This window comes from Nocardioides xinjiangensis (assembly GCF_017916385.1).
Classification (GTDB): Bacteria; Actinomycetota; Actinomycetes; order Propionibacteriales; family Nocardioidaceae; genus Nocardioides; species Nocardioides xinjiangensis.
In genome coordinates, this window is the sequence record NZ_JAFMSW010000001.1 from 1,213,824 (window position 1) to 1,269,427 (window position 55,604).

The 55,604-nt window shown below is 72.9% G+C and carries 55 protein-coding genes, 2 tRNA genes and 1 pseudogene (2 of these 58 cut by a window edge); 25 read left to right on the forward strand and 33 right to left on the reverse strand.

From position 1 onward, the window contains the following. From J3P32_RS05705 to rsmI, 6 genes are all read right to left on the reverse strand, one after another. Positions 1-1,342 carry the 5' portion of an ABC-F family ATP-binding cassette domain-containing protein gene (locus J3P32_RS05705; RefSeq protein ID WP_210438854.1) on the reverse strand. It extends 506 nt beyond the left edge of the window, so 1,342 of the gene's 1,848 nt are visible here — the first part of the coding sequence; it begins with the start codon at positions 1,340-1,342; its stop codon lies beyond the left edge, outside the window. Continuing rightward, the gene (locus tag J3P32_RS05710) at positions 1,342-2,232 is read right to left on the reverse strand and encodes a 4-(cytidine 5'-diphospho)-2-C-methyl-D-erythritol kinase (protein WP_210438855.1); all 891 of its coding nucleotides are present in this window, start codon (positions 2,230-2,232) and stop codon (positions 1,342-1,344) included. The genes J3P32_RS05705 and J3P32_RS05710 overlap by 1 nt, the downstream gene beginning before the upstream one ends. Further along, on the reverse strand, positions 2,229-3,098 hold the full coding sequence (rsmA, locus tag J3P32_RS05715) for a 16S rRNA (adenine(1518)-N(6)/adenine(1519)-N(6))-dimethyltransferase RsmA (RefSeq protein ID WP_210438856.1): 870 nt from the start codon (positions 3,096-3,098) through the stop codon (positions 2,229-2,231). Before rsmA ends, J3P32_RS05710 begins: the two co-directional genes overlap by 4 nt. Before the next feature lie 80 nt (positions 3,099-3,178). Then, positions 3,179-4,318 carry a transglycosylase family protein gene (locus J3P32_RS18120; RefSeq protein ID WP_307861597.1) on the reverse strand — a complete coding sequence of 380 codons (1,140 nt, stop codon included), beginning with the start codon at positions 4,316-4,318 and terminating at the stop codon, positions 3,179-3,181. 275 nt (positions 4,319-4,593) lie between these two features. After that, positions 4,594-5,499 carry a TatD family hydrolase gene (locus tag J3P32_RS05725; RefSeq protein WP_210438857.1) on the reverse strand — a complete coding sequence of 302 codons (906 nt, stop codon included), beginning with the start codon at positions 5,497-5,499 and terminating at the stop codon, positions 4,594-4,596. Then, a complete protein-coding gene (gene rsmI / locus J3P32_RS05730) occupies positions 5,486-6,316 on the reverse strand; it encodes a 16S rRNA (cytidine(1402)-2'-O)-methyltransferase (RefSeq protein WP_210438858.1) in 831 nt (276 codons plus the stop codon). Before rsmI ends, J3P32_RS05725 begins: the two co-directional genes overlap by 14 nt. Before the next feature lie 87 nt (positions 6,317-6,403). On the opposite strand from rsmI, the gene J3P32_RS05735 reads away from it, so the two are divergent. Further along, positions 6,404-7,987: a dolichyl-phosphate-mannose--protein mannosyltransferase gene (locus tag J3P32_RS05735; RefSeq protein ID WP_210438859.1), complete on the forward strand. Its 1,584-nt coding sequence runs from the start codon at positions 6,404-6,406 to the stop codon at positions 7,985-7,987. 158 nt (positions 7,988-8,145) lie between these two features. Beyond that, entirely contained in the window at positions 8,146-8,373 is a 228-nt protein-coding gene (locus J3P32_RS05740; RefSeq protein WP_210438860.1) for a hypothetical protein, read from the forward strand. Positions 8,374-8,478: 105 nt separating this feature from the next. Here J3P32_RS05740 and J3P32_RS05745 read toward each other — a convergent pair whose 3' ends face one another. Next, positions 8,479-9,090, reverse strand: coding sequence for a hypothetical protein (locus J3P32_RS05745; RefSeq protein ID WP_210438861.1), 612 nt, complete (start codon positions 9,088-9,090; stop codon positions 8,479-8,481). A 445-nt stretch (positions 9,091-9,535) separates the two neighbouring features. Here J3P32_RS05745 and J3P32_RS05750 point away from each other — a divergent pair, with 445 nt between their 5' ends. Both J3P32_RS05750 and J3P32_RS05755 read left to right on the forward strand, forming a co-directional pair. Further along, positions 9,536-9,805, forward strand: a complete 270-nt coding sequence (locus J3P32_RS05750; protein ID WP_210438862.1) for a DUF3263 domain-containing protein — start codon at positions 9,536-9,538, stop codon at positions 9,803-9,805. Positions 9,806-10,035: 230 nt separating this feature from the next. Next, positions 10,036-10,713, forward strand: a complete 678-nt coding sequence (locus J3P32_RS05755) for a GAF and ANTAR domain-containing protein (RefSeq protein WP_210438863.1) — start codon at positions 10,036-10,038, stop codon at positions 10,711-10,713. 82 nt (positions 10,714-10,795) lie between these two features. Here J3P32_RS05755 and J3P32_RS05760 read toward each other — a convergent pair. The 7 genes from J3P32_RS05760 to J3P32_RS05790 all read right to left on the reverse strand — a co-directional run bounded on the left by J3P32_RS05760 (position 10,796) and on the right by J3P32_RS05790 (position 16,181). Then, positions 10,796-10,871: transfer RNA gene (locus J3P32_RS05760), tRNA-Ala, on the reverse strand. 64 nt (positions 10,872-10,935) lie between these two features. Further along, a complete protein-coding gene (gene sepX, locus J3P32_RS05765; protein ID WP_210438864.1) occupies positions 10,936-11,901 on the reverse strand; it encodes a divisome protein SepX/GlpR in 966 nt (321 codons plus the stop codon). Between the two features lie 60 nt (positions 11,902-11,961). Then, entirely contained in the window at positions 11,962-12,519 is a 558-nt protein-coding gene (locus tag J3P32_RS05770; RefSeq protein ID WP_307807740.1) for a GNAT family N-acetyltransferase, read from the reverse strand. Positions 12,520-12,578: 59 nt separating this feature from the next. Beyond that, positions 12,579-13,055 (reverse strand): MogA/MoaB family molybdenum cofactor biosynthesis protein, encoded by a 477-nt coding sequence (locus J3P32_RS05775; RefSeq protein WP_210438865.1) that lies wholly within the window; start codon positions 13,053-13,055, stop codon positions 12,579-12,581. Continuing rightward, entirely contained in the window at positions 13,052-13,531 is a 480-nt protein-coding gene (gene moaC / locus J3P32_RS05780; protein WP_210438866.1) for a cyclic pyranopterin monophosphate synthase MoaC, read from the reverse strand. Before moaC ends, J3P32_RS05775 begins: the two co-directional genes overlap by 4 nt. Then, positions 13,532-14,785: a molybdotransferase-like divisome protein Glp gene (gene glp, locus J3P32_RS05785; protein WP_210438867.1), complete on the reverse strand. Its 1,254-nt coding sequence runs from the start codon at positions 14,783-14,785 to the stop codon at positions 13,532-13,534. Further along, a complete protein-coding gene (locus tag J3P32_RS05790; protein WP_210438868.1) occupies positions 14,778-16,181 on the reverse strand; it encodes a UTP--glucose-1-phosphate uridylyltransferase in 1,404 nt (467 codons plus the stop codon). The genes glp and J3P32_RS05790 overlap by 8 nt, the downstream gene beginning before the upstream one ends. 22 nt (positions 16,182-16,203) lie before the next feature. Here J3P32_RS05790 and J3P32_RS05795 point away from each other — a divergent pair, with 22 nt between their 5' ends. Next, a complete protein-coding gene (locus J3P32_RS05795; protein ID WP_210438869.1) occupies positions 16,204-16,806 on the forward strand; it encodes a 5-formyltetrahydrofolate cyclo-ligase in 603 nt (200 codons plus the stop codon). Between the two features lie 21 nt (positions 16,807-16,827). Here J3P32_RS05795 and J3P32_RS05800 read toward each other — a convergent pair whose 3' ends face one another. Beyond that, positions 16,828-19,470, reverse strand: coding sequence for a penicillin acylase family protein (locus J3P32_RS05800; RefSeq protein WP_210438870.1), 2,643 nt, complete (start codon positions 19,468-19,470; stop codon positions 16,828-16,830). 104 nt (positions 19,471-19,574) lie between these two features. Here J3P32_RS05800 and J3P32_RS05805 point away from each other — a divergent pair, with 104 nt between their 5' ends. Genes J3P32_RS05805 through J3P32_RS05815 form a run of 3 tightly spaced genes read left to right on the forward strand, consistent with a single transcriptional unit; the run spans position 19,575 to position 21,051 of the window. Further along, entirely contained in the window at positions 19,575-19,904 is a 330-nt protein-coding gene (locus J3P32_RS05805) for an FmdB family zinc ribbon protein (RefSeq protein WP_210438871.1), read from the forward strand. Positions 19,905-19,959: 55 nt separating this feature from the next. Then, positions 19,960-20,589 carry an SAF domain-containing protein gene (locus tag J3P32_RS05810; protein ID WP_210438872.1) on the forward strand — a complete coding sequence of 210 codons (630 nt, stop codon included), beginning with the start codon at positions 19,960-19,962 and terminating at the stop codon, positions 20,587-20,589. A gap of 60 nt (positions 20,590-20,649) precedes the next feature. Then, positions 20,650-21,051, forward strand: coding sequence for an MscL family protein (locus J3P32_RS05815; RefSeq protein ID WP_210438873.1), 402 nt, complete (start codon positions 20,650-20,652; stop codon positions 21,049-21,051). A gap of 340 nt (positions 21,052-21,391) precedes the next feature. Here J3P32_RS05815 and J3P32_RS05820 read toward each other — a convergent pair whose 3' ends face one another. Next, positions 21,392-21,574: a hypothetical protein gene (locus J3P32_RS05820; RefSeq protein ID WP_246849926.1), complete on the reverse strand. Its 183-nt coding sequence runs from the start codon at positions 21,572-21,574 to the stop codon at positions 21,392-21,394. Continuing rightward, entirely contained in the window at positions 21,571-22,845 is a 1,275-nt protein-coding gene (locus J3P32_RS05825) for an LCP family protein (protein ID WP_210438874.1), read from the reverse strand. The genes J3P32_RS05820 and J3P32_RS05825 overlap by 4 nt, the downstream gene beginning before the upstream one ends. 250 nt (positions 22,846-23,095) lie before the next feature. Between J3P32_RS05825 and J3P32_RS05830 the strand changes: the two genes are divergently transcribed. Together J3P32_RS05830 and J3P32_RS05835 are read left to right on the forward strand one after the other, a co-directional pair. Beyond that, positions 23,096-23,794 carry a DUF4396 domain-containing protein gene (locus J3P32_RS05830; RefSeq protein ID WP_246849927.1) on the forward strand — a complete coding sequence of 233 codons (699 nt, stop codon included), beginning with the start codon at positions 23,096-23,098 and terminating at the stop codon, positions 23,792-23,794. A 33-nt stretch (positions 23,795-23,827) separates the two neighbouring features. Beyond that, positions 23,828-23,900 (forward strand) — tRNA-Arg (locus J3P32_RS05835). Positions 23,901-24,043: 143 nt separating this feature from the next. On the opposite strand, the gene J3P32_RS05840 is transcribed toward J3P32_RS05835, so the two are convergent. Both J3P32_RS05840 and J3P32_RS05845 read right to left on the reverse strand, forming a co-directional pair. Continuing rightward, positions 24,044-24,697 carry a hypothetical protein gene (locus J3P32_RS05840; protein ID WP_210438875.1) on the reverse strand — a complete coding sequence of 218 codons (654 nt, stop codon included), beginning with the start codon at positions 24,695-24,697 and terminating at the stop codon, positions 24,044-24,046. A gap of 165 nt (positions 24,698-24,862) precedes the next feature. Next, positions 24,863-26,032, reverse strand: a complete 1,170-nt coding sequence (locus J3P32_RS05845) for a saccharopine dehydrogenase family protein (protein WP_210438876.1) — start codon at positions 26,030-26,032, stop codon at positions 24,863-24,865. Between the two features lie 75 nt (positions 26,033-26,107). On the opposite strand from J3P32_RS05845, the gene J3P32_RS05850 reads away from it, so the two are divergent. The 3 genes from J3P32_RS05850 to J3P32_RS05860 are packed head-to-tail and all read left to right on the forward strand — an operon-like array spanning position 26,108 to position 29,130. After that, positions 26,108-27,964: a beta-propeller domain-containing protein gene (locus tag J3P32_RS05850; RefSeq protein ID WP_210438877.1), complete on the forward strand. Its 1,857-nt coding sequence runs from the start codon at positions 26,108-26,110 to the stop codon at positions 27,962-27,964. 54 nt (positions 27,965-28,018) lie between these two features. Next, entirely contained in the window at positions 28,019-28,285 is a 267-nt protein-coding gene (locus J3P32_RS05855) for a DUF2277 domain-containing protein (RefSeq protein WP_210438878.1), read from the forward strand. After that, positions 28,282-29,130: a Sir2 family NAD-dependent protein deacetylase gene (locus J3P32_RS05860; protein ID WP_210438879.1), complete on the forward strand. Its 849-nt coding sequence runs from the start codon at positions 28,282-28,284 to the stop codon at positions 29,128-29,130. The genes J3P32_RS05855 and J3P32_RS05860 overlap by 4 nt, the downstream gene beginning before the upstream one ends. 102 nt (positions 29,131-29,232) lie before the next feature. Here J3P32_RS05860 and J3P32_RS05865 read toward each other — a convergent pair whose 3' ends face one another. Next, complete coding sequence (locus tag J3P32_RS05865) at positions 29,233-29,913, reverse strand: metal-dependent transcriptional regulator (protein ID WP_210438880.1); 681 nt, start codon at positions 29,911-29,913, stop codon at positions 29,233-29,235. Positions 29,914-29,975: 62 nt separating this feature from the next. Here J3P32_RS05865 and J3P32_RS05870 point away from each other — a divergent pair, with 62 nt between their 5' ends. Next, positions 29,976-30,770, forward strand: coding sequence for a hotdog family protein (locus J3P32_RS05870; protein ID WP_210438881.1), 795 nt, complete (start codon positions 29,976-29,978; stop codon positions 30,768-30,770). Between the two features lie 33 nt (positions 30,771-30,803). Further along, positions 30,804-32,390 (forward strand): glycoside hydrolase family 13 protein, encoded by a 1,587-nt coding sequence (locus J3P32_RS05875; protein WP_210438882.1) that lies wholly within the window; start codon positions 30,804-30,806, stop codon positions 32,388-32,390. Positions 32,391-32,524: 134 nt separating this feature from the next. On the opposite strand, the gene J3P32_RS05880 is transcribed toward J3P32_RS05875, so the two are convergent. From J3P32_RS05880 to J3P32_RS05905, 6 genes are all read right to left on the reverse strand, one after another. After that, positions 32,525-32,968, reverse strand: coding sequence for a MarR family winged helix-turn-helix transcriptional regulator (locus tag J3P32_RS05880; protein WP_210438883.1), 444 nt, complete (start codon positions 32,966-32,968; stop codon positions 32,525-32,527). Next, positions 32,965-34,560 carry an MDR family MFS transporter gene (locus J3P32_RS05885; protein WP_374222510.1) on the reverse strand — a complete coding sequence of 532 codons (1,596 nt, stop codon included), beginning with the start codon at positions 34,558-34,560 and terminating at the stop codon, positions 32,965-32,967. The genes J3P32_RS05880 and J3P32_RS05885 overlap by 4 nt, the downstream gene beginning before the upstream one ends. A 564-nt stretch (positions 34,561-35,124) precedes the next feature. After that, positions 35,125-35,772 carry a pyridoxamine 5'-phosphate oxidase gene (gene pdxH, locus J3P32_RS05890; protein WP_210438885.1) on the reverse strand — a complete coding sequence of 216 codons (648 nt, stop codon included), beginning with the start codon at positions 35,770-35,772 and terminating at the stop codon, positions 35,125-35,127. A 62-nt stretch (positions 35,773-35,834) separates the two neighbouring features. Continuing rightward, positions 35,835-36,473, reverse strand: coding sequence for a hypothetical protein (locus J3P32_RS05895; protein WP_210438886.1), 639 nt, complete (start codon positions 36,471-36,473; stop codon positions 35,835-35,837). An 86-nt stretch (positions 36,474-36,559) separates the two neighbouring features. Next, positions 36,560-36,925 carry a thiol-disulfide oxidoreductase DCC family protein gene (locus J3P32_RS05900; RefSeq protein WP_210438887.1) on the reverse strand — a complete coding sequence of 122 codons (366 nt, stop codon included), beginning with the start codon at positions 36,923-36,925 and terminating at the stop codon, positions 36,560-36,562. A 45-nt stretch (positions 36,926-36,970) separates the two neighbouring features. After that, positions 36,971-37,465, reverse strand: coding sequence for a GNAT family N-acetyltransferase (locus tag J3P32_RS05905; RefSeq protein WP_210438888.1), 495 nt, complete (start codon positions 37,463-37,465; stop codon positions 36,971-36,973). 101 nt (positions 37,466-37,566) lie between these two features. Here J3P32_RS05905 and serC point away from each other — a divergent pair, with 101 nt between their 5' ends. After that, on the forward strand, positions 37,567-38,700 hold the full coding sequence (serC, locus tag J3P32_RS05910) for a phosphoserine transaminase (protein ID WP_210438889.1): 1,134 nt from the start codon (positions 37,567-37,569) through the stop codon (positions 38,698-38,700). A 27-nt stretch (positions 38,701-38,727) separates the two neighbouring features. Here the strand turns inward: serC and J3P32_RS05915 are convergent, their stop codons facing one another. The 3 genes from J3P32_RS05915 to J3P32_RS05925 are packed head-to-tail and all read right to left on the reverse strand — an operon-like array spanning position 38,728 to position 41,618. Further along, positions 38,728-39,723, reverse strand: coding sequence for a DNA topoisomerase IB (locus tag J3P32_RS05915; RefSeq protein ID WP_210438890.1), 996 nt, complete (start codon positions 39,721-39,723; stop codon positions 38,728-38,730). Between the two features lie 51 nt (positions 39,724-39,774). Beyond that, complete coding sequence (locus tag J3P32_RS05920) at positions 39,775-40,272, reverse strand: O-acetyl-ADP-ribose deacetylase (RefSeq protein WP_210438891.1); 498 nt, start codon at positions 40,270-40,272, stop codon at positions 39,775-39,777. Between the two features lie 2 nt (positions 40,273-40,274). Beyond that, positions 40,275-41,618, reverse strand: a complete 1,344-nt coding sequence (locus J3P32_RS05925; RefSeq protein WP_210438892.1) for a protealysin inhibitor emfourin — start codon at positions 41,616-41,618, stop codon at positions 40,275-40,277. Positions 41,619-42,128: 510 nt separating this feature from the next. Between J3P32_RS05925 and typA the strand changes: the two genes are divergently transcribed. Both typA and J3P32_RS05935 read left to right on the forward strand, forming a co-directional pair. Further along, positions 42,129-44,018 carry a translational GTPase TypA gene (typA, locus tag J3P32_RS05930; RefSeq protein ID WP_210438893.1) on the forward strand — a complete coding sequence of 630 codons (1,890 nt, stop codon included), beginning with the start codon at positions 42,129-42,131 and terminating at the stop codon, positions 44,016-44,018. A 14-nt stretch (positions 44,019-44,032) separates the two neighbouring features. Beyond that, positions 44,033-44,683, forward strand: coding sequence for a hypothetical protein (locus tag J3P32_RS05935; protein WP_210438894.1), 651 nt, complete (start codon positions 44,033-44,035; stop codon positions 44,681-44,683). Positions 44,684-44,748: 65 nt separating this feature from the next. On the opposite strand, the gene J3P32_RS05940 is transcribed toward J3P32_RS05935, so the two are convergent. Then, positions 44,749-46,095 (reverse strand): MFS transporter, encoded by a 1,347-nt coding sequence (locus J3P32_RS05940; protein ID WP_210438895.1) that lies wholly within the window; start codon positions 46,093-46,095, stop codon positions 44,749-44,751. A gap of 187 nt (positions 46,096-46,282) precedes the next feature. Here J3P32_RS05940 and J3P32_RS05945 point away from each other — a divergent pair, with 187 nt between their 5' ends. Beyond that, positions 46,283-47,128 carry a hypothetical protein gene (locus tag J3P32_RS05945; protein ID WP_210438896.1) on the forward strand — a complete coding sequence of 282 codons (846 nt, stop codon included), beginning with the start codon at positions 46,283-46,285 and terminating at the stop codon, positions 47,126-47,128. 39 nt (positions 47,129-47,167) lie between these two features. Then, positions 47,168-48,160: a TlpA family protein disulfide reductase gene (locus tag J3P32_RS05950; RefSeq protein ID WP_210438897.1), complete on the forward strand. Its 993-nt coding sequence runs from the start codon at positions 47,168-47,170 to the stop codon at positions 48,158-48,160. 79 nt (positions 48,161-48,239) lie between these two features. Here J3P32_RS05950 and J3P32_RS05955 read toward each other — a convergent pair whose 3' ends face one another. Together J3P32_RS05955 and J3P32_RS05960 are read right to left on the reverse strand one after the other, a co-directional pair. After that, positions 48,240-48,878 carry a WbqC family protein gene (locus tag J3P32_RS05955; protein WP_210438898.1) on the reverse strand — a complete coding sequence of 213 codons (639 nt, stop codon included), beginning with the start codon at positions 48,876-48,878 and terminating at the stop codon, positions 48,240-48,242. Beyond that, entirely contained in the window at positions 48,875-49,495 is a 621-nt protein-coding gene (locus J3P32_RS05960) for a PIG-L deacetylase family protein (RefSeq protein WP_307861598.1), read from the reverse strand. The genes J3P32_RS05955 and J3P32_RS05960 overlap by 4 nt, the downstream gene beginning before the upstream one ends. A 118-nt stretch (positions 49,496-49,613) precedes the next feature. Here J3P32_RS05960 and J3P32_RS05965 point away from each other — a divergent pair, with 118 nt between their 5' ends. Continuing rightward, positions 49,614-50,546 (forward strand): glycosyltransferase family 2 protein, encoded by a 933-nt coding sequence (locus J3P32_RS05965; RefSeq protein ID WP_210438900.1) that lies wholly within the window; start codon positions 49,614-49,616, stop codon positions 50,544-50,546. Here J3P32_RS05965 and J3P32_RS05970 read toward each other — a convergent pair. Beyond that, positions 50,543-51,505 (reverse strand): annotated as a pseudogene (locus tag J3P32_RS05970) (glycosyltransferase). The gene J3P32_RS05965 and the pseudogene J3P32_RS05970 sit on opposite strands and share 4 nt — an antisense overlap. Positions 51,506-51,529: 24 nt before the next feature. Here J3P32_RS05970 and J3P32_RS05980 point away from each other — a divergent pair. The 4 genes in view from J3P32_RS05980 to J3P32_RS05995 are tightly spaced (each overlapping or abutting the next) and all read left to right on the forward strand, a layout consistent with a single transcriptional unit that may run on beyond the window. After that, the gene (locus J3P32_RS05980; RefSeq protein WP_210438902.1) at positions 51,530-52,762 is read left to right on the forward strand and encodes a glycosyltransferase family 4 protein; all 1,233 of its coding nucleotides are present in this window, start codon (positions 51,530-51,532) and stop codon (positions 52,760-52,762) included. Next, positions 52,759-53,844, forward strand: coding sequence for a glycosyltransferase family 4 protein (locus tag J3P32_RS05985; RefSeq protein ID WP_210438903.1), 1,086 nt, complete (start codon positions 52,759-52,761; stop codon positions 53,842-53,844). Before J3P32_RS05980 ends, J3P32_RS05985 begins: the two co-directional genes overlap by 4 nt. Then, positions 53,841-54,839 carry a glycosyltransferase family 2 protein gene (locus J3P32_RS05990; RefSeq protein WP_210438904.1) on the forward strand — a complete coding sequence of 333 codons (999 nt, stop codon included), beginning with the start codon at positions 53,841-53,843 and terminating at the stop codon, positions 54,837-54,839. The genes J3P32_RS05985 and J3P32_RS05990 overlap by 4 nt, the downstream gene beginning before the upstream one ends. Continuing rightward, a protein-coding gene (locus J3P32_RS05995) for a glycosyltransferase (protein WP_210438905.1) crosses the window boundary here: on the forward strand, positions 54,836-55,604 show its 5' portion. It continues 428 nt past the right edge of the window; the window shows 769 of its 1,197 coding nt (coding positions 1-769); it begins with the start codon at positions 54,836-54,838; its stop codon lies beyond the right edge, outside the window. Before J3P32_RS05990 ends, J3P32_RS05995 begins: the two co-directional genes overlap by 4 nt.

Consider the following 55,604-nt stretch of genomic DNA (forward strand, 5'->3'; position numbering starts at 1 on the left):
CGAGGAAGTCCTCGAGGACGTTGAGGGTGTCGATGTCGAGGTCGTTGGTCGGCTCGTCGAGCAGCAGCACGTTGGGCTCGCTCAGCAGCAGCTTGAGCAGCTGGAAGCGCCGCCGCTCGCCGCCGGAGAGGTCCCCGAGCCGCGCGGTGAGCCGGTCGCCGGTGAAGCCGAACCGCTCGAGCAGCGAGGTGGCGGTGAGCTCCTGCCCGTCGATCGTCCTGGTGACCCGTCGGATCGACTCGACCGTCGGCAGCACCCGCGCCTCGGGGTCGACCTCGTCGAGCGCCTGGGTGAGGTGCTGCAGCTCGACGGTGCGACCGTGCCGGACACGGCCGACGTCGGGGGCCAGGGCGCCGGAGATCAGCGAGAGCAGCGAGGTCTTGCCGGCCCCGTTGACGCCGACGATGCCGACGCGGTCGCCCGGGCCGATCCGCCATGTGGCGTGGTCGAGCAACGTGCGCTCGCCGCGCGTCAGGTCGACGTCCTCGATGTCGATGACGTCCTTGCCGAGGCGCTGGCTGGCGAAGCGCTGGAGCTCGAGCCGGTCGCGCGGCGGGGGTACGTCGTCGATGAGCGCGTTGGCCGCCTCGATGCGGAACTTCGGCTTCGACGTACGCGCCGGGGCGCCGCGCCGCAGCCACGCGAGCTCCTTGCGGGCGAGGTTCTGCCGCCGCGTCTCCGTGGCCGCGGCCTGCCGCTGGCGCTCGGCCTTGGCCAGCACGAACGCCGCGTAGCCGCCCTCGTAGGCGTCGACGGCGCCGTCGTGGACCTGCCAGGTCGTCTGGCACACGGCGTCGAGGAACCAGCGGTCGTGCGTCACCACGATGAGCGCGCTCGGCAGCGAGACCAGGTGGGAGGCGAGCCAGGCGACGGCCTCGACGTCGAGGTGGTTGGTCGGCTCGTCGAGCACGACGAGGTCGTGGCGCGAGAGCAGCAGCGCGGCCAGTGCGCAGCGCCGGCGCTCGCCGCCGGAGAGGCCGACGACGGCCCGGTCGAGGGCGACGCCGGCGAGCAGCTCCTCGACGACCTGGCGCGTCGTCGGGTCGGCGGCCCACTCGTGGTCGGCGCGCCCGCGGAGCACGGCCTCGCGGACGGTGTGGCTGTCGACGAGCTCGTCGCCCTGGTGGAGGTAGCCGATCTCGATGCCGCGGGTCCGCGACACCCGCCCGGAGTCGGGCTCCTCGATGCCGGTCATCACCTCGAGCAGCGTCGTCTTGCCGTCGCCGTTGCGCCCGACGATGCCCACCCGCTCGCCCAGCGAGATGCCCAGGGACACGTCGTCGAGCAGGGGGCGGACCCCGTAGGACTTCGACACCCGCTCGAGGTTGATCAGGTTGGCCATCAGAGGACCTCGACCACGTGGGCGCCGGCGACGGGCCCGATGGCGGGCAGGACGACGTCGTACGACGCCGAGAGCGCGGCCATCACCGCCATGGCGCCCTCCTGGGAGTCGCAGAGGAACACGCAGGTGGGGCCCGAGCCGCTCACCATGCCGCGGAGCGCGCCCTCCGCCTCGCCGCGCTGGATGAGCGCGCCGAGCTCGGGGCGCAGGTCGATCGCCGGCTCCTGGAGGTCGTTGTGCAGCGTCCGGGCCAGCCGTACGGGCTCCCGGCTGGCCAGGGCCGCGAGGAGCCCGGTCGGCTCGGCCGGCTGCGCGGGCGCGTCGGGGTGGAGCCGGTCGAAGTGGCGGTAGACGTCGGGCGTCGAGAGCCCGGTGCGAGCCGGGACGACGACCCACCACCACGGCCCGCGGTCCGCGACCGGCTCGACGACCTCCCCGCGGCCCCGCCCCCGCGCGGTGCCCCCGACGAGGGAGAACGGGACGTCGCTGCCCAGCCGCGCCGCCTGCGCCAGCAGCACCTCGTCGGGCTGGGAGAGCCCGTGCAGCCGGTCGTGCGCCAGCAGTGCGGCCGCTGCGTCGGCCGAGCCGCCGGCCATGCCGCCCGCGACCGGGATCTGCTTGGTGATCCGCACGTGGTGCGGGCTCCGGCAGGCTGCCTCGGCCAGCGCCCGGACGGCGATGTTGGACGCGTCGCCCGGGACGTCGCGGACGTCGATGTACGCCGACCCGGCGACGCTCAGCGAGTCCTCCTCGGCCTCCGCGACGGTGACGTCGTCGTAGAGCGAGATCGCCTGGTAGACCGTGTCGAGCGGGTGGAACCCGTCCTCACGGGGCGCGCCGACCCCCAGGTGGAGGTTGATCTTCGCGGCCGCCCGGACCGTGGTGCTCAACTTGTGGCCGCCAGTCCCTCGGCGATGCGCGCGAAGTCGCCGACGTCGAGCACCTCGCCGCGCGCGGCGGGGTCGACGCCGGCCGCCTCGAGCGCGGCGGTGGCCGCCTCGGCGGAGCCGGCCAGGCCGCGCAGCGCGGCGCGCACCTGCTTGCGGCGCTGCGCGAAGGCGGCGTCGACCACGGCGAAGACCTGCTGACGCGTGGCGGTCGTCCGCGGCGGCTCCCGCCGGGTCCAGGCCACGAGGCCGGAGTCGACGTTGGGGGCGGGCCAGAAGACGTTGCGCCCGATCGCGCCGGCGCGGCGCACGTCGGCGAACCACGCCGCCTTGACGCTGGGCACCCCGTAGGTCTTCGACCCCGGACGCGCTGCGAGCCGGTCGGCGACCTCGGCCTGCACCATCACCAGGCCGCGCTCGAGCGACGGCAGCAACGTGAGCAGGTGGAGGAGGACGGGGACCGAGACGTTGTAGGGCAGGTTGGCCACCAGGGCGGTCGGGGCCGGGCCGGGCAGCGACTCCACGCGCATCGCGTCGGCCAGCACCACCTCGAAGCCGTCGGCCTGCTCCGGCGCGTACGCCGCGATGGTGGCGGGCAGCCGCTCCGCGAGCAGCGGGTCGACCTCGATGGCGACGACCCGGCGGGCGACCTCGAGGAGCGCCAGGGTCAGCGAGCCGAGCCCGGGGCCGACCTCGACCACCACGTCGTCCCCGGTGATGCCCGACTCCCGGACGATGCGCCGCACGGTGTTGGCGTCGATGACGAAGTTCTGCCCGCGCTGCTTGGTGGGCCGCAGGTCGAGCTCCGCGGCCAGCTGACGCACCTCGGCCGGCCCGAGGAGCCTCGGGCCGGCCGGGTTCGTGGTCATGGTGCGCAAGCCTAGTGGGGCCGCCCCGGCGCGAGCGGGCGCCCGGGAGCCGACGCCGCGGGCGCGGATCCAGCGAGTGGTCAGCGGGGCAGGCCCAGCTTCGCCGCGCAGCCGGGCCAGGAGCCGTAGCCGCCGGTGGCGTCGCGCAGCCGCGTCGCGACGGCGATCTGGGTCTCGCGGGAGGCCTGGTGCGGGTAGCCGGCGCCGCCGTAGGCACGCCAGGTGCCGAGGCTGAACTGGAGGCCGCCGTAGTAGCCGTTGCCGGTGTTGATGGCCCAGTTGCCGCCGGACTCGCACTGCGCCAGGGTGTCCCAGACGGTGCTGCCACCGGCGAAGTTCGCGGCCGGCTCCTCCGGCTCCTCCCGGGTGCCGACCTTCACGATCCTCGCGACGGCCCGCACCCGCACCTCGGCGTCGACCACCTTGCGGGCGACCATCTCGCCGTTGACGAAGCGCATCCGGTAGGTGACGCTCCGGACGCCGTCGCGGCCGGACTGCACGACCTCCTCCTCGCCCTCGTACATGGACGCGTCCTCGCGCTCCACGACGGGAGCGTCCATCACCTCGCGCCGCACGTGGCGCGTAGCCACGCGGATGTCGGTCACGACCACCTTGTCGCCGTCGGAGACCTCGGTGTCGAGCGAAGGCGTGACCTCGTCGTGCCGGTCGAGGTCGAACCCGGCCGACTGGAGCACGTCGGCGACGGTCACCGCGGTCATCGTGCGCTTGCGCAGGTCCTTCGCGCCCAGCTTGAGGTGCACGACCTTGGGCGTGACGACCTCGAGCGTGAGGCCGCTGCGGCCGATGGAGGACCCGCGGCTGGCGGACAGGTCGGCGCCCTCGAAGCGACGGCCGATCTCGCCGAGGGCGCTGGCCACGTCGGTCGAGTTCACCCAGTACGTGTGGGAGTCCCCGTCGACGGAGAGCTCGAGCGGTCGCCCGAACTGCACCGCGATGGCCGAGCCGTCGCTGACGGCCTCGTCGACGGCAGGGGCGACGAGGTCCTTGTCGGTGACCTCGACGCCCTCGGCGGCGAGCACGTCGCCGACGGTGCGGCCGATGGCGCTGACCTGCCGGGTCTCACCGTCGAGGGTGAGGGTCACGTCCTTGGTGAGGGCGGCGTAGCCGACCGTCGTCCCCGCGACGGCCGCGACCACGACCCCCACGAGGGTGCCGAGGACGGCCTTGGACCTGCTGAGCTGTGCGAAACGAGAGCGCACGATTCTCCGAACGTCGTACTCTCCGGGCCTCGGGGCGGCAGCACCCCCCGGCCGAGCGTGCGCGGCGGCCGCGACCAGAGCCGCGAGGAGCCGTACGACGTGCAAGCGGGGGTCTCGCAGGACCGGCCCGATCCGGTCCTCGTGCTGCCGTAGATCGCTCCCGATCCCGGCCAACAATCACAAGACGATAACGATGCCGGGCGGTGATGCAAACTCGAACGCCGGAATCGGTGCGAGATCCGGGTCACCCGCCGGGGCGGGACCTCCCGGCGGCGTCACCAGGCCCCACCGAACGCGGCCTCGGTGTTGGCGTCGATCGCCCGGCAGAGCTCCTCCAGGTCGCACCCGAGCACCTCGGCCATCGCGCGCACGGTGAGGGGCACGAGGTACGACGCGTTGGGACGGCCTCGGTACGGCGTGGGCGTGAGGTAGGGCGCGTCGGTCTCGACGAGCACCCGGTCGAGCGGCGTGACGGCCAGGGCGTCGCGCAGCCGCGCCGCGTTCTTGAACGTGACCGTGCCGGCGAAGCTGAGGTGGGCGCCGCGGTCCAGGCACTCCCGCGCGAACGTCGCGTCGCCGGAGAAGCAGTGCATCACCCAGCGGTCGGGCGCCCTTCCCTCGTCGAGGATCCGCAGCACGTCGTCGTGGGCGTCGCGGTCGTGGATGACGAGGGTCTTGCCGAGCCGCTTGGCGATGTCGACGTGGCGCCGGAAGCTCTCCTGCTGCGCCGCGCGGCCCTCCTCGCCCGTGCGGAAGGTGTCGAGCCCCGTCTCCCCCACCGCGCGCACCTTGTCATGCGCCCCCGCGAGCCGCTCGATCTCCGCGAGGGCCTCGTCGAGGCGGCCGGCGGCGGCCAGGCGGGGCGCCTCGTTGGGGTGGATCGCGACGCCGGCGACGAGCGCGTCGTGCTCGGCGGCGGCCTCGACGGCCCAGCGGGCACCGGGCAGGTCGCAGCCGATCTGCACGATGCGCGGCACCCCGACGGCGGCAGCGGCGGCGATCGCGGCGGCGGTGCCCAGCCAGTCGCCGTCGGCGATGTCGAGGTGGCAGTGGTTGTCGACGACCGGGTGCGGCAGCGGCTCCGGCGCCGGCGGGCGCGCGCGGTCGCGCCGGGCGCCCGACCTCTCCTCGGTGCCGGCCCTCGAGCGGGTCGGTCCCGGTCCCTGCTCAGCGGTGGACAACGTCGTACACCTCCCGCTTGGGCAGGCCGGCTCGCCTGGCGACCTCGGCGATCGCCTCCTTGCGCGTCGACCCGGACGCCTCCAGGTCGGCCACGGCCGCTCGCAGGGAGCCCGCATCGGTCCCGACCGCCGGCGCTCCGCTCGATCCCTCGACCACGATGGTGACCTCACCGCGCACGCCCTCCGCGGCCCAGGCGACCAGCTCGGCGAGCGGGCCGCGGCGGACCTCCTCGTGGGTCTTGGTCAGCTCGCGGCACACGGCCGCGGACCGGTCCTCCCCGAGCGCCTCGGCCATCGCGGCGAGGGCGGCCTCGGTGCGGTGCGGGGCCTCGAAGAACACCATCGTCCGCTCCTCGCCCGCCAGGCCGGCGAGCCGCCGGCCGCGCTCACCCGCCTTGCGGGGCAGGAAGCCCTCGAAGCAGAACCGATCGACCGGCATGCCGCTCACCGCCAGCGCGGTGAGGACCGCGCTCGGCCCCGGGACCGCGGTGACGCGCACGTCGTGCTCGACCGCCGCGGCCACGAGGCGGTAGCCGGGGTCGGACACGCTCGGCATCCCGGCGTCGGTCACCAGCACGACGCGGTCGCCCGCGAGCAGCGCCTCGAGCAGCGCTGGGGTGCGCGCCTGCTCGTTGCCCTCGAAGTAGGACACGACCCGGCCACCGAGGGTGATGCCGAGGTCGGCGCACAGGCGCTTGAGCCGGCGAGTGTCCTCGGCAGCGACGACGTCGGCTCCGGAGAGCTCGGCGGCCAGCCGGGGAGGCGCGTCGCCGGCCTGCCCGATCGGGGTGCCCGCGAGGACCAGGACGCCTGACATGGGTCGATCATCTCAGGCGCGACGCGGCGTCGACCGCCGGCGTGCGCGGCACCCGACGCGCCGCCCGGCTCTGGCTAGAGTGCCCGCGTGACCCCGACTGCCGCCGAGCGGAACCGCCCGCGCTGGCGCTCGGAGGACCCGCTCCTCGGGTGGGTGGGTGCCCTGTGCCTGACCGCCCTCGCATTCTTCCTGCGCAGGTGGCACCTCGGCACGCCGCACCAGTTCTCCTTCGACGAGACCTACTACGCCAAGGACGCGTGGTCACTGCTCCAGCACGGCTACGTGCGCGGCTACGTCGAGGACGCCGACAAGACCATCCTCAACGGCGACCTCACGGGCCTGTTCCAGGACGGTCCGTCGATGATCGTCCACCCGGAGGTCGGCAAGTGGCTCATCGCCGCGGGCATCGAGGTCTTCGGGATGGACCCGGAGGGGTGGCGCACGGCGTCGGCGGTCGTCGGCGCGCTGATGGTGCTCCTCATGTGCCGCTTCGTCCGCCGGGTGTCGGGGTCGACGGCGATCGGGCTCGTCGCGGGGCTGCTGCTGGCGGTCGACGGCCTGCAGCTCGTGCTCTCGCGGCTGGCGCTGCTCGACATCTTCCTGGCGTTCTTCGTGCTCTGCGGCGTGCACTGCGTGGTGGCGGACCGGCAGTGGCTGCGCGACCGGCTGTCCCGCGAGGGCGGGCAGGGCCGGTGGCTCGCCTGCTGGCGGCCCTGGCTGCTCGCCGGCGGCCTCGCGTTCGGCCTGGCGTGCGGCACCAAGTGGTCCGGGGCCTACCCGCTCGCCGCCTTCGGCCTGCTCGCCTGGCTGTGGAGCGCCGGGGCCCGGCGCGCGTTCGGCCAGCGCCGCCCGCTGCTGCGCTCGGTCGTCCTCGACGGCGTGCCGGCGTTCGTCGCGCTCGTCGGCGTCGCGCTGGCGACGTACGTCGCCTCCTGGACCGGCTGGCTGGTGCACGCAGAGGTCTACGAGGAGGCGTTCAGCAACACGCAGTACACCTCGTACGGCGGGGACGACCCGTGGCCGAGCGCGAGCGAGCCGGACGCCGACGGGCTGAGCGAGGTCACGCAGTCGTTGCGCTCGCTGTGGTCCTACCACCAGGACGTCTACACGTTCCACAGCCACTTCCTGGACGACTCGTCGCACGTCTACGCGTCCAAGCCCTCGACGTGGCTGGTCATGGGGCGTCCGGTCGGGGTGGACGCGCAGACGGACATCCAGCCGGGGTCACAGGGGTGCGAGGCGCCGTCGGGGTCGTCGTGCCTGCGGCAGGTCCTGCTGATCGGCAACCCGGTCGTCTGGTGGGGCGGCTGTCTCACGATGGTGGCGTCGCTGCTGCTGTGGATCGGTGCGCGCGACTGGCGGCACGGGGTGGCGGTCGTCGGGCTGGCGAGCACCTGGCTGCCGTGGTTCCTCTACGACGACCGCCCGATCTTCTTCTTCTACGCGATCACCTCGCTGCCCTTCCTGGTCCTCTCGACCGCACTCGTGGCCGGCCACCTCGTCGGAACCTCGGACGTGCCGACGCCCCGCCGCACCTTCGGCGTCGTCGTCGCCGGGAGCTTCACCGTGCTGGCCCTCGTCGCCTTCGTCTGGTTCTGGCCTATCTGGACCGACGTGCTCCTCACCAAGTCGGAGTGGGACGCCCGGATCTGGTTCCAGCGCTGGATCTGAGCCTCGCTCGGCGGCGCGGACCATCTCGGCGCGACGCCGGTGCGGTCGAGGTTTCGTCAAGGTCGCTCGGAACTTCCCTCTGGACCCTGTTCTCCGCCGCCGTGACCGACCCACCATGGGTCACCGATCCGCTCCGGTCGAGACGAGGGAAGACTGCGATGGACCCCACGACGATCCACGTCTGCCTGCAGACGCCGGGCGCCCCGACCGACGAAGGCCACGAGGTCGGCGCGCGCTGGGTGTGCGGCTGCGGGGACACGTTCGTCTATCGCGAGGGCTTCAACCGCGCCGGCCACCGCACGTTGCAGTGGTGGCCGGCCCCGGCGATCCCGCAGCCCCGCGACGGGCGCGTGCGCGGCCTGCTCTTCGGCCCCCGGAAGGGCTGAGCCGCCCCGAGTCGCGAGCGCTCCTGGACCCGACCCCGCCCGGCCCCATCCGGGCGGGGTCGCCTGCGTGCCGGCACTGCGTGCGCACCTGCGGCCACCGCTGCCTCACCACGAGCCGGGGAACCGGTTCGACCCCGCGACCAGCAGCAGGCCGGCCGGCACGGCGACGCCGACCGCCACCAGCAACGCCAGGCCGACGTGGCGCCGACCCGGCACCACGAGCAGCACCAGCCCGGCGACCGCGGTCAGCACCGGCAGCACCCACACCGGCACCAGCGCGGCGAGCACACCGGCCAGCACCGCGAGGCCGACGCCGCCCGCGGCCGCGGGGCCGAGCGGGACGGGACGCGGGGCGCGGGGCAGCCCGACCTCGGTGACCGGCCCCGCGGCCGGCAGCTGGTCGGGGGCGAGCACGCGGAGCAGCAGCGTGATCGTCGCGGGGTCGGCCACGACCACCACGTCCCGGTAGCGGTCGGCGACCGCGTGACGGCGTACGACCTCGTCGAGGCGGTGCCCGCGGTCGGTGTCGGGGAAGCGGACCGGCGCCAGCACGACCTCGGGCGCCGCCTCCCGCCCGAGCCCCTGCACCACCCGCTTGGCCTCACCGGTGGGCGCCGTGAGGACGACCGCGGACGACCCGAGCGCCTTGCGCACCCGGCCGACGTCGGCCGCGCTGGCGTGCGTGCTGACCACGACGATGCGCTGGTAGTCGGTCACCAGACGACGGTAGCGCCGGAGTCCGATCGGGGTCGGCATGGCCGCGGCGCCCCTCGCGGACGATCAACGGCACGTCAACGCGTCGGGCACGCGTGGGACACCGTTGCTCCGTCCCGCGGACGGTGGCACCGACCGCGTCTAGCCTCGTGGCAGGACCCAGCCCTCGGTGCTCGAGCCTACCGCCGGGCGAGTCCTGACGACGCCCCGCCCTACGGGTGTGCGGCGGCGTTGCCCCGGCACCGCCGGGGTACCGCCAACGGGATCGAGCGGTCGTGGGGACCTTCGATCCGGCCCCGCCGGTCCCCCGTGCCCGGTGGGGCCGTCCCGTGCGCCCCGCCGGGCGCCGTCGCGCGCGCCGCTCGCCTCCGGAGTGGCGGCCGGTGCGGGCCCACCTCATCCCGAGGGTCGGTGTCGGCAGCCGTGCGCCCCTGTACGGTTCTCGACCATGCAGCCGCTGAGCGACTTCGAGAGGTCCATCCTCGACTTCGAGCGTGCCCTCTGGCGGCACCTGCGCGCCAAGGAGGAGGCCATCGAGAAGACCTTCGGCGTCTCCCCGGCCCGCTACTTCCGGTTCCTCGACGTCATCATCAGCAAGGACGCGGCCCTCCGGCACGACCCCCTCCTCGTGCGACGCCTCCGGCGGCTGCGCGACGCCCGGGTCACGAGCCGACGGTCGGCGCGGCGCTCCGGCCCCGGCGACGAGCGCGAGGCCTGACCGGGCCGGGCGTCGACCCGGGACCCCGGCGGGTCGTGTCGTCCGCACGACCCCGGCCCGGCTCGCGCGTCGTCCAGGGTCGAGCCCGTGTGCCTCGGCCATTGGCGCCCTAGGTAGGGTGGCGGTGGAGGTCCAGACCCAGGCCTCCCATCCGTCTGGATGTCGCGTGCCCCGTTGGCGTTGCGTCTGGAGCAACGCATCGAGGACCCGTGGAGACTCCACACCTGTCCGTGGCGGCCGCACTTGCGTACGCCACCGAGACCATCAGCCAGCCGCGCACCCTCGAGGACACCCTCGACGCAGTCGTGCACGCCGCCCGCACCTCGCTCCCGCGCTTCGGGCACGTCAGCGTCTCCGAACGGCACCGGAGCGGCACGATCGAGACGCGCGCCGGGACCGACCAGCTGGTCTGGGAGCTCGACGCGCTCCAGTACGACCTCGACGAAGGACCGTGCGTCCAGGCGCTGGAGCACGAGCCGGTCGTCGTCGTCGAGCACCTCCGCCACGAGCAGCGATGGCCCCGGTACATTCCTGCCGCGGCCGCCCGCGGCGTCCGGTCGCAGATGGGTGTCCGCCTGTTCAGCGACGGCCGCCACGTCGGCGGGTTGAACCTCTACTCGACCGACCACGACGAGGTCGACCTCGACACTGCGGCGACCGCGCGGCTGCTCGCCACCCACGTGGCGGTCGTGCTCGGCCACGCACGGCACGAGCACGAGCTCAATCAGGCGCTCCAGAGCCGCAAGGTGATCGGGCAGGCCGTCGGCATCCTGATGGAGCGCTACCGCATCGACCCCGACCGCGCCTTCCAGTTCCTGGTCCGCGCCTCGTCCGCCGGCAACATCAAGCTGCGCGACGTCGCCGAGGAGATCGTCACCACCAGCATCGAGCAGTACCGCCGCTCCTGACGCGCTGGAGCAGTCGCCCGCCCGACGGGCTGGAGACACAGGACCGCCCGCCACCTGTCGCAGGTGCCGGGCGGTCCTCACGTGGTGGAGCTGAGGGGATTCGAACCCCTGACCTTCTCATTGCGAACGAGACGCGCTACCAACTGCGCCACAGCCCCAAGCGCCTCACGGCGCGACGCCAAGATACACGAGCGGTCGGTGACCGACCGAATCGGCTCCTCGTCAGGCGCCGCTGGCGCGGCGGGCCTCCGCCGCGTCGTGGGCCTCGCGCGTCGTCCGCGCCGACTGCTCGGCGGAGCGGGCCAGGGCGGAGTCCTCGTCGTTGCGCCCGCTCGACCAGACCCCGGTCGAGTCCAGGTCGATGGTCGACACCGTGCGCCGCTGGGCGGCGGGCTTGCTGACGTAGGTGGGCAGCGTCGTGGGCACCATGTCCCAGCCACCGACGACCGGGACCTCGCCCGTGGCGACGGCCGGCGCGTCGGCGGCCGCAGACGGCTCGAGAGCCGGTTCGTCGGGGGACATGGGCGTGACCGGCGCGGGCACGGCCGGCACCTCGCCCGTGAGGTCGACGTCGTCGTCCGGCTCACCGACCTCCGGAGGGACGCCCGTCTCGATCGCCCCCCGGCTGGCGCGGCGGCTGCGCTCGGCACGGACCGAGACGCGGCAGGCGACCAGCCAAGCGACGAGGGGCACGGCCGGCGCGGCGAGCCACGGCCAGGCGACGACGTCCGCGACGGCCAGGGCGGCCACGACGGCGTTGGCGAGGACGACGAGGGCGAGGACGTTGCGGCGGCGCCTGGCGGCGCGGCGCGCGGAGGCGCGCTCGGTGGGGCGCTCGATGGGGGGCTCGGTGGCGGCGGACCGCGACCGCGATGGCGTACGTCGGGGGACCACCGAGGTGGTGACCTCGCGGGTCACCGTCGTCGTGACCGACGCGGCCACGGCCTCGGGCGCCGCGTGCGCCTTGGTCTCGACCGGCGGGCGCGAGGTGGGGCGGACCGGCGACACGACGAGGCGGGCGTTGCGGCGGTCGACGGGCTCGCGGCGGGCGAGGACGCGCATGGTGTGGGAGAACTTCTCGACGGAGCGGCTCCGGACGACCTCGTCGTGGTGCTTGAGGGCCTTCGGGATCAGGTAGACGGCCCACGCCACGGCAAGGGCGACGAAGATGAGAGCACTCAGGTCCACGCTCGAAGCGTAGGAGCGGGGAGCGGGACCGGGGCGGATGTCAAGTGGTGTGTCGCAGAACTACTGCTGTGACTGGTGTGCCACCAGCCTGACGAGCACCCCTTCGGGCGCCTCCTCGGCGGTCACGGCGAAGATCCGGTGGTCGCGCCACGCCCCGTCGATGTGGAGGAAGCGCGGCGCGTAGCCGACCTGCTCCAGGCCGAGCTTCTCCACCACGCGCAGCGAGTTGGTGTTCTCCGGGCGCACGCAGATCTCGATCCGGTGCAGCCCCACTGGGCCGAGGCAGTGGTCGATGACCATCCCCACGGCGCGGGGCACGATGCCGCGGCCGGCCACGTCGGCGGAGATCCAGTAGCCGATCGACCCCCACTGGGCCGACCCGCGGGCGACGTTGCTCACCGTCACCTGCCCCACGAAGCGGCCGTCGACCTCGATGACGAACGGCAGGCACTGGCCCTGCTTGGCCTGCTGCAGCAGCGAGCGGGTCACGACCTTGTACGACGCCGGGCGCGGCGCCGCACCCGGCGGGACCGTCGCGTCCCACGGCCGCAGCCAGTCGTGGTTGCGGGACCGCACGGCCTGCCACTCCTCCGCGTCGGAGCGCCGCAGCGGACGCACCACGACACCCTCGGACTCGAGGCGGGCGGGCCAGCCGGGCGCCGAGCCGGGCGTGGCGCTCAGTGGTCGCTCCCGACGACCTGCTCGACGGCGTGCCGCACGACCGGCTCGAGCACCCCGAGCCCGTCCTTCACGCCGCCGCGTGAGCCGGGGAGGTTGACCACCAGGCAGTCGCCGGCGATCCCGGCGAGGCCCCGCGACAGCATCGCGGTCGGCACGCCGGCCGCGACCCCGGCCGCGCGGATCGCCTCGGCGATCCCGGGCACCTCGCGGTCGAGGAGCGGGCGGGTCGCCTCCGGCGTGCGGTCGGTCGGCGTCAGTCCGGTGCCGCCCGTCGTCAGCACGAGCCGGGCACCCGAGGCCAGCGCGGCCGCGACCGCCTCGCGCACGGGGTCGCCGTCGGGCACGACCACCGGGTCGGCGCAGTCGAAGCCCTGCTCGCGCAGCCACGTGGCGATGAGCGGGCCGGTCTCGTCGGCGTACGTGCCCGCGGCGGCGCGGTTGGACGCGACGACCACGGCCGCGAGGAGGCTCATCGCGACCAGTCCCCCGACCGGCCGCCGGTCTTGGTCTCGACGCGGACGTCGGTGATGACCGCCGCCTTGTCGACCGCCTTGACCATGTCGACGACGGTGAGCGCCGCCACCGACACCGCGGTCAGCGCCTCCATCTCCACGCCCGTGCGGTCGCTGGTGCGCACGGTCGCGGTGATGTCGACCGACGCGTCGCTGACGGCGAGGTCGACGGTGACCCCGGAGATCGCGAGCGGGTGGCACAGCGGCACCAGGGCCGGCGTCTGCTTGGCGCCCATGATCCCGGCGATGCGGGCCACCGCGAGCGCGTCGCCCTTCGGCACGCCCTCGCCGCGCAGCAGCTCCACGACCGCCGGGCTGACGAGCACTCGGCCGCTCGCGGTCGCCGTGCGCGTGGTGACCGGCTTGTCGCCGACGTCGACCATGCGGGCCGCCCCCGTCTCGTCGACGTGGGTGAGCCTGCCGTCGCCGGACGCCATTCAGAACTCCTCGTCGAGCTTGCGGATCGCGACCATCTCGCCCGCCGCGATCGCGGTGGTCCCGGCCGGCACCTCGATGAGGCAGTTCGCCGCCGCGAGGTCGCCGATGAGGTGGGAGCCGTGGCCCCCGACGGGCGAGACGAAGGTGCCGCCGCGGTCGGTGTCGTAGAGGGCGCGCACGAGCTGCACCTTGCCCTCGGGCGAGGACAGCCCGTGGGTGAGCCGGGCGCGGCCGGTGGGTCGGACGTAGGGCAGCTTGCCCATCATCCGGCGGATGGCCGGGAGCACGAACATCTCGAAGGAGACGTACGACGAGACCGGGTTGCCCGGGAGCGTGAACACAGGGGTGTCGTCCTCGCCGATCGTGCCGAACCCCTGCGGCTTGCCGGGCTGCATGCCGACGCCGCCGAACCACATCGAGCCGTGGTGCGACAGCGACTCCTTCACGACGTCGAAGTCGCCCTCGCTCACCCCGCCGCTCGTCACCACGAGGTCGGCGCGGACCAGCTGGTCGCTCAGCGCCTCGGTGAAGGCATGCGCCTCGTCGGGGACGATGCCGACGCGGTAGGCGATGGCGCCGGCGGCGCGGGCGGCCGCGGCGAGGAGGTAGGAGTTGCCGTCGTAGATCGAGTCGCGGCCCAGCGGCGTGCCGGGGTCGCGCAGCTCGGAGCCGGTGGAGATCACGACGACGCGCGGCCGGGGCCGGGTGCGGACGGTCGCGCGGCCGACCGCGGCGAGCATGCCGAGGTGCCGCGGGCCGAGGACGGTGCCCTCCTCCAGCAGCATGTCGCCCTGGGCGATGTCGTCCCCGGTGGGGCGGATGTGCTGACCCGGGATCGCGGCGCGCTCGATGCGCACGGTCGCGACGCCGCGGTCCGTCCACTCGTACGGCACGACCGTGGTCGCGCCGGCGGGCACCGGGGCCCCGGTCATGATCTTGACCGCGGTGCCGGGCGACAGGGCCAGGATCGACGACTGGCCGGCACCGATCTCGCCCACGACCGGCAGGGTGACCGGCGCGTCCGCGCTGGCACCGGCGACGTCGTCGGCCACGACGGCGTACCCGTCCATCGCGGAGTTGTCGAAGCTCGGCAGCGAGATCGGCGCGACGACGTCCTCGGCGAGGGCGAGGCCGAGGGCCTCCATGAGCGGCTGCGGGAACGCCGGCAGCGGGGAGACGGTGGCGAGGATGCGCTCGACGTAGTCGGCCACGGGAAGGAGGCCCGGGAGCCGGTCGGGGAGCGGGTCAGCCATGCCGCTCCTGCTCGTCGAGGACGGTGCCGCCCTCCACGCGCTTGGCGGCCGTCGCGCTCAGGGTCACGTCGCCGACGACCTTCACGCCGGGCCCGAAGGTCCAGTCGCCCTCCACGGTGAACGAGTCGGCCTCGCGCAGCGACGGCGCCCCCTCGGGGAAGCGCTTGTCGAAGTCGCCGACCAGCTTGTAGAAGTCGCCGTCGAGGGTGACGTACGGGACGTCGTGGGCGGCCCGGTCGAGCACGAAGTCCTTGCCGATGTCGTAGACGTCGGAGCGCAGCACCAGGAGGTCGTCGGTGGTCTTGACCGGGACGAACCGGTCGCGGCCGACCTCGATGGTCCGGGCCCCCTCGAACACCTCGATCGCCGCACCCATGGCGGTCTCGACCTGGATGACCTCCGGAGTCGACGGGTCGGCCGGGTCGAGGTGCTTGACGTTCTTGATCAGCGGCAGGCCGAGGATGCCGCCGCGGGCGTCGAGCGCCTCGACCATCGCCTGGAGGTCGAACCACAGGTTGTTGGTCGAGCAGTACCGGTGGCGGCTGAGGTCGGCCAGGGCCTCCTTGTCGGCGTCGGGCGTCTGCGCGGTCTCGCGGAGCACGATCCGGCCGTCGGCCTTGCGGCGGGCGAAGTGACCGCCCTTGCGGTCCGAGGGGGTGCGGCGCACGGCCTCGATCGCGAACGGGGCGCCGCTCTGGGCGAACCACCCCGCGACCCTCGCGTCGGGCACCGCGCCGAGGTTGTCGGAGTTCGAGACGAAGACGTAGCGGTAGCCGGCGTCGATGAGCCGGGTGAGGAGGCCGGTGCCGCGGAGCGCGGTGTAGATGTCGCCGTGGCCGGGCGGGCACCACTCGAGGTCGGGGTCCTTGGGGTACGCCGCCGGCATCAGGTCGGCGGCGAGGAGCTTGGGCTCCTTGTTCTGCAGGAACTCCAGCGGCAGCCCCTCCACCGGCAGGTCCTCGTAGCGCTCGAGGGCCGCCATGGTGTCGGCGGAGGTGCGGAAGGAGTTCATGAACATCAGCGGGAGCGGCGCGTCGTACTCCTTGCGCAGGTGCAGCACCTGCCGCGCGATGATGTCGAGGAAGCTGAGCCCGCGCCGCACGCACAGCAGCGACTTCGCGCGGTCCATGCCCATCGACGTGCCGAGGCCGCCGTTGAGCTTGATCACGGCCGTCCGGCGGATCGCCTCCGCCGCGGTCTCGTCGGGCACCTCGACGTCGGCCAGCGCCTCCATGTCGATCGGCTCGATGGTGTCCTCGGGGATCATCCCGGTCTCGCCGTGCTCGAGGAGCCGGTAGTAGTGCGCGAACGTGTCGATCGCGACCTCGTCCACCCCGGCCTGGCGCATCTTCTCGCGCGCGATCTCCAGGCCCCGGCCGCTGCCCTTGCTTGCCATGGTTCGATCGTAGGCTGCCGACGTGAGCACGCCACAGTCGGCCGACAGCGCAGCGGCGAAGACCGCCCTCCGCGACCAGCTGCTGGCGGCGCGCAAGCGGCGCCCGCTGTCCGTCGCGGCCGAGGCCGCGGCCTCCCTCGCGGACGTCGCGCTGCGGTGGGACCGCGTGCGCGACGCGGCCACCGTCGCGGCCTACGTCTCCGTCGGCGGCGAGCCGGGGACCGGGCTGCTGCTCGACGCGCTGCTGGCGGCCGGCAAGCGCGTGGTGCTGCCGGTGCTCCTGCCCGACAACGACCTCGACTGGGCGGCGTACGCCGGACCGGCGCGCCTCACGAAGGCAGTTCGCGGCCTCTACGAGCCGGCCGGAGCGCGGCTGGGCGTCGACGCGGTGCGAACTGCCGACGTGGTGCTCGTGCCGGGGCTCGCGGCCTCACCCGCCGGCGACCGGCTGGGTCGTGGCGGCGGGTCCTACGACCGGGCGCTGGCCCGGGTGCCCGCCGGGACGCCGACCGCGGTGGTGCTCTACGACGACGAGGTCGGCCTGGCCGTGCCCACCGACGCCCACGACGTCCGGGTCGGCTTCGCCCTCACCGCGGGCGGGGTGCGGGCGCTGCAGGGGTCCTGAACCCGCGTTCCTCGGGGACCGCTACTCCGCGGCGGGGGTCAGCACCAGCCGGTCCTCGGCCGCCGACTCCACGGCGCCGCGGGTGTACGCCCAGGGCAGGGTCTCGCCGTCGACGTAGAGCTCGGTCTGGTCGGAGTAGTGCGAGGACGCCGGGTGGCCCGAGACGCCGGTGAGGTTGATCCAGCGCGAGTCGTCCCAGTCGGCCAGCGAGACCACCATGCGCATCGAGGGCGCGGCGGTGACCTCGTAGCCCTCGACGGCGTTCCACGAGGTGGCGTCCACGATCGAGGAGCCGCCGCCGACCTCCCAGCCGTCGCGGTTGAACAGCCGCTCGACCGGCTTGATGCCGGACTCCCCGAGCGTCGCGTTGCGCAGGTTCAGCCGGTGCAGGTGTCCCCAGGTCCACAGCCGGGGGTCGCGCGACTGCCGCCGGGTGAGCTCGTCGCGCGCCTCGATCAGCGCCGCGCGCAGGATATCGTCGCGGGTCTCGACCCGGTCCTCGGTGCCGGCGTCGTCCCACCACGGCCCCGCCGGCTCGGTCAGCATCGCGCTGACCACGCGGAACCACCGGTCGCCGCCGTCGGGCCACGTGCGCTGCCGCAGGTCGTCGTGGAAGGTCAGCTCGAGCAGCGTGCGCCACACGACGTTGAAGTACGCCGCCGCGGCGCTGTCGGCGGGCGAGGTGTGGTCCCAGTCGCGCAGCAGGTTGAGCGCGTTGCGGTAGTAGGGCGAGGGCAGCCGCTCCACGTCGAGCAGGTAGGGGACGAGCGTCTCCGCCATCGGGTTCGTGGTGTCGAGCTGGAGCTCCGACATCTCCGCGACCGACAGCTCGCCTTCCGCCTCGAGCGCCTCGCGGATGCGGGTGGCGCGGTAGCCGTAGTCCCAGTCGTGGGTCAGCAGGTAGGGGTAGCGCTCGTCGATGACCGCCTGGTTGGCCGTCGCGATGAAGCCCTCCTCCGGGTCGAGCACGCTGGGGAGGCCGTCGAAGGGGACGTGGTCACCAGTCCAGTCGTTCGCGCTGACCCAGCCCTCGACCGGCATGGTGCCGTCGTTGCCCGCCCGGCGGACCGGGATCCGGCCCGGCGCCTGGTAGCCGATGTGGCCCTCGCGGTCCGCGTACACCAGGTTCTGCGCGGGCACCGCGAAGTCCGCGGCGGCCGCGCGGAACTCGTCCCAGTCCGACGCGCGGTTGAGCCCGAGGATGGCGTCGGCCGTGGGCGCGGGCTCGAGGGCCGTCCACGCCAGCGCGACGGCGTACCCGCTCCCCCGCTCTCCCGACTCGTCCGTCGGCGCGTTGGCGCCGACCGTCGCGAACTCCGGCGACACGTCGCTGATGAGCGGTCCGTGCACGGTCTCCCGCACGCGCAGCTCGACGTCGTCCTGGCCGCGCACCTCGATCGTCTCCGTGCGGATCTCCAGCGGCTCCGTGGCGCCGTCGCGGACGTAGCGGTCGTCGCCCTCGGTCTGCTCCAGGAAGAGGTCGGTGACGTCGGGACCGAGGTTGGTGAAGCCCCACGCGATGTCGGCGTTGTGGCCGATGATCACCCCGGGCACGCCGGAGAAGGTGAACCCCGAGGTGTCGAGCGTGCAGTCGGCGGTCCGCTCGCGGCAGTGCAGACCCATCTGCATCCAGATCCCGGGCTGGCTGACGCCGAGGTGGGGGTCGTTGGCCAGCAACGGCATCCCGGTCGCACTGTGGTCGCCGTCGACCACCCACGAGTTGCTGCCGATGCCGCGCCCGCGGCCCACGAGCTCCGGCATCGCGTCGAGCCGGTCCTGCACCCGCTCGAGCGCCTCCACGACGCCGCGCGGGTACGCCGGGCGCCGCGGGTTGCGGGTGGCGTTGGACGTCGCGTTCTGCTCGAAGACCCCGTCGACCACGCCGCCGCCGGACACGATCGGCGGGTGCTCGTCGTAGGGGTAGTCGGGCCACAGCGCGGCGATCTCCTCCTCGCTGTGGTCCAGCGACAGCAGCACCCGGTCGACCTCGGCGTCCATGTTGCCGCGCAGGTCCCACGCCATCGCCTTGAGCCAGGCCAGGGAGTCGACCGGCTCCCACTCCTCCGGGGCGTAGTCCAGCCCGGTGAGGCCGAGGATGCTGTACTCCGCCGCCAGCCGCGAGGGGCTGCGGTCGGCGATGTAGGCGTTCACGCCCGCGGCGTACGCCGTGAGCGCCTCGCGGGTCGCCGGCTGGAGGAGGGCCCACTCCTGCTCCGCCACCCGCCGCCAGCCCATCGTGCGGATGAAGCGGTCGGTCTCGAGGGTCTCGGCGCCGAAGATCTCCGAGAGCCGGCCGGCCGTCACGTGCCGCCGGACGTCCATCTCGAAGAACCGCTCCTGCGCGTGCACGAAGCCCTGGGCGAACATGAGGTCGGCGTCGGTGTCGGCGTACACCTGGGCGATGCCGTGGGCGTCGCGGACGACCTCCACCGACGCGGAGAGCCCCGGGACCTCGATCTCGCCGTCGACCTGGGGCAGCGGGCGTCGTACGACGACCACGGCGGCCGCCGTCAGCGCGAGCAGCACCAGGACGAGGCCGAGCGCCGTCCACGCCGCCCAGCGCACCGGGCGGGGCGCGCGCCGGAAGGCCTGCCAGCGGCTCCGGCGCGGCGGGTCGGCGTCGGGGCCGGGCGTGGTCGCGGGGGTGGGTGACGGCTCGCTCATCGCTTGGCCATTGTGCCGTACGATTGGCAGTCGAAGGGCCCGAGTGCCAGCGCGTTTCGCCGGCCCGGCCGAACGCCCGTCGTGACACCCTGACCGAGGACCAGATGCCGACCTACCAGTACGCCTGCACCGAGTGCGGCCACAGCTTCGAGCAGTTCCAGAGCTTCAGCGAGGACGCCCTCACCGTCTGCCCCGAGTGCAACGGCCGCCTGCGCAAGCTCTTCAACGCCGTGGGCGTGGTCTTCAAGGGCTCGGGGTTCTACCGCACCGACAGCCGCTCCGGCTCCTCGCCGGCCGGCTCGAACGGCTCGTCGGGCGGGTCCAAGGACGGCACGTCCGGCACCGGGGGCAGCGCGTCGACCTCGTCGACGCCCTCGACCTCCTCCACGTCCTCCTCGTCCTCCTCGTCCTCCTCCACGTCGTCGTCCGACTGACCGCACCTGTGGAGAGGCGCAGCGGGCGCCGGCCTCCCCGGCCTAGCGTCGGGACATGTTCCCGGGACTCCCGTCGGCGCGCCGCCGGCTCCGTGCCGTACGCCACCAGCTCCGGCGCCGACGCCGCCTGATCGCGGCTACGCTCGCCGCGGCGGCCGTGTTCAGCGCGCTGCGCACCCTCGCCCCGCCGCCACCGGACACCGTCGACGTCCTCGTCGCCGCGCGCGACCTGCCCGCGGGTTCGCTGCTCGGTGACGACGACCTCGTCCGGCGCGCGTGGCCGGCCGAGCTCGCGCCGCCGGGCGCGGCGGACGTGGCGGCCGGGCGGGTGCTCGCCGGTGCCGTCGGACGCGGCGAGGTGGTGACGGGCGTACGCCTCGTCGGCCCGGACCTGGCCGACGCCGAGCCCGGTCGGACGGTCGTGCCGGTCCGGCTGCCCGACGCCGGCATGGCGACCCTGCTCCGGCCGGGCGACGAGGTCGACCTGATGGCCACCGACCCGGGCACCGGTGAGTCCGAGCTGGTCGCCGGCGGTGTGACGGTCCTGGCGACGCCGACCGGCGTGCCGGAGGGACCCGCGGGCGGCTCGGGCGGCGCGCTCGTCGTGGTGGGCACCAGCCCTGCGGAGGCGGTGGCCGTCGCCGGGTCGGCGCTGACGCACTACCTGACGGTGTCGTGGCGCTAGCGTGGCCCGCGGTCATCCATCCGCGGCCCCCAGGGGGCCCTTCCACGAGGGGAAGCACACATGAGCGGCTTCAAGAACTTCATCCTCCGCGGCAACCTCGTCGAGCTGGCCGTCGCCGTCATCATGGGCACGGCGTTCGCGGCCGTGGTCACCGCCTTCACCGGCATGCTGCTGTCCGCGGTCACGCGGCTCACCGGCGGCAAGGAGGTCAACTTCGACAACTTCGCCCCCGGCGAGGTCCTGGTCGGCCCGTTCCTCACCGCGCTGATCGCCTTCCTGATCCTCGCCACGGTGATCTACTTCTTCGTCGTCCTGCCCTACACCAAGGCCAAGGACAGGTACTTCCCGGCCGAGGAGGCCGGCACCCCCGCCGACGTCGCCGTGCTCGAGGAGATCCGCGACCTGCTCAAGGCGCGCGGGGGCGACACCGGGACGACCGGGACCCCCGGCAGCACCGTCTGACTCGGCGCCAGCGCTTCGGGGCGGTAGTCGCCTGCCCGCGCCCGAGCCCGCCGTCCCCGGTAACGCCACCAACCGGCCACTCCCGCCCCCGCCGTCCCCGGTAACGCCACCAAACGAGCACTCCCGCCCCCATCAGTGCTGGCGGGAGTGCCCACGTCAGGGCGTTACCCGTTGTGGGCGGGACCTGCTCGCGATACCAGTCGCCTGCCCGCGCCCGCGCCCGCGTCCCGGTAACGCCACCAAACGAGCACTCCCGCCCCCACCAGTGCTGGCGGGAGTGCTCACTTCGGGGCGTTACCCGTGGTGGGACGGGGCGGGTCACCCCTGGTGGGACAGGGCGTTACCCGTGGTGGGGCGGGACCTGCTCGCGGTACCAGTCGTCGCCCTTGCCGGCGCGATCCTCGCGGTCGTCGCTGGTCTGCTCGGGCACGCCGTCGCCGAAGACGGCGGCCAGGCGGCGCCGGCGCTTCCACTCCGGTTCCCGCTCGGCGGCCGGGGAGGTGGCGTCGTCGGCAGGGCTCACGCGCAGATCCCGGGGACGGGGTCGGGCTTCGTCGTCTCGGGCGCCTCAGGAGTGGCCGTGTCGCTCGGCGAGGCGGTGTCGGTCGGGGTCTCCGGCGTGGCGGGCGACTCGGTGGCCGAGGGCGACTCGCTCTCGCCGGCGTCCGGGGTCTCCGAGGAGCCGGCACTGGGGCTCGGCGACGAGCCGGGCGGGCCCTCGGCGCTGACCGAGGTGTCGCCGATCAGCTTGGCCGGCAGCGGCTTGTCCTGGGCGACGAGGTCCCAGATCTTCTCCGCGTCCTCGGTCCAGTAGACCTTGCCCCAGAACTCGGAGTCCCGGGAGTAGTACTCGGTCGGCAGGGTGACGAACCTGACCTTGTCGAGACCGATGCCCTGCAGCTGCATGGCCACCTTGCCCAGCCGCGTCACCGACGCGAACTCCTCGTCGGTCTGCAGGGCGTTGGTGGCGGCGTCGAGGAACCGGACGACCTTGTCGAGGCGGGTGAGCGTGCCGGCCGACATCACCTCGCGGACGAGGGCGCCGATGAACTCCTGCTGGCGCCGGATGCGCGAGATGTCGTTCTGCTGGAGCTGCTCGCCGACGTAGCGGGCGCGCACGTAGTCCAGCGCCTCGTCGCCGGTGAGCACGGACGGGTTGCCCTTCGGCACGAAGATCTGGTGCTCGCGGTCGACGATGTCCTCGGGCACGCACACCGGCACGCCGCCGACCGCGTCGACCATGGATCCGAAGCTGGCGAAGTCGACGACGACGAAGTGCTCGACCCGGATGCCGGTGTTCTGCTCCACCTGGGCCAGCGTGCAGACCGGGCCGCCCCTCTGGAACGCCTCGTTCCACATGACGTCGGTGCCGCCGGAGTCGCACCCCGTCTCGGGCCGGTCGACGATCGAGTCGCGCGGGATCGAGACGGCGTACGCCCGGCTGCGGTCGGCGGACAGGTGCACGAGGATGGTGGTGTCGGAGCCGCCGCCACCCTCGGCGTCGATGTCGCAGCCCTCGCACTCGCGAGAGTCGGACCCCATGACGAGGATGTCGAGCGGCTCGCCGTTGCCCCTGTAGACCTCCTCGGGACGGTCGTCGCCGAGCTCCTCGAGCGAGATGCCCTCGATGTTGCCGTTGAGGTGGCGGATGAAGTACACCGTGCTGAGACCGGTGATGAGCGCCAGCACGACCGCGCTGATCAGGACGACCCGCCCCACGGTGTGCTTGCGGGCGGCCTTGCCGCGGCGCTTGGGCGCGCTCGAAGGAGGCTCCGGGCGCGACTCATCGGACACGGGGCTCACCTTCGACAGGGGGACGTACTGACCGGAACGGAAATCTACTTCACTTCGGCAACTTCCCAGCCGTCCGCGAGACCGGGTGCGCCTCGTGCCGCTGCGTGGTCGCGGTGGACCAGTCCGCCTCGCCTAATACCCCCGGGGGGTATATGATGGTGGTCAGGACAGGCCCACACGCACGACGACGGAGGTACGTCCCATGGCCGCCACACCGCACCAGCACCACTCCCCACCCTCGGACCCACCCATGAACCCAGCCCCGGACCCACCCCCGGACCAGAGCCACGGGAGCCACCCCGCCCGGCACCACGCGGCCGCCCACGACCACGCGGCCATGGGCGGCACGAGGGCGATGGCGCTCAGCGCCACCCTGCACTGCCTCACCGGTTGCGCGATCGGCGAGATCGCCGGACTCATGATCGGCACCGCGATCGGACTGAGCACCGGGTGGACCGTCGCGCTGGCCGTCACGCTGGCCTTCGCCTTCGGCTACCTGCTCTCGACCCTGCCGCTGCTCAGGGCGGGGCTCGGGCTCGGTGCGGCACTCTCGGTCGTGCTCGCCGCGGACACCCTGTCGATCGCGACCATGGAGGTCGTCGACAACGCCGTGATGGCCCTGATCCCCGGCGCCATGGACGCCGGCCTGGTGAACTGGGTGTTCTGGGTCGCCATGATGGTCGCCCTCTCAGCCGCGTTCGTCGCCGCGTACCCCGTCAACCGCCACCTGCTCGCGCGGGGACGCGGCCACGCCCTGACCCACAAGTACCACGGGGCGCCCGCGGCCAGCGGCGCGCGGCGGCACATCCCGGCGCTCTCGACGCCGACGCTCGCGGGCGCCATCGTCGCCTTCATGCTCGGCGGGCTGGTGGTGTCCGTCGCCGCGGCCCTCGGCGACGGCGCGGACACCAGCGGCAGCCACGCATTCGCCTCATCACGCGACGGCTGACAAGATGTGCCCGCCGGCGTGCTGCGCCGGCTCGCCCCAGTAGCTCAGTGGATAGAGCAGCCGCCTCCTAAGCGAAAGGTCGCAAGTTCGACTCTTGCCTGGGGCACCTCGTGACCTACGACGTCGCCCGGGCGCCGGCCCGACGAGGGCCGCGGCGCGCCGACGGACGAGCCGGACGTGACGCGGCGGACATGCCGACGCGGCCCCGTCACCGGCATCAGCCGGAGCGGGGCCGCGTGGCGTGGTCGGTCAGCGCAGGACGCCGCACAGGGCGGGGTCGGTGGCCTCGGCCGGCAGGCTCGGGTCGAGCTCGCTCGCGCCCGCACCCTCGAAGTCGTAGGTCCCGTTCCCGTTGTGGTCGACACCGTGGATCACGATGACGCCCTTGCCGCTCTTGATCGCGCGCAGCACGGCACCCGGGGCGAAGTTGATGGTCCGCTCGTACTTCTCGACGCCCTTCGGGGTGGTCGGGAAGCGGTCGACGGCCAGTCCGCTCTTGGGGCTGGTGTCGCCGGAGGTGGTCAGGGACTTCAGGATCGGACCGTAGTCCGGGACGCCCTCGGCGACGTTGAGCCGGTGGTCGTTGTTGGCGTCGTCGAAGACGTTCGGGCACTCGTTGCGCGCATCGGCGCCGAAGTGGAGGTGCTGGGCGTGCGGCAGGTTCTTGGCGAGGCCACGGGCGTGGATGTGGACGCGCGCCTTGCGCCCCTTGAACTCCGCGTGGACGCGACCCTTGGCGCCCGAGTCGTTCAGCGACTTCAGGTTGGCCTCGAGCTGCACGTTCCCGCGAGCGGACGAGGACGTGGTCGACTCGTTGGCGTTGCTTGCCTGGATCCCGGCGATGCCGGCGGTGCTGGCGAGGACGAGGCCCCCGATCCCGGCATAGAGCTTGCGGTGCTTCATGGAGACTCCTAGGTGACGAAGGTCGGACACGGCATCCGTCCTTGGGTGGGGTTCGTCACACCCCGCCGGAACGGATTGGTCCGACCTCCGATCTGTCCGCCGGCGCTCGATCGGCCGGCGCACCGGGACGCTGCTGCGCGCCGCGGTGACGTCCCGCCGACGTGGTCAGACCGTCTCGAAGCGGATCCCCGCCGCCTGGAGGCGCGCGAGCAGCGCGTCGCCCATCGCCTGGGCCGTGGTGACCTGCCCAGCGGTCACGGGGTTGTCGTCGAGGGCCAGGCAGAGCGCCGCCTCCGACAGCATCTTCGCCGTCTCGGTGTAGCCCGGGTCGCCGCCCGAGACGCGGGTGCGGACCGTCCGGCCGCCACCCTCACCGACGAAGTCGACGGTGAACCACGACCGGGCGCGCTTGCCCTCGTCCGGACCGGTGCCCTGCGGCACCTTGCTCCGCAGCAGCTCGCGCAGCGGTCCCACCTGGGCGGCGGCCGCCAGCGCCCCGACCCCCAGGGCTCCCCCGGCGGCGAAGCGCAGCGTCCTCGTGCCGGCCCAGTGCGAGTAGCGGAAGCGCGGGCCGTACGCCTCGAGCGCGGCGCCGCTGCGGGCGACGACCATCGGGTCGATCGTCGGCAGCGGGAGCAGCCAGTAGCCGAGCACCGGGTCGCGGTGCGGCTTGCCGCCGACCGCGCGCGAGGACCGGCCCTCGGGTCGGGCCTCGGCGCGCCGGCGTGCGGCGTGGGCCTTCTTCATCTCCTTCCCCCGCGCGAACTGGTTCAACGCCGAGTGGAACGTGCCTCCGGAGAACGTGCCGCCGGAGCGGACGACCCCGCGCAGCGTCATCGGCTGGTCGGCCGGCAGCTGCCGCACGGTGAAGTAGGCCCCGAGGTCGTGCGGGACCGAGTCGAAGCCGCAGGCGTGCACGAGCCGGGACCCGGTGCGCTCGGCGGTGCGGTGGTGCTCGAGGAACATCCGGTCGACGAACTCCGGCTCGCCGGTGAGGTCGAGGTAGTCGGTGCCGGCCTCCGCGCAGGCGGCCACGAGGGGTGCGCCGTGCTCGAGGTAGGGGCCGATCGTGGTCACCACGACGCGGGTCCGGCGCGCGATGTCGGCCAGGGCGGCGGCGTCGGTGGAGTCGGCCACCAGCACCTCGACCTGCTCGGCCACGCCGGCGCCCAGGCGGCGGCGTACGCCCTCGAGCTTGGCGGCGTTGCGCCCCGCGATCGCCCAGCGCAGTCCCGCCGGGGCGTGCGCGGCGAGGTAGTCGGCGGTGAGGCCCCCGGTGAAGCCGGTGGCGCCGAACAGGACGATGTCGAGGTCGCGGGCGCGGTCGTCGCTCATCGCGCCATCGTGTCACGCGGGGTGCGGCCGTCGGGTCTGCCGGAACCCCGGCCCGGACCCGACCGTCCCATGCCCATGAGCCTGCGCACGACCGTCACCAGCGTCGCCCTCGTCACCAGCCTGGCCGCTGCTGCGGGGGTCGGCTACGCGATCGGCGACGATGCCGGGCCCGGGGGGCCGCCGACCTCGCCGCGGCTCGTGCTCGCGAACGCGGACCTCACCGTCGCCGACGGCTGCGACGCGCTGCTCGCGTCGTACGTCGACCGGGCGCTCGACGAGGTCGGCCCGTACGGCTGGGGCGACGGGATGGTCTTCGGCGAGTCCGCCGGTGCCGACGCGAGCTCGTCCGCCGCGTCGGGGAGCGCGCGCTCCACGGTGACGACCTCGCGAAGCGTCAGCAACGGGACCGGCACGAACGTGCAGGAGGTCGGCGTCGACGAGTCCGATGTCGTGAAGGTCGCCGGCGACCTGCTGGTGCGGCTGCGTGACGGCGAGCTGGTGGCGTACGACGTCGCCGGGACGACGCCGCGCCTCCTGTCGTCGACAGCGATGGACCACGCCCGCGGCACGACGGGCTGGGCGGGCGACCCGGGTGGCGAGCTGGTGCTCGTCGACGGACGCGCGGTGGTCCTCGGGACGTCGGCGGACGGGCTCTCGACGACCATCACCACCGTCGACCTCGCCGACCCGACCTCGCCGGCCGTCGTCGACACGACGACGATCCGCGGGCGCGCGTCCGCCGTGCGGCTGCACGGCGACGTCGTGCGGGTCGTGCTGCAGAACCGCCTGCCCGAGCTCGGCTTCTCCTTCCCCGACGGGGCGTTCGGCGAGATCCGGTCGCGGATGCGCAACCGCGCGCTCGTGCGCGGCACCACGCTCGCCAACTGGCTGCCGACGGTCGACGGCGAGCCGGTCGTCGCCTGCGAGGACGTCGCCATCCCGGACGACGAGGTCGCGCTCGGCACCACCACGCTGCTGGCCTTCGACCCCGCGGACCCGACGTCGCGCACCACGACCGCCGTGGCGACCGACTCGGACGTGTCGTACTTCTCGACCGACCGCTTCTACCTCGCGGCGGCCGCTCCCCTGTGGGGATGGACCGACTGCATGGGGTGCCGCCCCGCCGTGCCCGCCGGCAGCGGGACCACGCCGCTGTTCGCCTTCGCGCTCGACGGGCTGGACGCGACGTACGTCGCCTCCGGGGAGGTCGCGGGCACGATCGCCGACCGCTGGTCGATGGACGCCGTCGACGGCTCGCTGCGGGTGGCGGTCGGGCCGAGCAGCGAGACCGGCAACTTCAACTCGGTCGTGACGCTGCGCGAGGACGGCTCGGACCTCGTCGAGGAGGGCCGCGTCGACCGGCTCGGGGTCGACGAGCAGATCATGTCGGTCCGGTGGTTCGACGACCTCGCGATCGTGGTGACCTTCCGCCAGGTCGATCCCCTCTACGCGGTCGACCTCTCCGACCCCGCGGCGCCCCGGTTGCTGGGCGAGCTCAAGATCCCCGGCTTCTCGGAGTACCTCCACCCGCTCGGCGAGCACCGCCTCATCGGCATGGGCCAGGACGCGACGCTGTCCGGGACCACCCGGGGGGCCCAGGCGGCGCTGTTCGACGTCACCGACCTCACCGAGCCGCGCCAGATCGACGTGGTGCGCTACGCGCCGAACAGCCAGGCCGGCGCCGCGACCGACCCTCGCCAGTTCACGTGGCTGCCGGACCGGCGGATCGCCCTGACGGTCGTCTCCGAGGGCTGGACCGGCACCACCGGCTGGGTCTCGGTGCTCACGCTGGACGACGGCGCGATGCGCAACCGGATGATCGAGGTGGAGCACGGCAGCGACGTGGCCGACGTGCGCCTCGTGCCGCTGGCGTCGGGCGAGGTGGTGCTCGTGACGGGCCGGGACGTCTCGTTCCTCCCGCTGCCCGGCTGAGGTGCCACGCAGCGACCCTCGAATCCCGGCCGCCACCGGACGTACGCTCGTCGCATGTGCCGCAACATCCGACCGCTCAACAACTTCGAGCCGCCCGCCACCTCCGACGAGGTCACCGCGGCCGCGCTGCAGTACGTCCGCAAGGTGGCCGGGACGACGAAGCCGTCGCAGGCCAACGAGGAGGTGTTCCACGCCGCGGTGAGGGACATCGCCCACATCACCGAGCACCTGCTCGCCGACCTCGTCACGTCGGCGCCGCCGAAGAACCGTGAGGTCGAGGCCGCCAAGGCCCGCGCCCGGGCGCAGGCGCGCTACGCGTGACCCTCGCAGCCCCCAGGCCCGTCGCGGGCGAGGTCCTCGACCTGCTGGCCACCCGCCCGCTGGTCGCGCTGACCGGCGCCGGGCTGTCCACCGACTCCGGGATCCCGGACTACCGCGGCCCGGGAGCACCCGCGCGGATGCCGATGACCTACCAGGAGTTCGTCGCCACCCCCGAGGCCCAGCAGCGCTACTGGGCGCGCAGCCACCTGGGGTGGCAGCGGATGGGGCGCGCCCTGCCCAACGACGGCCACCGCGCGCTCGCCGCGATCGACCCGCTGCTGCTGATCACGCAGAACGTCGACGGCCTCCACGAGGCGGCCGGGGCGCGGTCGGTCGTCGCCCTGCACGGCCGTGTGGCGGACGTGGTCTGCCTCGGCTGCCGCACCACCTCGTCGCGGGCGGCCCTCGAGCGCGAGCTCGACGCGCTGAACCCGGGCTGGCTCGAGCGGCACGGGTGGGTGGAGTCGCGGCCCGACGGCGACGTCGACCTCGACGACACCCGCGACTTCGTGGTCCCGCGGTGCCCGTGCGGCGGCTCGTTGAAGCCCGACGTCGTCTTCTTCGGGGAGAACGTGCCTCCCGACCGGGTCGCGCGGTGCTACGCCGCGGTCGAGGCGCTCGGTCGCGACGGCGCGCTGCTGGTCGCCGGCTCGTCCCTGACCGTGATGAGCGGCCTCCGGTTCGTCAAGCGGGCGGCCTCGACGGGGACGCCGATCGTCATCGTGAACCGCGGCGAGACCCGCGGCGACGCGCTGGCGACGTACAAGCTCGAGGTCGGCTGCAGCGAGTTCCTCGTCGCGCTGGCGGAGGTACGGGCGCCGGGCGCCCCGGTTGGGGCTCGTTGAAATCCCCCGCTTAAGCGGGGGATTGCGAACATATCGGGGTCTGCACGCCCCTATAAGTTCACACTCCCCCGGCTAAGCGGGGGAACAAGGGACGGATGTGGCTCAGCGGCGCACGAAGATGTGCTCGGCCGCCTCGACCACCAGCTCGGCGGTTTCGCCGCCGGACCCGATGAGGATGCCCTCGTCGGTGCGCGCGATCGTGACCGTCTTGCCCGGGAGGGCGCCGACGCGACGCAGGAGGCCCATGAGGTCCTCGTCCTTCTGCATCTCCTCGGAGATCCGCTTGACGTGGACGCGCTGGTCCTCGCTGACGGCGGCGTCGGACAGCGGCTCCACGTTGTCCATGAACTCCTCGCCCACCTGGTCGCCGAGCTCGTCGAGCCCGGGGATCGGGTTGCCGTACGGCGACTCCGTCGGGTGGTCGAGCAGGTCGAGCAGCCGGCGCTCGACGGTCTCGGACATCACGTGCTCCCAGCGGCACGCCTCGGCGTGCACGAGCTCCCAGTCGAGGCCGATGACGTCGGTCAGCAGGCGCTCGGCGAGCCGGTGCTTGCGCATCACGCGGGTGGCCAGGCGCCGGCCCTCCTCGGTCAGCTCGAGGTGGCGGTCGCCCTCCACGGTGAGCAGCCCGTCGCGCTCCATGCGGGCGACGGTCTGCGACACCGTCGGCCCGGACTGGTGCAGGCGCTCGGCGATGCGCGCACGCAGCGGGACGATGCCCTCCTCCACGAGCTCGTAGATCGTGCGGAGGTACATCTCGGTGGTGTCGATCAGGTCGCTCACGGTCGTCATTGTGTCCCATCCGCCAACTGCGGCGCGCACCCGTGGCGTGGCACAGTGAGGCCGTGACCGAGCTGATCGTGCCGCGGCGCTTCTGCGGCCCTCCGGACTCCGGCAACGGCGGCTGGACGGCGGGGGCGCTCGCCTGCCTCGAGGACGCCGACGCCCCCGGGCACCGGTCCCCGAGCCGGCCGCCGATCGAGGTGTCGCTGCGCAAGCCGCCGCCCCTCGACACCCCCCTGCTCGTCACCGCCGGGCCGGCCGGGACGACCGCGTCGTACGACGGAGCGACGGTGGCGATGGCCCAGCGGGTCGAGCGCGCCCTCGTCGAGGTCGAGCCGGTCGACCCGCACACCGCAGCGGCCGCCGAGCCGGCGTACCCCGGGCACGACTTCCACCCGTTCCCGACGTGCTTCTCCTGCGGCACGGCGCGTGCGGAGGGCGACGGCCTGCGCATCTTCCCCGGCCCCGTCCGCGAGGGCCCCGGCAGCGACCTCGTCGCGGCCACCTGGACCCCGCACGAGAGCCTCCGCGAGGACTGGCACGCGTACGTCGACGAGCACCCGCGCGCCTCGGTGACCGCCACCTGGGCGGCGCTGGACTGCGTCGGCGGCTGGGCGGGCGACCTCACCGAGCGCCTCATGGTGCTCGGCCGGATGACCACGCGGGTCGACGACCTGCCCGTCATCGGCGAGCCGCACGTGGTCGTGGGCGAGGGCCGCGGCCACGGCGGACGCAAGACGCACACCGCCTCGACGCTGTACGACGCCGACGGCCGCGTCGTGGCCACCGCCGAGCACACCTGGATCGCCGTCGACCCGGCGATGTTCGGCGGCGTGGCCCCCACCGCCCGCGGTTGACCAGTGGGCCCCGGCCTCTGAGAGGATGGGTCCATGGCCGATTTGAACGATCCAACGACGTCGTGGTGGCGCAACGCCGTCGTCTACCAGGTCTACGTCCGCAGCTTCGCCGACAGCGACGGGGACGGCGTCGGTGACCTGCCCGGCATCACCTCGCGGCTGCCGCACCTCGCCGAGCTCGGCGTCGACGCCCTCTGGATCACGCCGTTCTACACCTCCCCGCAGCACGACCACGGCTACGACGTCGCCGACTACCGCGACGTCGACCCGCTCTTCGGCAGCCTCTCCGACGCCGACGACCTGTTGGCGCGCGCGCACGAGCTCGGGCTGCGGGTGATCGTCGACCTCGTCCCGAACCACACCTCCGAGGAGCACGAGTGGTTCCGGGCGGCCCTCGCGGCAGGCCCCGGGAGCCCGGAGCGCGCCCGCTACCTCTTCCGCGACGCCCCCGAGGGCGAGCTGCCCAACAACTGGAGCTCGGTCTTCGGCGGCCCGGCGTGGACCCAGGTCGACGACGGCCAGTGGTACCTGCACCTCTTCGACTCCACCCAGCCCGACCTCGACTGGCGCAACCCGGAGGTGCCGGCGATGTTCGAGGACGTGCTGCGCTTCTGGCTCGACCGCGGCGTCGACGGCTTCCGGGTCGACGTGGCGCACGGCCTGTTCAAGGAGGCGTCGCTGCGCGACCAGGAGGTGGGCGAGGACGAGCGACCGACGTCCGGCGCCACCACCGAGCACTCCATGGTGGAGCGCGACCTCAAGGACGAGCCGATGTGGGACCAGCCCGAGGTGCACGAGGTCTACCGGTCCTGGAGCAAGGTCCTCGACGAGGCCGGCCCCGACCGGATGGCCGTGGCGGAGGCCTGGACCCAGACACCGGAGTCGATGGCGGCGTTCGTCCGCCCCGACGAGCTCGACCAGGCCTTCAACTTCGCCTGGCTGCTGGCCGACTGGTCCGCCGAGGCGTTCGCCGGGGTCATCACCGACACCCTGGCGGCGGTCGCGCCGGTGGGCGCGTCGCCGACGTGGGTGCTCAGCAACCACGACGTCGTACGCCACGTCACCCGCTACGGCGGCGGCGCGCAGGGCCTCGCCCGCGGCCGCGCCGCGACGCTGGCCATGCTCGCACTGCCCGGCTCGAGCTACCTCTACCAGGGCGAGGAGCTCGGCCTGGAGCAGGTCGACGTCGCGCCCGAGCACCGGCAGGACCCGTCGTACCTCCGCACCGGCGAGGTCGGTCGCGACGGCTGCCGCGTGCCGATGCCCTGGGGCGGCAGCGAGCCGCCGTACGACTTCGGCCCGGCGGCGGGCCAGCCGTGGATCCCGCAGCTGGCGGACTGGGCGGCGCTCACCGTCGAGGCGCAGACCGGAGACCCCGGCTCCACGCTGGAGTTCTACCGCAGCGCGCTGCGGCTGCGGCGCGAGTTCGCGTGGACGGCCGGCGACGCGGTCGAGATGCTGGACCTCGGCGCGGAGGTGCTCGCCTTCCGCCGCGGCCCGCTCACCGTCGTGGTCAACTGCGGCGACAGCGCCGTCGGACTGCCGGAGGGCGAGGTGCTGCTCGCCAGCGGTCCCCTCGAGGGCGGGCTGCCCGCCGACACGGCCGTCTGGCTGCGCTGACCCGTTCGGCGGCCGGCGTACGCCCTCCGCCCGCGGCTCTGCGTCATGCGTTCCGGCACCCATGGGTGCGGGTCCGCATGACGCCGGGCCTCGGGGGCGGCGCCGTCCCCGGGGCGGCGGCGTACCGGCGGAGGTCAGTCGTCGGAGAGGAAGCGGTTGTACTCCGCCAGCTGGTCGGCGAACCGCTCGACCTCCGCGTCCGACCAGCCTGAGAGCCGCTGGTCGAAGCGGTCGCTGCGGCGCCGGCGCATCACCTCGAGCCGCTTGCGGCCCTCCTCGGTCGCGTCGAGCAGGATCGCCCGTCGGTCCTCGGCGTCGGGCCGCCGCTCGACGAGCCCGAGGTCGACCAGCGCCTGCACCTGCCGGCTGACGCCGCCCTTGTCCATCCCGAAGGCGTCGGAGAGGTCGGCGCCGCGCATCGGCCCCTCCTTCGCCAGGTGGGTGAGGATGAGGAACGTCATCGGGTGCAGGTCGGGGTGCACCTCGCGGGCACGCTCGCCCATCACGCGCTTGACGCGGCGGATGAGCGTGCCGACCTCGGACTCGATGCGGCGGAGGTCGTCGTACCGGGCGCTCATGCCTGCGGGGTGGCCGGGGAGATCTCGGCCGCGAGCTCGTCGTCGCGCTTCACCGAGGTGCGCAGCGGCACCTCCTTGATGAGGAGCACCGCGATGAGCGCACCGATCGCGAACGGCAGGGCGACGAGGAAGATGTGCCCGGTCGCGTCGCCGAACGCGCTCTCGAAGACCACGCGGACCGGGGCGGGCAGGTCGGAGACGTCCGGGATGCCGCCGGTGTCGTGCGAGACCGCCGCGGCGTACTCCGGGTGGGTGGCGAGCAGCTTCGTCAGACCGGACTCGACGGCGTCGGCGACCTGGTGGGCCAGCACGGCCCCGAGCGCGGCGATGCCGATGGAGCCACCGAGGGAGCGGAAGAACGCGACGACCGACGAGCCGGCGCCCATGTCGGCCAGGGCGATGGTGTTTTGCACGGCCAGGACGAGGTTCTGCATCGTGGCGCCGAGGCCCAGGCCGAGGACCGCCATGAAGAGACCGGTGCGCCACAGCGGGGTGTCCGCGTCGATCGTGGCAAGCAACCCGATCCCGGCGATGACGGCGACCATGCCGCCGACGAGCCAGCGCTTCCACAAGCCCGTGTCGGAGATGACGCGGCCGCTCACGATGCTCGAGACGAGCAGTCCGCCGACCATGCAGATCGACATCAGGCCGGCCTCCGTCGGGCTCATGTCCTTGGCGCGCTGGAAGTACAGGCTCAGGTAGACCGTCGAGCCGAACATCGCGACCCCGATGAGCACCGACGCGATCGTGGCAAGGGTGAGGGTGCGCTCACGGAACAGGCGCAGCGGGATCACCGGGTCGACGGCGACGTTGGCCTCGACGTGGACGGCCAGGGCGGTCACGACCACCGCGGCGACCAGCAGGGCGCCGCTGGTCCAGGAGACCCAGTCGAAGTTCTGGCCACCGAGGGACATCCAGATCAGGAGGATCGAGACGCCCCCGACGAGCAGGAAGGCGCCGAGGTAGTCGATGGACACCTCGCGCTTGACGACCGGCAGGTGCAGGGTGCGCTGCAGCACGACGAAGGCGAGGGCGGCGACGGGCAGTCCGGCGAAGAAGCACCAGCGCCAGCCCACCGTGTCGACGAGCACGCCGCCGATGAGCGGGCCGCTCACGGTCGCGAGGGCGAAGACGGCTCCGATGTAGCCGCTGTAGCGGCCGCGCTCGCGCGGCGAGACCATCGTGGCGATGACGACCTGGACCAGTGCGGTCAGGCCGCCGACGCCGAGGCCCTGCACGACGCGCGCGCCGATCAGCACCTCCATCGACGGCGCGAAGCCGGCGATCAGGGAGCCGACGAGGAAGATCACCAGCGCGGACTGCACGAGGGTCTTCTTGTTGAACATGTCGGCGAGCTTGCCCCAGATCGGGGTGGTCGCGGTCATCGCGAGCATCGTCGCGACGACGACCCAGGTGTAGCCGGTCTGGCTGCCCTTCAGGTCGTCGACGATGGTCGGCAGCGCGTTGCTGACGATCGTGCTGGAGAGCATCGCGACGAACATCGCGAGGAGCAGCCCGCTGAGTGCTTCGAGCACCTCGCGGTGGGTCATCTGCCCGGACGGCGCAGGGCTGACGGTGGGAGCTTGGGTCACTACGTGCCTTCGATTCTGGTTGCTTACCGCAATAGTTGTTGTACACAACCATAGGCGCGACTCATGCCTGCGCCAAGTCGGTACCCACATGAGGTGGCACACACCGGCTCGGCCGGGGCGGCGGTCGGCGTTGGGGAGCGGTCGGGCCGGTGGGCAGGGGCGGCTGCGTCATGCGAAGGCGTACGCATGGGTGCGGGTCCGCATGACGTACGACGGCGGCGTCATGCGGACCCGGACATGCAGCGACCCGCAGGCCTGCTGCTCCTGGTGGAGGAGCCCCGGAGGATGACGCCGGGAGCCTGCGGGTCGGGTGGCTGCAGTGGATTCGCCGGCAGCTGTCGGCGGACCGGGCTGCCTAGCGGGCAGCCACCTCACTCATCCGAAAAGAACTCATTCTTCGGATCACCTCCCTTCTGTGTGCTTCGAGCGTACGTCGGCGCCGGACCCCGCTCAACGCATTTCCGCACGCCTGGACTTCTCGGGGGTTGTGCGAACTTCTGGGGGCGTGCAGACCACCGGAAGTTCGCAATCCCCCGCTTGAGCGGGGGATTCGAAATACAACCTCTACGGAGCCAGGCGCTCGATCGCCCAGCCGGCGCCGGCGCGGCGGTAGACGAGGCGGTCGTGCATCCGGCTGCGCCGTCCCTGCCAGAACTCCAGCACATCCGGCACCACGCGGTAGCCGCCCCACTCGGGCGGGACGGGGACCTCGCCGGCCCGGTCGTCGCCGCCGAAGCGCTCCTCGGCGCGGGCGAAGGCCTCCGCGAGCGCCGAGCGGGAGGCGACCGGCCGTGACTGCGCCGAGGCCCAGGCGCCGAGCTGCGCCCCGCGCGGGCGCGAGTGGAAGTAGGCCGCCACCTCCTCCGCGCCCAGCGGCGATGCCGTCCCCTCGACGCGCACCTGCCGCTCGAGCGGGTGCCAGGGGAAGAGCAGCGCGCAGTGTGGGTTCCCGGCGAGCTCGGTGCCCTTGCGCGAGGCCTGGTTGGTGAAGAACACGAAACCGTCGGGACCGACGCCCTTGAGCAGCACCATCCGGCTCGACGGACGTCCCTCGGGTGTCGCCGTGGCGAGGACCATCGCGTTGGGCTCGTGCAGGCCGGCGTCGACCGACTGCTGCAGCCAGCGCTCGAACATCTCGATCGGGTCGTCGGTCAGGTCGGGCAGGTCGAGGCCTCCCCGGCCGTACTCCTCGCGCAGTCCGGACAGGTCCATGCCGCGACACTAGACCCGGATCGCAACGTGCGACCGCGCGCGGCGCGTCGACCGCGGGCGGCTCAGCCGGCCGCCGCCGGCACCTGGGCGGCGTACCACGACGTCCTGCCCCTCGCCCCCTTGCGGGTCAGCGAGATGTGCATGTGGTCGCGGTGCCGCAGGGTCGGCGAGCACGTCCGCCGGCTGCGGCAGCCGGAGCTGAGGTAGCGCTCGGCGACGAAGCCGTCGTACGAGGCGTAGATCCGGTCGTCCCAGATGACGTACATGATCCCCATCCGGCGGGCCAGCGCGTGAGTCTGACCGGTGTCGTCGGGCGCGAAGACCTCGTCGAGGAGCGCCGCCGCCAGCGCCTTGTCCGCGGGGTCGCGGGCGTCGAGCAGCCAGTCGAAGGCGCGCGCCTCCTTGTGCTCGCTCGTGGACGAACCCGTGCACGACCGGCTGATCGGACCGTAGCCACCGCCGCGCGCGACGAGCCAGTCCGCCAGCGCGAGCACGCCCGCCCGCGGGCTGTGCCGGCACGACGTCTGCGGCTCGTAGCCGGCGTACGGCTCCACCGGCTGGAGGTACGGCGCCGAGGGCGTGACGGTGCCGCGGCGAACCGGCTCCTGGGCGCTTGCGACCGCGGGTCCGCTCGGCAGCAGCGCCACCAGCAGGCCGACGGTCCACACGACCCGTGCGACGACACCTTTCGTGGCTCGCATCGCGACGCCCCACCTCTTCCTCCGACCACACGTGCCCGGCGACCGTACGAGGTCGCGGGAGCGCGGGTCAGGGGATCAGCCGAACATCAGCGCTGTAGTTCGCAGGCTGGTGTGCCGCCCGGGAGGCGGGCCCGGTTGGCGGCCACCCAGTGGTACGCGCGACGGGCGAGCGGGTCGACCGGCCAGACCGTCATCAGACGGCCGACGAGCCGCCAGGGCGCCGGGCCGGTGCGGAGTATCGCCGCGAAGGCACGGTGGCCGTAGTCCACCCGGCCGTCGGGATGGACGTACGGCATCTCCACCACGGCTCGCTCGGGGGCGACCCCCAGCGCGGCGAGGTCCGCGGCCTGGACGGTGGAGCTGTCGACGTCGACGCCGAGTCGCGGGACCAGCCGCGCGGTGCGCATGCAGAAGCCGCAGTCGGCGTCGTTGAGCATGAGTCCCCGGGCCATGGTCACCACGCTACGCCGCCGCGCTGCGCCTCGTCGCCGGCACCGTCAGATCCGGCGACCGAAGGTACGGCTCAGCGGGGCGTCGGCGTAGAAGCCGAAGGCGGGCACCGGCTCGTAGCCGGACGAGAGGTAGAGCGCGATGGCCTCGGGCTGCTTGGTGCCCGTCTCGAGGACGAGCGCCTCGATCCCGGCGGCGGCAGCGGTCGCCTCGAGGTGGGCCAGCATCCGCCGCGCGAGGCCGCGCCGCTGCGCGGCGGGCACGACGTACATCCGCTTGACCTCGGCGGTGACCTCCGCTCCCAGCGCCCGGACCGGGCTGCGCCGCCAGGCACCGGTGGCGACGGGCGCGCCGTCGAGGTAGCCGACGAAGAACTGGCCGACCGGGTCCTCGAAGTCCGCCGGGTCGACCGGCGACTCGTCGCGGCCGCCGTAGCGGGCGACGTACTCCTCCTGCACGGCCTCGACCAGCAGCTGCGCGTCGGGATGGGTGATCGGCAGCCGTTCGATCCGGAGGTCGGCTGCGACCCTGGCGTTGCTCATCCTTCGTCCCCCTCGGACAGCGGGCTGCTGCGGGTGCCACAATAGGGACCGCTGACAGCGTCGTCAGGACCACCCTTCCGCACCCCACGTGAGGTTCCTCCATGACCGACGCCTCGACCGACGCCCTGCAGATCCCCGCCGAGCTCCTTCCGGCCGACGGCCGCTTCGGCGCCGGACCGTCGAAGATCCAGACCAGCCACCTCGACGCGCTCGCCGCGACGGGCTCGTCGCTGATGGGGACCTCCCACCGGCAGGCGCCGGTGAAGAAGACCGTCGGCCGCGTCCGCGAGGGCCTGACCGCGCTCTTCGAGGTGCCGGAGGGCTACGAGGTGGTGCTGGGCAACGGCGGAGCGACCGCCTTCTGGGACATCGCCTGCTTCGGCCTCATCCGCGAGAAGAGCCAGCACCTCTCCTTCGGCGAGTTCTCCTCGAAGTTCGCCACGTCCGCGAAGAAGGCGCCCTGGCTCGCCGACCCGTCGGTCATCGCCAGCGACCCTGGATCGCGTCCCGAGCCGGTGGCCGAGGAGGGCGTTGACGCCTACGCCTGGGCGCACAACGAGACCTCGACCGCGGTGATGGCACCGGTACGCCGCCCGGTGGGCGTGGACGACGACGCCCTGGTGCTCGTCGACGCCACGTCGGGTGCCGGCGGCCTGCCCGTCGACCTCGACCAGGTCGACGCCTACTACTTCGCGCCGCAGAAGTGCTTCGCCTCCGACGGAGGCCTGTGGGTGGCTCTCATGTCGCCGCGCGCCCTCGCGCGGGCCGAGGAGATCGCCGCGAGCGACCGCTACGTGCCGCCGTTCTTCGACCTGCCGACCGCGATCGACAACTCCTCGAAGAACCAGACCTACAACACCCCGTCGGTCGCCACCCTGTTCCTGATGGCGGAGCAGCTCGACTGGATGAACGGCCAGGGCGGCCTCGAGGGGATGGTCGCACGCACCACCGCCTCCTCCGACGCGCTCTACGGATGGGCCGAGCGCACGGCGTACACCACGCCGTACGTCGCGGACCCGGCCGACCGCTCGCTCGTCATCGGCACGATCGACTTCGACGACGCCATCGACGCCGCCGCGGTGGCCGCCACCCTGCGCGCCAACGGCATCGTCGACACCGAGCCCTACCGCAAGCTCGGCCGCAACCAGCTCCGCATCGCGATGTACCCCGCGGTCGACCCGGCCGACGTCGAGCAGCTCACCCGGGCGATCGACTTCGTCGTCGAGAACAGCTGAGCGCCCGCGACGCCGAGCGGGTCGTGCTCAGGCCGCGAGGAGCTTGAGCACGGCTCGCTCGAGGGCCGCCTGCCGCGCGTCGGCGGACTCGTACGACGTCCTGACCTTGATCGTCCGGCCGCGCTCGTAGGCCTCGACCACCCGCGGGTCGACGTACGACGACCGCGCCAGGGTCGGCGTGTTGCCGAGGAACTCCGAGACCTCCTTCATCGCCCCCGAGACGGCGCGCTTGCGCGACGCCTTGGTCGTGCCCGGCTCCGAGGTCTCGGCCAGGGCCGCCGCGGCGATGACCGTGGCGTGCCACGTGCGGAAGTCCTTGGCCGTCGCCTCGATGCCGAAGCAGCTGCGGATGTAATCGTTGACCTCCGCGGCCGAGAGGTCACGCCAGGTCTTGCCGTCCTTCCAGGCCAGCAGCTCGTCGCCGCCCCCGCGCCGGCGCCGCATGACGTCGAGCGACTCCACGGCGGCGGGGTCGTCGATGTCGATGCAGTGCTCGACGCCCGACTTGCCGACGAAGCAGAACCGCATGCCGCCGCGGTGGCGCGAGACGTGCTCCTTGCGCAGCGTGGTGAGGCCGAACGACCCGTTGGTGTCGGTGTAGACGTCGTTGCCGATGCGGAAGTAGCCCAGGTCGAGGAGACGGACCGCCACCGCACAGGCGCGTTCCTTGGACATCCCCTCGGCGCCGATGTCGGCCAGCACCCGCTCACGAGCCTTGGACAGCGCCTTGCCGAAGTCGAGAATCCGGTCGAACTTGGCCGCGTCGCGGCTGCTGCGCCACTGCGGGTGGTAGAGGTACTGGCGCCGACCGGCGTCGTCGGTGCCGACCGCCTGCAGGTGGCCGTTGGGGTACGGCGTGATCCAGACGTCCTTCCACGCCGGCGGGATGACCAGGTCCTTGCAGCGCTGCACCTCCTCGGCACCGAGGCGCTGGCCGTGCTCGTCGAGGTAGACGAAGCCCTTGCCGGACCGGCGGCGGGTCCAGCCGGGCTGGTCGGGGAACGTACGCCTCAGTCGCGGCATGCGGCGAACCTAGCGAACGCTTCACAGGTGTCCGGCCACCCGCAGGGATGGCTAGGCCCCCAGGGCGGCTGCCACCTCGTCGAAGGCGGCCCGGCCGAAGGCGACGATGCGGGCCTCCTCCACCGACGTCCGGGTCGAGCGCAGCGTCTCGACCGCCGCGGCGATGGCGTCCTCGCGCGGCCATCCGTAGATGCCGGCGCTCACGAGGGGGAAGGCCACCGTGCGGGCGCCGAGCTCGTCGGCCACGGCCAGCGCGTTGGCGTAGCACGAGACCAGCAGCGACCGGTCGCGCTCGCCGCGGCGCCAGTCGGGCCCCACGACGTGGATCACCCAGGTCGCCGGCATGGCGCCCGCGGTGGTCCACCCGGCGGCGCCGGTGGCGAGGCCGTCGGGGAAGCGCCGGCGGCAGTCCTCGAGCACCGCCGGCCCGCCCGCCGCGTGGATGGCGCCGTCGACGCCTCCCCCGCCGCGCATGGCCTGGTTGGCGGCGTTGACGACGGCGTCGACCTGCTGGGTGGTGATGTCGCCCTCGACGACCGTGACCCGCACGCTCAGACCTCCGTCGTGCCGGACCCGAGGATGCGCCGGGCGAGCTCGGCCTGGCTTCCGGTCAGCAGGTGCTCGGGCACCCGCACCGGGGCACCGCCGTCGACGGTGAACGTGTAGACGAACATGTCGGGCTTCGGCGGTGCGTCGTGCGTCGGCGACGACAGCACCGCCTGCTGGACGAGGTCGCCCAGGTCGGGGTCGTCGGTGTCGAGGTCGACCTCGGCGGACTCGGTGCGGCCGGCGAAGCCGCCGCTGCGCTCGACGCGCAACCGGCCGCGGGGCTGCGGGTCGACCGCGCGCTCCCCGCCACGGCGGCCCGGCTCCACCCCGACCCGGGCCCACGCCTCCTGCACGGCGTCCGCGTGGCTCCCGGCGGCCGCGACCGTGGCGGCGGCGAAGGCCGCGAAGTCGGCGTCGGGCGGGACGTCGGCACCGGTGAGCGCGGCGTACCAGATGCGTCCGGCCCCCTCGACCGCCGTGCCGCCGATGGCCACGGCCGCGAGCTGGAACGCCTTGTTGGGGATGCCGGAGTTGAGGTGGACGCCGCCGTTGTCGGCCGTGGTGTCGACGTAGTCGTCCATGTGGCCGACCTGCGGGTCGGTGCCGACCTCCGGGTCGTCGTAGGCGGTGCCGGGAGCCGCCATGTCGCGCAGCGCCCGGGCCCGGACGGCCGGCGTGAAGATGCCCTCGCCGATGAGCCAGTCGCCGTCGGCGGCCTGCTGCCCGAGCAGACGCTGCTTGAGGCACGAGGCGAACGCGTCGGCCACCGACTCGTTGAGCGCGCCGGACTGGCCGCTGTAGGTGAGGTCGGCGGTGTGCTCGACGACGGCGTGGGCGAACTCGTGGGCCAGCACGTCGACGGGCTTGGTGAACCGCTCGAACACCCGGCCGTCACCGTCGCCGAAGACCAGCTGGGTGCCGTCCCAGAAGGCGTTGTTGTAGCTCGAGCCGTAGTGCACGGTGAGGCTGACCGGTGCGCCCGCGTCGTCGTGCGAGTCGCGGCCGAGCACGTCGGCGAACATCGCGAGGGTCGCCGTGATCCCGTCGGCGGCCTCGTCGACGGCGACGTCGCCGGTCTCCGGCTCGCCCGCGCGGCGGGCCGGCGTGCCGGGGAGCGAGGTGCCCGAGCCGGCGTCGTGGACGGTCCACGCGGGACCACCGGCGACCGCTCCGGCGGTGGGCACGGCGGTGGTGCGGGCGGCGCGTTGCGCGCGCGCCCGCCGCAGCGCCTCGTCACGCTCGACCTGCTGCGGCCCGTCGACGAGCTCGGCGAGCCAGGGAGGGATGAAGGCACATCGACGCGGAGGGTCGTGAGGAGCAGCCGTACGGAGGTCCCGAGAGGTCATGGGACAGGTCTACCCGCCTGCTCCGACAGCGGGAAGGGCCTGGGGGGCGGATCGGCCGGGCGGGTGGCGGCGGGTTCCGGGCGGGCAGAACGTGCACCACGCACCGCTGGTCCGGTGACGCCGCCCGCGGCGGTGCCTGAGACACGTTCCCCGCCAGCAGAACCTGCACCACGCACCGCTGGTCCGGTGGCAGGGCCCGCCGCGGTGCGTGAGACACGCTCCCCGCCGGCAGAACCTGCACCACGCACCGCTGGTCCGGCAACGCCGCCCTGCGGTGCGTCAGGCAAGTTTCGCACCTCCAGAACCTGCACCACGCACCGCTGGCCCAGCAACGCCGCCCGCGGCGGTGCGTGAGACACCTTCCCCGCCGGCAGAACCTGCACCACGCACCGCCCGGCCGGTCGTCACGAAATCTGGATCTCGGGGCCCGCGCACTAGACTCGGCACGCTGCGGCCGTGCTGGCCGCGCCCGGCCGCTGGCCGCTCGTTCTCCGCCCGGAAGGCTCCTGCATGTCCACCCAGTCCCGATCCGACCTGCGCAACGTCGCGATCGTCGCCCACGTCGACCACGGCAAGACGACGCTGGTCGACGCGATGCTCCGCCAGGCCGGCGCGTTCACCGCGCACCAGGCCGAGAGCGTGGCCGACCGGGTCATGGACTCCGGCGACCTCGAGCGCGAGAAGGGCATCACGATCCTCGCGAAGAACACCGCCGTCCACTACACCGGCCCGTCTGCGCCCGAAGGCATGACGATCAACATCATCGACACCCCGGGCCACGCCGACTTCGGCGGCGAGGTCGAGCGCGGCCTGTCGATGGTCGACGGCATCGTCCTGCTCGTCGACGCGTCCGAGGGCCCGCTGCCGCAGACCCGCTTCGTGCTGCGCAAGGCGCTGAACGCCGACATGCCGGTGATCCTGGTCGTCAACAAGACCGACCGCGGCGACGCCCGCATCAGCGAGGTCGTCGACGAGTCCTACGAGCTCTTCATGGACCTCCTGGACGACAGCCACAGCCAGGACGCGCTCGACTTCCCGGTCGTCTACGCCTCGGGCAAGGCCGGCATCGCCTCGCTCGAGCAGCCGGAGAACGGCTCCATGCCCGAGGGCTCGGACCTCGAGCCGCTCTTCAAGACGATCCTCGAGACCATCCCCGCGCCGCAGTACGACGACGAGGCGCCGCTGCAGGCCCACGTCACCAACCTCGACAGCTCGCCGTTCCTCGGCCGCCTCGCGCTGCTGCGCATCCACCAGGGCACGCTCAAGAAGGGCCAGACCGTGGCCTGGATGCGCCGCGACGGCGAGGTCAAGAACGTCCGCATCACCGAGCTGCTCGTCACCGAGGGCCTCGAGCGCAAGCCCGGCGAGTCCGCCGGCCCGGGTGACATCGTCGCCATCGCCGGCATCCCCGACATCACGATCGGCGAGACCCTGGCCGACGCCGAGAACCCGGTCGCCCTGCCGCTGATCCACGTCGACGAGCCGGCCATCTCGATGACCATCGGCACCAACACCTCGCCGCTCGTCGGCAAGGTGAAGGGCTCGAAGGTCACCGCCCGCCTGGTCAAGGACCGCCTCGACTCCGAGCTCATCGGCAACGTGTCGCTGCGCATCCTGCCCACCGAGCGTCCCGACGCCTGGGAGGTGCAGGGCCGCGGCGAGCTCGCGCTCGCGATCCTCGTCGAGCAGATGCGGCGCGAGGGCTTCGAGCTCACGGTCGGCAAGCCGCAGGTCGTCACCCGCGAGATCGACGGCAAGCTGCACGAGCCCTTCGAGCGCCTCACCATCGACGCCCCCGAGGAGTACCTCGGCACCATCACCGAGCTCCTCGCCGTCCGCAAGGGGCGCATGGAGGGCATGACCAACCACGGCACCGGCTGGGTGCGGATGGAGTTCGTCGTCCCGGCGCGCGGCCTGATCGGCTTCCGCACCGACTTCCTCACCGAGACCCGCGGCACCGGCATCGCCCACCACATCTCCGAGGGCTACTTCCCCTGGGCCGGAGAGATCCGCTCGCGCAACAACGGCTCGCTGGTGGCCGACCGGGCCGGCGCCGCGACGGCGTACGCCATGACGTCGCTGCAGGAGCGCGGCGTGCTCTTCGTCGAGCCGGCGACCGAGGTCTACGAGGGCATGATCGTCGGCGAGAACTCACGCGCCGACGACATGGACGTCAACATCACCAAGGAGAAGCAGCAGACCAACATCCGGTCCGCGACCTCCGACAACTTCGAGAAGCTGATCCCGCCGAAGAAGCTCAGCCTCGAGCAGTGCCTGGAGTTCTGCCGCGAGGACGAGTGCGTCGAGGTCACGCCGGAGATGGTGCGCATCCGCAAGGTCGTGCTCGACGCCAACGCCCGCGCCAAGACGGCCTCCCGGGCGCGCAAGGCCAACAAGTAGCCCGGACGGTCCCGATGCCCTGCTCCTCCCCCGACCCCCGGCTCGCCGAGCAGCTGGCGGGCTGGCTGGAGGACCTCGGCCTGGCCGACCAGCTGGCCGCGGCGGGCCTGCCGACGTACGTCCGCGACGCCGGCGGCGTGCGGTGGACCGACCCGGCCACCGGCGACCCCCTGGGGCCCGACCGACTGGTGGAGCTCGACCGGCTGCTGCGCGCACAGGGCGACGACCCGGCGCACGCCGTCCCCGTCGCCCTGGTGCAGCTGCGGCGGGAGACCCGCCTGCGCCAGTCGCTGCTCGAGCACGGGTCGCTGGACTACGCAGGCGTCGCCGCGCTGCGCGGCACCTCGGAGAACGCCGCACGGTTCGCGCTGCACAAGGCCGCCGGTCGACGAGCCGTCCTGCTCGTGCAGCACGAGGGGGCCACGCTGGTGCCGTCCTTCCAGCTCGACGAGGCCGGGGAGGTGCGTCACGAGCTGCTCGCGGTGCTGGAGACCCTCCTGGCCGCCGGGCTGGACCCGTGGCGCACGTGGATCTGGCTCACCTCGCCCGCCGCGCTGCTCGGCGGCGCCGTGCCGCACGAGGCGGCACGCGAACCCGAGGAGCTGCCGGTCGTGCAGCGGGCGGCGGTGGCGCTGGCCGAGCGCGCCCGCGCCCCCCAGCGCTGAGCCGGCCGCCGGCACGTACGAGGTGACCGCGGGTAGTCCCCCGGCGGCACTGACCGCCGCTCGGCTCAGGCCCGGGCGGAGCGCAACGTCGGCGCCAGCACCACGAGGCCGAGCAGCGGGAGGACCGCGAGCACGAGCACCGCGCCGGCCATGCCGATCGGCCCGCTCAGCCCGGCGACCACGGCCGAGCCGACGCTGCCACCGATGAGGAAGAGCAGCGTCGAGACGCCCAGGGCGACGCCGCGCACGTCCTCGTGGACGGCGTCGCCGACCACCGCGCTCAGCGCCGGCTGTCCAAGGCCGAAGGCGAACGTCACCCCGATGATCGCGACGACCAGGACCGGTGCGCTCGACCAGTGGGCGCCGGCGGTGGCGACCAGCAGCGCCCCCGAGGCGACGAGGCCGGCGACGGCCAGCGCGCGGCCGGGACCGATCCGGGTCAGCATGGGTCCCGTCACCTGCGGGACGGCGAGCGCCACCGCGGCGCTCGGGACCATCGCGAGGCCGACCTGCCAGGCCTCCCAGCCCTGCCCCAGGAGGATCGCGGGCAGGGCGATGAGCAGGGCGAACCACGACGCCGGCACCGCGGACGCGGCGACGGCGCTGCGCACCACCGTCCCGTTGCGGATCACCTCGACCGGCAGGAAGCCGTCGGGGCGCCGGCGTACGGTGGCGCGCACGGCGGGCACGCCCACCACGAGGAGGACCGCGCCGATCGCGGCGACGAGGAGTCCGGCGGACGGCGACTGGACGAGCAGGACCATCCCGGCGGCGGTGAGGGCGACGACGACGGCTCCCACGATGTCGAGCCGGGCACCACTGCCTCCGGTGGGCAGGGCCCGCCACAGCAGGGGTACGACGAGGGCGCCGAGGATCGGCAGCGCCATCACCGCGCGCCAGCCGAACGCCGCCTCGACAAGCCCCCCGATCAGCGGACCGAGGCAGCTGACCGCCGCGGCGACCCCGGCCAGCCGTCCGAACGCGAGGCCGCGGACCTCACCGGTGTACCTGGCCGACAGGACGGCGACGCCGAGCGTCGGGACGGCGGCGGCGCCTGCGCCCTGGACGATCCGGGCGACGAGCAGGACCTCGAACGTCGGCGCGAGCGCGGCGACCAGCGCGCCGACCGACATGAGCACCAGCCCGGCGAGCAGTGGGCGGCGCACGCCGACCAGGTCGGAGATGCGGCCGTAGAGGGCGGTGGTCACCGCGAGCATCAGCACGTACAGGCTGATGACCCAGGCCGCGAGGCCGGCGCTCACCTCGAGGTCGTCGGCGAGCAGCGCGAGCGCGACGGCAGCGCTCGACGAGCCCATGCCGGCGAGGCCGAAGAGGAGGCCGAGCAGCACGGAGACCCGGCGCGAGTCGTCAGCGTGGTCGGTGGTGGCCGGGTTCCGGGCGGTGGAGGTCATCAGGGAGCGACAACAGCCTGCGGCGCCGGCTTGTTCCCCTCGCGCGAGGCAGCACGGGTGACGAGCGGCGACCGACGCCGGGGCGCGGCGCACTCGGGCGACGTGGTCAAGGCTCCGCGGGAGGCCCATGACCAAGGTCTGTCTAAACTTCAACGGTCTCGGTAGTCCACCCGTCAGAGGTTGTCTCATGCCCCCCTCGGTCCGCAACGGCAGCGTCGCTTCCCAGTCCGGGCTCCCCCGCCGCACCGTGGTTCGCGCCGGCGCATGGACTGTCCCGGTCGTCACTGTTGCGACGGCCGCGCCGTCGTTCGCCGCGTCGCCGTGCGCCACGGACTACTCCTACCTGCTCGACTGGGGGTCGAGCACGTCGAGCTTCAGCCGCGGCATCGGCGGCACCGCTGCAGCGGCGACGGCGACGACCACCTCCGGCGCGGGAGGCCAGTCGGTCCGCGTGGAGTTCGCCAGCGCTCTCATCGGCACGGTCGCCAATGGCTACACCCTCGACCCGACGTACAACCTGTCCGTGCCAGGTCCGAGCGGCGGCGGTACCGCGCCGAACGTCACCAACCTCGGGAACCTCACGCCGGGCGGCGCAGAGCGTGGGCTGTGCCTCCAGCACTCGACCAGCACGACGGCCTCGGTGAACGCGACGACGGGCAACCCCGACCGCGGCCAACGCCTGACCATCAGCTTCCCTCGTGCGGTCTCCAACCTGTCGTTCTGGCTCGTCGACATCGACAGCACGAGCACCGGCTACTGGGACCGTGTCCGGTTCACCACGGTTGCGCCCACTCCCAGCGAACCGAGCCCCAACATCAACGGCACCGGCTTCGGAACCTCGCCCTTCCGATACGGCACGGCACAGTCCAACAGCAACATCGACGAGAACAGCGCGGGCGCGCGCGTACGCGTGTCGTTCGGCGGCCCGGTCTCCACGCTCGTCCTGGAGTACTGGAACGCCGCGTACAGCAGCGGCAGCAGCATCCAGCGCCTCTTCCTGAGCGACCTGAGCTTCACCGCGAAGGGTTGCTAGGCCCGGACACCCAGGCGTGGCCGCTCCTATCCTTCTGACATGTCGTCGGCACCGCTCCCTGCCCTCGTCGTCGCGCTGACGCTGGTGGCGGTCCTGGCGACGAGCGGGGCCGCGAAGCTGCGTGATCGCCGTGCCACCCGCGACGCCTTCACCGCGCTGCGGGTGCCGGGGGTCGTGCCCGCCGACGCAGCGGCAACGGTGCTGCCCTGGGCCGAGCTCGCCCTGGCTGTCGCGCTGGTGCTGGCGCCGGACGGGTGGCTGACGGTGGCTGCGGCAGCCGTGCTCGTGCTGATGCTGGCCTACACCGCCCTCGTGGCGCGGGCCCTGCGCTTCGAGGAACCGGTCACGTGCTCCTGCTTCGGCAGCCTCGGACGGCACGACGTCGACCGCACGACCGTGGCCCGCAACCTCCTGCTGTCCGCGCTGGCGGCGGCTCTCTTCGCATCCTCTCTCGACGGCGGCTCCGTGGCCGCGGCCCTCGGTGCCCTCGACCGTGACGGGTGGTGGGCGCTGCTCGCCACCCTCGCTGCAGCCGCCGTGGCCGTGCTCGTGGTCGGCGGTCCGGGTCCGTCCGGGTCGCCGGCGGCGGACGGCGACCTGCTCGACTACGAGAGGCAGGCCGTCCCCTACGGCTCGCTCACGCTCCGCGACGGACGTACGGCGTCGCTCCTCGAGCTGAGCGCGACCCAGGCCCGACTGCTGGTGGTCCTGACCCCGGGGTGCGGCCCCTGCGTGCGGACGGCCGAGAGGCTCGACGCCTGGGCCGCCCGGCTGGGACCGGCGGTGGGGGTGCTCGCTGTCTACCCCGACGAGCAGTCCGCTGAGGCGGCCGTCGGACACGCTCCGGAGCTGGCCGCGTGGGAGCCGGAGCTCAACGTGCGCCGGTTGTTCTCCGTCGGCGCGCCGGCCGCGGTCCTGCTCGGCGCCGACGGCTACCTCGCCGGCGGTCCGGTGGCCGGCGAGGAGGGCGTGGCCGACTTCGTCGAGGAGGTGCTGGCTGCTCTCGTCGACCAGCCCGATCTGCGCGGGTGACGCCCGCGGCTCACGTCGGCACCGCTTGCGTGCCCCACGTCGACGGCGGCAGGAACAGCTCGGCCCCCGTCCACAGCGGTCAGGCGGTTCGCAGGACCACCGACATCGGGTCCGCCTCGTCCATCAGCACGGTGACGATCGAGTCGCCGGTCGTGGGCTGGTGGTCCGACCAGTACAGCTCGAGCCCTGCCTCACGGAACCGAACCTCCGGGTCGTCGCCCATGTAGGCGCGAGCGCCCGGGCCGGCGAGGTAGGCCGATCCGCCCACCATCAGCACCTGCTCGACGAGGCGCTCGGCCGCCGCCTCCTCCGGTGGGTCCGTGACCAGCAGGGGCGTGTCGATCCCCAGCATCTCGCGCACCACGTCGATCATCGCCCTGTTGACCTCGTGGAGCAGGTGGCCCTCGCAGGCGCGGATCCTCTCGACGAGCTCGACGCCACGGGTCGAGAAGTAGGGCGCCCCGGCGTAGCGCCCCCGGATCACGTCGGTGATCCGCTGCTGCCAGCCCTCGGCCACCTCCACGGTGTTGATCGGCACCAGCGCCGGCTTGCCGACCAGCTGGTGGGAGCACCAGGCGTCGCGCATGGTCACCCGCCGCTGGTAGCCGTGCTTCTGGAACTGGTCGTGCACCGAGAGGATGAAGGCGTCGGAGGTCGCCATCTTGAACCAGAAGCCGGAGTAGGGCAGGAGGTCCGGCTGGTGGATGGTGACCTTCACCGGCGCACCTGCCGCACCAGGGCGTACTGCTCGGCGTACTCGACCTTGCGCATGTGCCCTACGGTCGCGGCGATCTCCTTGATGCTGTTCATCGGGTGGGGGCCGCCCGGGTTCTCGGAGGCGTACGCGGCGCATGCCGCCGCCTTGAGGTCCGCCTGCTCCTCCGTGAGGGCCTCGAAGACGTTCCACCGGAGGTCCGAGGGGTAGAGGTTCACGTCGTAGACGGCGATGTCGTAGACCAGCACGCTGTTGGGCACCCAGTGACCGGGCGACATCGAGAGCCGCGCGGAACGCATTCCTGCCTCGTAGACACCGATGTGGTCCTGGTGCAGCGACGGGAAGGGGAGGTAGACCTCCTCCGGCTCCACCTCCGCCATGACGAGGTCGAGCTGGTGGACCAGCTCGGACATGTGCTGCTGCGTCGTGCCGTCGACGAAGTCGAGGCAGCGCGAGTCCGTGACCCCTAGGACGTCCATCGCCTCGGCGTGCTCCCGGCGTCGGGTGCTCCCGCTCTGCGTCACCACCACCACGGTGGACTCCTGGGGGAACTTGGCGAGCAGCCCTCCGCACCCGAGGGACTCGTCGTCCATGTGCGGAGCAACGATGAGACGTCGCACAGTGATCGTTCCTCCATCGGGGGCTCGGCGGCGAGGGCGCCGGTTGCGTCCAGTCGTGGTCGCGAGTCGCGGACAGGGTAGCGGCGATCACGAGCACGCCGTTGCCTACGATCGAGCCATGCCAGGTGACCCTTCGGTGTCGATTGTCGTCCCGAGTCGCGGCGGGGCGGGACATCTCCCGAGGCTGTTCGAGGCACTGGCTCGTCAGTCCCTGGACGACTGGGAGGCCGTGGTGGTCCTCGACGGTGACGTGGACGACTCCTCTGCGGTCGTCAGGCTCGCTGCGAAGGAGCTGCCGGTGCGCCTCGTGGTGTTCGACGACAACCAGGGACGCCCGGCTGCCCTCAACGCCGGCTTCCGGGCCGCCAAGGGCGACGTGCTGGTGCGCTGCGACGACGACATGGTCCCGGGCCCCAACTACGTCGAGAACCATGCGCGAGCGCACGAGGAAAGGGACGTGGGGGTGGTGGGTCTCGTCCGCAACGTCTACCCGGACACCTCGTACGCCCGCGCCTACGGTCGAGCGTGGGACGCGCGGTACCGACGCGACGCCTACCGGGTCGACCCCGCGGAGACCTGGCGGTACTGGGCCGGGAACTGCTCGGTCACGCGGCGGTTGTGGGAGAGGGTGGGCCCGTACGACACCGCGTTCCGGTCGTATGGGTGGGAGGACGTCGACTGGGGCTACCGGCTGTCCCGCACGGGCGTCCCGATCGTGCTCGACCCGAGGCTGGAGACCGAGCACAGGGGCCCGGCTGCTACGACGGCGGCGCGCGCCCAGCGGGCGTTCTACGCCGGCGCCGCCAAGCGGCGCTTCGACTCCAAGCACGGCATGGTGCCGGCCAGCGGTACCCAGCGCTCGGCCTGGCGGAGCGCGGTGATGGGCTTGCAGCTGGGTCTCGACGAGAAGCGGGTCACCCGCCTCGGTCGTGCGGTCGACCGCGCCGCCATGTTCCTGCCGCGACCGCTTGCCCACAAGGCCGTGGCGCTCGTGGTCGAGGCGTCGAGCGAGGCGGGCCAGCGGATCAGCGCCGCCGGCGACGCGATCTAGACACGCGACCCGGGTGGGCCACCTACGCCTGCGGTGTCCTGCGGAACCTGTGCCTCGCCCCGGGCAGTGTGGTCGGCGAGGCGAGGGTGGAGCCGGGCGTAGCGGTCGAGACGCTCCGTGATCCAGCACCACCGCCGTACGTGGGTCCTCAGCTCCCAGACCTCCTCCTCGAGCTGGTTCCGGTACGTGAACAGGCTCTCCGCGTGGTCCGCGAAGAACTCGACGTTGTTGCGGAACACGACCGCCTGCGCGGCGGCAGTCTTCCCCGGGTCCTCGGCGATCCTCGTCGTCAGCGAGTCGCTGCGGATGCGGTAGTGGAAGAGGATCTCGTTCAGCCTGACGACTCCGCGCGGCAGCGAGGTCACCCGCAACCAGAAGTCCCAGTCCTCGAGCCCGAGCGCGGCGTCCTCGTTGAGACCCCCGACGCGCTCCCAGTCCCCGCGCCGGAACATCGCCGAGGCGAAGATGACGTTGCCGCGCGCCATCTCCTCGGGCGAGTAGTCCGGAAGGTCCCACGTCCCGGTCCGACCGTCGAAGAACTCGGCGCGGCAGTACACGACGCCGACATCGGCGCGGCCCTGCATCACGTCGACGGCCCGGCGCACGTAGTCGGGGTGGATCCGGTCGTCGGCGCTCAGCGGCAGCACGTAGGCACCCCGTGCCGCGGCGACGCCCGCGTTCAGCGCTGACGGGCAGCCAGCGTTCTGCTCACGGATGACGCGGGTACGCGGCTACCGCGCGTGGTCGAGCACTCGCCGGGTGGCGACGTCCGTCGACCCGTCGTCGACCACGACCACCTCCACGTCGGCGTACGTCTGGTTCAGCGCCGAACGCACCGCCTCCTCGACGTACGCGCCCAAGTTGTAACAGGGCACGACGATGCTGACGAGCGTCACTGCTCCTACTCCCCCATGCTCGCCGATGGGCGCGCGCGTGTGCCTCCACCCGCATAGGATCATCACACCATCAGCGCAAGGAGGGCGATGAGCGAACCGGGGCCAGTCGACGTCGCGGTCTTCGTACCAGGCCTGGACTCGGGCGGGGGAGCCGAGAAGACGGCCCTGGTGACCGCCCGGGCTCTCGCCGACGCGGGACTGACGGTGACCTGCTTCACCGACTCGCGGGTCTCCCCCGGTCACCTGCGCGAGCACTTCGGAGTCGACATGGGGAACGTGCAGCTGGAGCAGCTGCCGTCACCTCGCGTGCACCGTCGCCTTCCTCGCGCCGTGCGGGACCTGGTTCGCGACGTCGCACACGTGAAGGCGATGCGCGCGCGTGTCCCCGGGTTGTTCATCAACATGAAGTTCAAGAGCGAGCTCCCCGGCATCGGCGACCGCAGCTGGTACTACACCCACTTCCCGCACGTCCTGCACCTGCCGACGCGATCGGGCGCACACGCCTTCTACCTGCGACTGGTCGCCGCCGCGCGGCACAGGCTGCTGCTCCGGGGCGCGTCCCGGTTCATCGACACCTACGAGGTCGTCCTGGCCAACTCCGAGTTCACCCGGGAACACGTCCACCGCCGCTGGAACGTCGACGCCATCACCCTCCACCCACCGTGCGCGCAGCTCACAGGCGCCGCGGCGGCGGATCGCGCGAAGACGATCCTCAACGTCGGCCGCTTCCAAGCCGACGGGCCGAACATCCCGCACAAACGACAGGATGTGCTGGTGCAGACGCTCGCCGACATGCCCGACCTGGCTGCCGACGGCTGGTCGCTGCACCTCGTCGGCGCCGTCGGGACGAGCGCGGCGGACCGCGCCTACCTCGAGCACGTCCGCACCATGGCCCACGGCTTGCCCGTCTCACTCCATCCCAACGCCTCCCACGAGCTGCTGAGCGAGCTCTCGGCCCACGCGCGCCTCTACTGGCACGCGCAGGGATACGGCACTGACAGCGACCGGCACCCGGAGGCGCAGGAGCACTTCGGGATCTCCACCGTCGAAGCGATGTCAGCCGGCATCGTGCCCCTCGTCTACGCCACCGCGGGTCCGGCCGAGGTCGTGCAGGACGAGCCCGACCTGACGTGGCGCACCCCTGCGGAGCTGGCGGCCAAGACGCGAGCACTCCTCGACCCCGAACGATGGACGAGCTGGCACGAGCGTTGTCGCCGACGGGCCGAGGAGTTCTCGACCGACGCGTTCTCGGGATGCCTGCGCGAGCTCTACGCGAGCCGCGTCGGTCCGCTCCCGGCGCACCGGCGAGGTGGAGGATGACCCGCGCCCTGATCCTGGCCGAACGCAACTTCGACACCTGGCACCAGCAGTACCTGCGTGGCGAGGCGATCGCCCCTCTGCCCTACGGACTGGAAGCGCTCGAGCGCCACGGCTTCCAGCTCGAGTGGGCACGCCGTCAGGAGGCGGCGCCATGGCGCAAGCCGCGTGACGTGTTCGAGCACCGCACCGGGATCCCTGTCGAGCGCGCGATCCGCGGAGCGAGGCTGGCAGCCGAGGCCGACGTCGTGATCGCGCTGCTGGAGCAGCAGGGCTACGCGGTGGGACGGGCGAAGCGCTGGAGCATTCCTCCGTACGCGCGCACGCCCCTGGTCATCTGGACCTGCTGGTTGGCAGACGAGCTCGTCACCGCGACGCCGCGCCGCCGCTCGTGGCTGCTGCGCAATGTCGCCGCCGCCGACCTGATCACCTACTTCGGACCATCGGGAGCCGACGTCCTGGCTGACATGGGGTTCAGCGCCGAGCGCATCCTGGAGCTGACCTGGGGCGTGACGACCGCGTTCTATGCACCGGGCGACCGGGCCCGTGACATCCAGGTGCTGGCAGTGGGGCAGGACCGTGGCCGGGACTACGGCTCCCTCCTGGCCGCGTTCGAGGCCCTCGACTTCCCTCTCGACCTGGTGTGCAAGCCGGAGAACATCGCGGGACTCAGGGTCCCGGCGAACGTCCGGCTGCACGGGACCGTCGGCATGGCTGAGTACCGCGCGCTGCTGCAGCGTGCGCAGGTGGTCGCAGTCCCGACCCATGAGCTCGTCTACCCCACCGGCTCGAGCGTGGCCCTGGAGGCCGCCTCCACCGGCTGCGCGGTCGTGGCCACCGCGACCCCGGGGCTGAGCGCCTACTTCGACGACGGCGTCGACGGCCGCCTGGTGCCGCGCGGGGACGTCGACGGCTGGCGGCAGGTGCTGCGCGAGCTCGTCACCGACGAACCCCAACGTGAACGCCTGGGCGCCGCCGCGCGGGAGCGGGTGGTCCGGCGCAACAGCTCGGAGGTCATGTGGCGTGAGCTCGCGCAGGCACTCGACGAGCGCGGACTCACCACGACGTCCAGGACCGCCACGTGACCGGGCCCGCGACGAGCGCGCCCGCCACCGAGGTGACGGTCATCGTGGTCAGCTACAACCACCGGGACTACGTGGCGGAGGCACTGGACTCGATCGCCGCCCAGACCTTCCCGCCGCGCCGGATCGTCGTCGTCGACGACGCCTCGACGGACGACTCGACCGAGGTGATCGACCGGTGGATCGAGGGGCACGCCCACCTCGACGTCCACACGATGTTCCACCGGTCGAACACAGGCCTGTGCACCAGCCTCAACGAGGCTCTCGCCGATGTCGACACCCCGCTCTACACCTACCTCTCGGCCGACGATCGCATGCTCCCCCACCGTCTCCAGGCGCAGCTCGACCGATGGGAGCAACGCGACTCGCCCTCCTGCGCGGTCTACTCGAACGCCCTGCGCATCGACGAGCACGGCCAGCCCCTGGCTCCGGACTACGGGACGCTCAACGACTGGGAACGCGTCACGTCGTTCGAGGGCCGGCTGCACACGGAGCTCTTGAAGCACAACTGGATCCCTGCGGCGTCCGTGCTGCTCGACACGCGAGCGGTACGACGTGTCGGCGCGTACAACGACGAATGGTTCTACGAGGACCACGACCTGTGGCTACGGCTCGCGGCCACTGGCGACGACATCCTGTGCGTGGACCAGCCGCTGGTGGCGGTCCGGGAGCTCCGCACCTCCCTGGGCAGCACACACTTCGGTGCCGACAAGCCGCTCCACCTCGCCGCTCGGCTGGGCATCCTCCTGGACCAGTGCGGCGTGTCGGACGCCGGCGACGCCTACATCCGGGACACCGCGCCGCACCTGGCTCTCATGCTCTGGCGCACGGGAGAGCGCCCCGACCTCGTCGCCCGAGCACTTGCCCTCCCCGGAGTGTCCTCGAGCCCACGGTGGCAGGTCCGGGCGCTTCTCCTGCGCCTGGGGTTCGCGCAGGAGCCGCGGCTCCTACGACGGGCGACGGCCGGCGTACGACGGCGACGGGAACTGGGAGGATGAGCGGGGTCGGGGTCCAGGGCTGGCCGGGCGGGTGCGAGCGCGTCGTGTTCTTCGCGCCGCGGACACCGGAGACGAGCGGCGGCGCCAAGGTGGTGCACACCTTGTCCGCCGCCCTCGTCGCGAGCGGGGTTCCGGTCGAGCACATCTCGCTCCGACCCGGGAGCCGGGCCGCCCAGTTCCCGACCCACGTGGTCGACGCCCACCCGGAGCGCCAGCGGCGGTCGTCGTTCCGGATGTCGCAGGGCTGGCGCAACCGCGCACGCGGGCTCGTCGAGGTCGTGGTGAAGCGCGTTGACCGGGTACGCAACCGAGCCCGCCTGCGCCGCCTGCTCCAGCGTTACGGCAGCGAGACGGCGCTGGTCTTCTCGCACGTCAGCACGAAGATCGCCGCCGACGAGACGGGTTGGAAGCGCGACGGCAGCGGCCCTCTGCTCGTCGGTCAGCACCATTCCCAGTTCGAGAGCATCGACCTCGAGCCGTGGCTGCGAGGCGCCATAGCAGACCACTTCCAGGACCTCGACGTGTTCATGGCGCTGACGGAGGCCGACGCCGCGCGGTTCCAGGAGATGCTGCGGCCGCGATGCGTGGCGATGCCCAACCCGGTAGAGCCCTCCGAGGTCGCACCGCGGACCAGGCGACCGACCGCCGTCGCGATCAGCCGCTTGTCGGGCGAGAAGGCCGTGGACGTGATGGTGAGGTGCTTCGCTGCAGCCACCCGCGACGATGCACTGGGTGACTGGCAGCTGGACATCTACGGCGAAGGGG

Bases quoted from the DNA above. Each gene is read 5' to 3' on its own strand.
- rsmA (WP_210438856.1), bottom strand. From the start codon at position 3,098: ATGACCACGAACCCGGCCGGCCCGAGGCTCCTCGGGCCGGCCGAGGTG.
- rsmI (WP_210438858.1), bottom strand. From the start codon at position 6,316: ATGTCAGGCGTCCTGGTCCTCGCGGGCACCCCGATCGGGCAGGCCGGC.
- J3P32_RS05740 (WP_210438860.1), top strand. From the start codon at position 8,146: ATGGACCCCACGACGATCCACGTCTGCCTGCAGACGCCGGGCGCCCCG.
- J3P32_RS05750 (WP_210438862.1), top strand. From the start codon at position 9,536: ATGCAGCCGCTGAGCGACTTCGAGAGGTCCATCCTCGACTTCGAGCGT.
- J3P32_RS05775 (WP_210438865.1), bottom strand. From the start codon at position 13,055: ATGAGCCTCCTCGCGGCCGTGGTCGTCGCGTCCAACCGCGCCGCCGCG.
- moaC (WP_210438866.1), bottom strand. From the start codon at position 13,531: ATGGCGTCCGGCGACGGCAGGCTCACCCACGTCGACGAGACGGGGGCG.
- glp (WP_210438867.1), bottom strand. From the start codon at position 14,785: ATGGCTGACCCGCTCCCCGACCGGCTCCCGGGCCTCCTTCCCGTGGCC.
- J3P32_RS05790 (WP_210438868.1), bottom strand. From the start codon at position 16,181: ATGGCAAGCAAGGGCAGCGGCCGGGGCCTGGAGATCGCGCGCGAGAAG.
- J3P32_RS05800 (WP_210438870.1), bottom strand. From the start codon at position 19,470: ATGAGCGAGCCGTCACCCACCCCCGCGACCACGCCCGGCCCCGACGCC.
- J3P32_RS05805 (WP_210438871.1), top strand. From the start codon at position 19,575: ATGCCGACCTACCAGTACGCCTGCACCGAGTGCGGCCACAGCTTCGAG.
- J3P32_RS05810 (WP_210438872.1), top strand. From the start codon at position 19,960: ATGTTCCCGGGACTCCCGTCGGCGCGCCGCCGGCTCCGTGCCGTACGC.
- J3P32_RS05815 (WP_210438873.1), top strand. From the start codon at position 20,650: ATGAGCGGCTTCAAGAACTTCATCCTCCGCGGCAACCTCGTCGAGCTG.
- J3P32_RS05830 (WP_246849927.1), top strand. From the start codon at position 23,096: ATGAACCCAGCCCCGGACCCACCCCCGGACCAGAGCCACGGGAGCCAC.
- J3P32_RS05840 (WP_210438875.1), bottom strand. From the start codon at position 24,697: ATGAAGCACCGCAAGCTCTATGCCGGGATCGGGGGCCTCGTCCTCGCC.
- J3P32_RS05845 (WP_210438876.1), bottom strand. From the start codon at position 26,032: ATGAGCGACGACCGCGCCCGCGACCTCGACATCGTCCTGTTCGGCGCC.
- J3P32_RS05850 (WP_210438877.1), top strand. From the start codon at position 26,108: ATGAGCCTGCGCACGACCGTCACCAGCGTCGCCCTCGTCACCAGCCTG.
- J3P32_RS05855 (WP_210438878.1), top strand. From the start codon at position 28,019: ATGTGCCGCAACATCCGACCGCTCAACAACTTCGAGCCGCCCGCCACC.
- J3P32_RS05875 (WP_210438882.1), top strand. From the start codon at position 30,804: ATGGCCGATTTGAACGATCCAACGACGTCGTGGTGGCGCAACGCCGTC.
- J3P32_RS05880 (WP_210438883.1), bottom strand. From the start codon at position 32,968: ATGAGCGCCCGGTACGACGACCTCCGCCGCATCGAGTCCGAGGTCGGC.
- pdxH (WP_210438885.1), bottom strand. From the start codon at position 35,772: ATGGACCTGTCCGGACTGCGCGAGGAGTACGGCCGGGGAGGCCTCGAC.
- J3P32_RS05895 (WP_210438886.1), bottom strand. From the start codon at position 36,473: ATGCGAGCCACGAAAGGTGTCGTCGCACGGGTCGTGTGGACCGTCGGC.
- J3P32_RS05900 (WP_210438887.1), bottom strand. From the start codon at position 36,925: ATGGCCCGGGGACTCATGCTCAACGACGCCGACTGCGGCTTCTGCATG.
- J3P32_RS05905 (WP_210438888.1), bottom strand. From the start codon at position 37,465: ATGAGCAACGCCAGGGTCGCAGCCGACCTCCGGATCGAACGGCTGCCG.
- serC (WP_210438889.1), top strand. From the start codon at position 37,567: ATGACCGACGCCTCGACCGACGCCCTGCAGATCCCCGCCGAGCTCCTT.
- J3P32_RS05915 (WP_210438890.1), bottom strand. From the start codon at position 39,723: ATGCCGCGACTGAGGCGTACGTTCCCCGACCAGCCCGGCTGGACCCGC.
- J3P32_RS05925 (WP_210438892.1), bottom strand. From the start codon at position 41,618: ATGACCTCTCGGGACCTCCGTACGGCTGCTCCTCACGACCCTCCGCGT.
- typA (WP_210438893.1), top strand. From the start codon at position 42,129: ATGTCCACCCAGTCCCGATCCGACCTGCGCAACGTCGCGATCGTCGCC.
- J3P32_RS05935 (WP_210438894.1), top strand. From the start codon at position 44,033: ATGCCCTGCTCCTCCCCCGACCCCCGGCTCGCCGAGCAGCTGGCGGGC.
- J3P32_RS05940 (WP_210438895.1), bottom strand. From the start codon at position 46,095: ATGACCTCCACCGCCCGGAACCCGGCCACCACCGACCACGCTGACGAC.
- J3P32_RS05945 (WP_210438896.1), top strand. From the start codon at position 46,283: ATGCCCCCCTCGGTCCGCAACGGCAGCGTCGCTTCCCAGTCCGGGCTC.
- J3P32_RS05950 (WP_210438897.1), top strand. From the start codon at position 47,168: ATGTCGTCGGCACCGCTCCCTGCCCTCGTCGTCGCGCTGACGCTGGTG.
- J3P32_RS05965 (WP_210438900.1), top strand. From the start codon at position 49,614: ATGCCAGGTGACCCTTCGGTGTCGATTGTCGTCCCGAGTCGCGGCGGG.
- J3P32_RS05980 (WP_210438902.1), top strand. From the start codon at position 51,530: ATGAGCGAACCGGGGCCAGTCGACGTCGCGGTCTTCGTACCAGGCCTG.
- J3P32_RS05985 (WP_210438903.1), top strand. From the start codon at position 52,759: ATGACCCGCGCCCTGATCCTGGCCGAACGCAACTTCGACACCTGGCAC.